The organism is Pseudomonas sp. BF-R-19 (assembly GCF_019956445.1).
Lineage (GTDB): Bacteria > Pseudomonadota > Gammaproteobacteria > Pseudomonadales > Pseudomonadaceae > Aquipseudomonas > Aquipseudomonas fluorescens_BH.
The window spans coordinates 57,672-113,780 of record NZ_JAHBDN010000035.1 but is presented as its reverse complement, the minus strand read 5'-3'; the positions used below and the strand labels follow the sequence as shown (position 1 = coordinate 113,780).

Genomic DNA, 56,109 nt, shown 5'->3' with positions numbered 1-56,109 from the left:
CGACACTCCGGCCTCCAAGGCCGGCATTCAGGCCGGCGACTTCATCGTCAAGATCAACGGCCAGCCGACCCGTGGCCAGAGCATGACCGAAGCCGTCGACAAGATGCGCGGCAAGATCGGCCAGAAAATCACCCTGACCCTGGTGCGCGACGGTGGCACGCCATTCGACGTGACCCTGACCCGCGCCGTCATCCAGGTGAAGAGCGTGAAGAGCCAGTTGCTGGAATCGGGCTACGGCTACATCCGCATCACCCAGTTCCAGGTCAAGACCGGTGAAGAGGTTTCCAAGGCCCTGGCCAAGCTGCGCAAGGACAACGGCAAGAAGCTCAAGGGTATCATTCTCGACCTGCGCAACAACCCGGGCGGCGTGTTGCAAGCGGCGGTGGAAGTGGTCGACCACTTCATCACCAAGGGTCTGATCGTTTACACCAAGGGCCGTATCGCCAACTCCGAGTTGCGTTTCTCTGCCACCGGCAAGGACGAAAGCGAAGCCGTGCCAATGGTCGTACTGATCAACGGCGGCAGCGCCTCGGCTTCGGAAATTGTCGCCGGCGCCCTGCAGGACCAGAAACGCGCCGTGCTGATGGGCACTACCAGTTTCGGCAAAGGCTCGGTACAGACGGTTCTGCCGCTTAACAACGAGCGCGCATTGAAGATCACCACGGCGCTGTATTACACGCCGAACGGCCGTTCCATCCAGGCCCAGGGCATCGTGCCGGATATTGAAGTACGCAAGGCCAAGATCACCAGCGAGCAGGACAGCGATTACTTCAAGGAAGCTGACTTGCAGGGTCACCTGGGCAACGGCAACGGCGGCGCCGACAAACCGACCGGCACCAGTGGCAAAGCCAAACCTATGCCACAGGACGATGATTACCAATTGGCCCAGGCCCTGAGCCTGCTCAAAGGGCTGAGCATCACGTCCGGCCGTTGAGATGCTTCTGCGGTTGCTGATTGGTCTGTTGTGTTGCCTGGCGGGTGTTGCTCACGCAGAGCCCGCCGGATCGACACCCCACAAAGCCTACCTGAGCCTGATCATCGATGACCTGGGGCAGAACCTGCCCCGGGATCGCCGCGTGCTCGCCCTGCCCGGCCCGGTGACCACGGCAATCATGCCCGACACACCCCACGCCACTGAATTCGCCCGCGAAGCCCATTGCGCCGGCAAGATCGTCATCCTGCACATGCCCATGGATCCGGCCACCGGGCCGTTCGCCTGGCATCCCGAGTTGCCCGTCGACGAGCTGGAAAAACGCCTGAACGCCGCATTCAAAATGGTCCCGTACACCAGCGGCATCAATAACCACATGGGCAGCCGCATGACCGCACAGCCAGCCGCCATGGCGTGGTTGATGGCGGATTTGCAGCGTCGGCATAAATTCTTCGTCGACAGCCGCACCAGCGCCCAGACCGTGGCCGCCGCCCAAGCGCAGAAGATCGGTTTGGCGAGCGTTTCGCGGGATGTGTTTCTCGACGATGAGCGTACAGAAGCTGCGATCCTGACCCAGTTGCAGACAGCGATCAGCCTCGCGCACAAGCAGGGTTCAGCGGTGATGATCGGGCATCCGTATCCGCAGACATTGGCGGTGCTCGAACACGAACTACCCAGGCTCAAGGCTCAGGGGATCGAGTGGATTGATATCCGGCAGATGATCAGTGTGCGCGGCAACCGGGCGACGGCGGCGCATGGCAAGGATGGCGTATACCGCTAGCAGTTACACCGCAAAATCCCTGTGGGAGCGAGCTTGCTCGCGATGGCGTCGTGTCAGTCGACATCATTGTTGAATGACAGATCGCTATCGCGAGCAAGCTCGCTCCCACAGTGGTCCGGGCATGACTACAGGGTTGGCGTTGAATCCTAGAGATACTGCGCCATGATCTCGTCCACCCGCCCTTCCTTGCGCATCTGGTCCAGCGCCGCCTGGAGCTTGGTGACCGTCTCGTCCGGCACGTCCTTGTTCAGCGCCAGGTACAGTTCGGCACTGTTGAAACGCAATACGGTTTTCAACCCGTTAACCCCTTCCTGGCGCGCCAGATAGCGCCCGGCCGGGTCACCGGTGGCCCACAGGTCGATCTGGCCGTTGACCAGCTTCCTGGCGTTGTCCTGATCGCGCAGCACAACGATCGGGTTAAGGCCTTGCTTGGCCAGCGTCTCGGCAATGGCGTCGCCCTTGTAGGCGCCGATCTTGTATTTGCGCGCGTCATTCAAGGTTTCGAGGGTGATCTTGCTGTCAGCCTTGGCCAGCATGATCCAGTCGTCCGGGCCAATTGGGCCGACCCATTTGAATAGCTTCTCGCGATCCGGCAACCGCGCCATGACGAATACGCCGTAGCCGGGTTTTTCCAGGGTGAGTTTGTAGATTCGCTCCCAAGGGAAACGCAGCGTCAGGCTGTAGGTAATGTCGGCGCGCTTGAACATCTCGCGGACGATATCGGTGGCGATGCCATTGATGTTCTCGTCCTGAGCGAAGTTCTTGCCGTTCTTCGCCATGTTGTACGGCGGGAAGTTCTCCGTCAGCAACACCAGGTCGGTATCGGGGCTTTCGACAGCGTGCGCCCCGTTGATGAGCAACAGAGAAGCACTGGCGAGAACGAGAAGAAAGCGTTTAAGCATGTCTGGCTACCGAAATCCATGGCGTACCCAAGAGTGCCTTGGGTACGCCATGGTGTCCACTGGCCTGTATCGATTTTGGTGCTTAGCGCATCACGATTCCGCGATGGGCCATATAGGCCTTGGCTTCCTGCACCGTGTATTCGCCAAAGTGGAAAATACTCGCCGCCAGTACCGCGCTGGCGTGACCTTCGATAATGCCGTCGGCCAGGTGTTGCAGGTTGCCAACACCACCAGAGGCGATCACCGGGATGCCCAGCGCATCGCTGATCGCTCGGGTGACGCCCAGGTCGAAACCGTTTTTCATGCCGTCCTGGTCCATGCTGGTCAGCAGGATTTCGCCGGCACCCAGGCCTTCCATTTTCTTCGCCCACTCAACGGCGTCGAGGCCGGTTGGCTTGCGACCACCATGGGTGAAAATTTCCCAGCGCGGGGTTTCGCCCGGTCCGGAAACCTTCTTCGCGTCGATGGCCACCACGATGCATTGCGAACCGAAATGCTGCGCGGCTTCGCCGACAAACTCCGGGTTGAACACTGCTGCGGTGTTGATCGAAACCTTGTCCGCACCGGCATTGAGCAGGTTGCGGATGTCCTGCACGGTACGCACACCACCGCCCACGGTCAGCGGGATGAACACCTGGCTGGCCATGCGCTCAACGGTGTGCAACGTGGTATCGCGGCCGTCGACGCTGGCGGTGATGTCGAGAAAGGTAATCTCGTCGGCGCCCTGCTCATCGTAGCGACGAGCAATTTCCACCGGGTCACCGGCGTCGCGGATGTTTTCGAATTTCACACCCTTGACCACCCGGCCGTTGTCCACGTCCAGGCAAGGGATGATGCGTTTGGCCAGCGCCATGATCAGTCCTCAGCCTTTGTACGAATCGCAGAAAGCTTGCGCTTCAGCGACGTCGAGGGTGCCTTCGTAGATCGCACGGCCTGTGATCGCACCGATGATGCCCGGCGCCTTGGCGTCGAGCAGGGTCTTGATGTCACCCAGGTTGTGGATGCCGCCGGAAGCGATCACCGGGATCTTTGTTGCAGCAGCCAGTGCGGCGGTGAACGGTACGTTGCAGCCCTGCATCATGCCGTCTTTGGCGATGTCGGTATAAACGATCGAAGACACGCCGTCGGCCTCAAACTGCTTGGCCAGGTCGATCACCTGGATGGTGCTGATTTCAGCCCAGCCGTCAGTGGCGACAAAACCGTCTTTGGCATCCAGACCCACGATGATTTTGCCCGGGAACGCGCGGCAGGCTTCGGCGACGAAGGCTGGATCTTTCACGGCCTTGGTGCCGATGATCACGTAGCTCACACCCGCTTTCACGTAATGCTCGATGGTTTCCAGGGAGCGGATACCGCCGCCGATCTGGATCGGCAGGTTCGGGTAGCGCTTGGCGATGGCAGTGACCACTTCGCCGTTGACCGGCTGGCCTTCGAAGGCGCCGTTCAGGTCGACCAGATGCAGACGACGGCAACCGCCCTCCACCCACTTGGCAGCCATGCTCACCGGGTCATCGGAGAACACTGTGGAATCTTCCATGCGGCCCTGGCGCAGACGAACACAGGCACCGTCTTTAAGATCGATAGCGGGAATAATCAGCATCTGGCAAACCTTCAAATTTGAATGTTCAGCTTGGCTCGGAAATCAGTTTTTCTCGAGCGCCCACAGGTCGCTTTCGATGCTTTCGAACCTCTCTTTGAGGTGCGCCTGCACATCGAAAATCGCCCTGTTGTAATAGTGCGGAGCAATTTCACGGGTAAACAGCTCAAGAATCTCCCCTGCCTCGAACGAACCGAGGTCGAGTTCGAAGCGGTCTTCCATGAAGCGCTTGATCTTGCGATTGGCCTCGCTCTCCTGCTCGGGAGTGAGGGTCAGAATCGGCGGCTTGGATTTCTTGATTGCCATTTACCAGCGACCGTCCCACGCAGCGAAGTTCTGCAGCAACTGCAGGCCATGGGTATGGCTTTTCTCCGGGTGGAACTGCACGGCGAAACGCGAGCCTTCGGCCAGCGCGGCGGCGAAATCGACACCGTAGTGACCGCCACCCACCACCTGCCGCGCGTTGGCGGCAGCGATGTAGTAGCTGTGCACGAAGTAGAACCGCGCCAGGTCCGGAATGTCGTGCCACAGCGGGTGACTGACCTTCTGCTTCACTTCGTTCCAGCCCATGTGCGGGACTTTCAGGTGTTCGCCGTCTTCATGCAGGTCTTTGCCGAAGAACTTCACCGCGCCCGGGAACAGGCCAATGCAGTCGACACCGTCGTTCTCTTCGCTGGTGTCGAGCAAGGCTTGCATGCCCACGCAGATACCAAGGAACGGACGGTCCTGACTGACTTCACGCACCAGCGAATCGAAGCCGAGGCGACGGATCTCCGCCATGCAATCGCGAATCGCGCCAACGCCGGGGAAAACCACCCGGTCGGCTTCGCGAATCACGCTGGCATCGCTGGTGATCAGCACCTTGCCGGCACCGACGTGCTCGAGGGCCTTGGCCACCGAGTGCAGGTTGCCCATGCCGTAATCGATAACCGCGACTGTCTGCATTACAGGACGCCCTTGGTCGATGGCATTTGCCCGGCCATGCGGTCATCGAGCTCGACGGCCATGCGCAGGGCGCGGCCGAAAGCCTTGAACACGGTTTCGATCTGGTGGTGGGTGTTGGTGCCACGCAGGTTGTCGATGTGCAGGCTGACCAATGCATGGTTGACGAAGCCCTGGAAGAACTCCTGGAACAGGTCAACGTCGAAGCCGCCGACGGTGGCGCGGGTGTACGGCACGTGCATCTGCAGGCCTGGACGACCGGAGAAGTCGATCACCACGCGCGACAGCGCTTCATCGAGCGGCACATAGGCGTGGCCGTAGCGACGGATGCCTTTCTTGTCGCCGATGGCTTTGGCAAACGCCTGGCCGAGGGTGATACCGACGTCTTCCACGGTGTGGTGGTCATCGATATGCAGGTCGCCCTTGCTGACAATATCCAGGTCGATCAACCCGTGACGGGCGATCTGGTCCAGCATGTGCTCAAGAAAAGGAACACCGATATCGAATCGGGCCTTTCCGGTGCCATCGAGGTTGATCGAGGCTTTGATCTGGGTTTCCAGAGTGTCGCGCTCGACAGACGCCTTACGTTCGGCCATCACCAGCTCCGCAAAATCATTGGGCGAAAAAGGCAGCCATTATAGGCGTGCGGGCGCCAAACAGAAACACGCGAGGTGATATCCCTGACGGAGTGAATTCGGGGGTGTCGGCGATAGACATGTCCATACAAGCCATTTGGCACACCACAAAACAAAATGTGGGAGCGGGCTTGCTCGCGAAGAGGCAGTCACATTCAACAAATGTGTTGACTGGCACACCGCTTTCGCGAGCAAGCCCGCTCCCACAGGGGCTGCGGCTCACCTTGATTTTAGTGGAACAGCACCGCCGTCTTCTGCAAGGTCACCCAAACACCCCACGCCAGCGGAATGCCCACCACCAGCCACGCCGCAATCGCCAGCGGCTTGGTGCCCGGTGCGGCTTTCCACTCCAGCACGGTGCTGCTGTCAGCGCCTTTGTCATGGCCCAGCGCCTGCTCGGCGGCCAGTTCGGCGTCGGTCATGAAGTACTTGTCCGCCACTGGACGCACCAGCAGGTTGCACAGGAAACCCAGCACCAGCAGGCCGGCGAGGATGTACAGGGTGATGTCGTAGGCCGCCGCACGCTCGACGCCGATGCTCAGCTGATATTCACGCAGGTAATTCACCAGCACTGGACCGAGCACGCCGGCAGCAGCCCACGCGGTGAGCAGACGACCGTGAATCGCACCGACCATTTGCGTACCGAACAGGTCCGCCAGATACGCCGGCACAGTCGCGAAACCACCGCCATACATCGACAGGATGATGCAGAACGCCGCCACGAACAGCGCGATGCTGCCCAGGTGACCCAGGTTCGGAATCAGTCCGTACAGGGCAAAGCCCAAGGCGAAGAACACGAAGTAAGTGTTTTTACGGCCCAGGTAGTCCGAGAACGAAGCCCAGAAGAAGCGCCCGCCGATGTTGAACAGGCTGAGCAAACCGGTGAACCCGGCAGCGATGGCGGCAATCGAAGCCAGTTGCGAGGCGTCCAGTTGACCGAAAGTCAGCTCATTGCCCAGCAACTTGCCCGCGAACACTTCCTGCAACAGCGGCGACGCCATGCCGAGGATGCCGATACCGGCCGAAACGTTCAGGCACAGCACCAGCCACACCAGACGGAACTGCGGCGTCTTCCAGGCCACATTCACGTGAACATGACGATGCGTGATCATCGCGTTCGAGGCTTTTTTCGCCGGGGCCGTCCAGCCTTCCGGCTTCCAGCCGGTTGGCGGAACGCGGTAGGACAGCGCGCCACCGATCATGAACACGAAGTAGATCGCGGCCATCACCAGGAAGCTCTGCCACACGCCGACACTGGTTGGCGAAGCGAAATGCCCCATCAGCGCCGCCGCCAGCGGAGCGCCGACCATAGCGCCGCCGCCGAAGCCCATGATCGCCATGCCGGTCGCCATGCCGCGCTTGTCCGGGAACCATTTGATCAGGGTCGACACCGGCGAAATGTAGCCCAGGCCCAGGCCGATACCGCCAATGACCCCGGAGCCGATCCACATCAGCCAGATCTGGTGGGTGTACACCCCCAGCGCCGAAATCAGCAGGCCGCCACACCAGCACAGTGCCGATACGACACCCGCCTTGCGCGGTCCGGCGTGTTCCAGCCAGCCACCCCAGATAGCGGCCGAGCAACCCAGGAAGATGAAGAACAGGGTGTAGATCCAGCCAAGCATCGAGATCGGCCAGTCACACTGGGACGAAAAGACTTGTGCGATAAAACTCATGTCGGGTGCGCAGGCCGCTGGAGCGGTGACGCCCAGCGCCTTGGACAGCGGCAACCAGAACACCGAAAAGCCATAGGCCATGCCGATGCACAGGTGGATGGCCAACGCGGCCGGTGGCACCAGCCAACGGTTGAAACCGGGCTTGGCGATGATCCGCTCCTTGGACAGGAACGCAGGCTGGTCGGCACTGAAGCCGTCCGCCGTGATGCTCGTGGTCATTGTGTATCCCCCAATTATCAGTATGGTTCGCCAGCCACAGTTCACTCCCGGCCTTTATGCACGCAGGCATGACCGTTTTTTTCGGTGGAGCGCCTAGTTGTGCGACAACAGGTCGCAGAAGGACGGACGAACGGGCAAAGGTTACCATCTGCTAGTGGTAGAAAAACCAAACTGACATCACGTTTTGTACGTCATCTGATCTCCATCGCTTCATGACCTCACAGGAATCACCATGCCGATCATTGTCGAGCCGCTGAACCAAGCCACTGCCCAGGATCGGCAGGATCTGCAGAAGATCTACCGCGACGCCCCGGACTGGTTGTTCGCGCCGTTTTCCGGGGAAGCGCAGTTGATCGAGGACTGTTTGCGCGACGGCACACTGATCGCCGGACGCTTCAATGATCGCCTGCTGGGCGCGGCCCGCTTGCAAAGGCACCAAGACGCCTGGCACTTGTCCCAAATATGTGTGCGAAAAATCACCCGTCGCCGTGGTGTTGCCGAGCGACTGGTCGCCGAAGCCCAGAAAATGGCCGCGCAATCAGGCACGACCCTGCGCCTGCTGGCGCCTGCCGGGCATCTGGAGGCTCAGGCGTTGGCCGCCAAGCTGAAACTGCCGCTGGACGTATTGCCGGCGTGATCACTGACCGGTCGTCTGTTCGGGGGCGCTATACTCCTCGGCTAAATTTTGAATTCGATTAACTACAAGGACTCGCCCATGAAAGCGTTCGGCAAAATCCTGGGTCTGGTACTTCTCGGGCTGTTGCTGATCATTGTGGCGCTGGGCTTTGCCCTGACCCATCTCTTCGATCCCAACGACTACAAAGACGAGATTCGCCAGATTGCCCGCGACAAGGCCCACATCGAGCTGACGCTCAATGGCGATATCGGCTGGAGCCTGTTCCCGTGGCTGGGCCTGGAACTGCACGACGCCAGTGTGGCGACCCTGATCAAGCCGGCCGAACCGTTTGCCGACTTGCAGATGCTCGGCCTGTCGGTGCGCGTACTGCCGCTGCTGCGCCGTGAAGTGCAGATGAGCGACGTGCGCGTCGAGGGCCTGAACCTGCGCCTGATCCGCGACAAGGACGGCCACGGCAATTGGCAAGACGTCGGCAAGCTGCCGGCAGCGGCCAACTCCGACGCGACCAGCACCCCGCCGGCCGCTGGCGAACCTGCGTCCGAAGCCAGCGTCGCGGCGGAAAAACCGGCTCAGCCGATTCGCCTGGACATCGACAGCCTGACCGTGAACAACGCACGGGTCGAATACAGCGACGAAAAAACCGGCAAGAGCTTCAGCGCCGAAAGCATTCAGTTGAGCACCGGTGCGGTTCACGACTCCGTCAACATTCCGCTCAAGCTCACGGCTTTCCTGTCAGCCAACCAGCCGGCATTGCGAGTGCGCACCGAGCTCAACGGTGAGGTGCGCATCGCACGTGCACTGCAGCGCTATCAGCTCGAAGACATGAAGTTGTCCGGCGAAGTTACCGGCGACCCGCTGCAAGGCAAGACCATGACCTTCTCCGCCCAGGGCCAGTTGGTGCTGGACAGGGCCGCCAATGTCGCCGAGTGGACCGGCATCAAGATCTCCGCCAACCAACTGCGGGCACTGGGTGAATTGAAGGTCAACGACCTCGACAAGACCCCACAAGTCAGCGGCGGTATCTCGATTGCCCAGTTCGACCTGGCGAAATTCGTCGACAGCATCGGCCAGAAACTCCCGGCCATGGCCGAAGGCAGCCTGAGCAAGGTCGAACTGGTCAGCCGTCTGGCAGCAACACCCACCAGCCTGGCGTTCGACGACCTCAACCTGAAAGTCGACGACAGCACCTTCAGCGGCCGCATTGCTGTCGAAGACTACGCCAAGCAGTCGCTGCGCGCCGTGCTCAAGGCCGACACCTTCAACGTCGACCGTTACCTGCCGCCGAAATCCGCCGAGGCCAATAGCGCGACACAAGTACGCCAGGCCGAAGTCGCCAGCACCGAAGCCAATGCCATGGCCGGTGCCGGCAGCACCCCATTACCACCCGCGCCAACCAAGGACGCGTGGAGCAGCGAGCGCCTGTTGCCCGTGGAACGCTTGAGCAAGCTCGATGTGGACGCCGACCTGACCTTCGGCCAGTTGACCCTGCAAAAACTGCCGATCCATAACGCCGCGCTCAAGGCCACCGGCCAGGGCGGCCTGCTGACACTGGCCAACCTGCGCGGCGACCTGTATGAGGGCAACTTCGAAACCACCGGCACGCTCGATGTACGCCAGCCAGTGCCGGCGCTGAACCTGCAGACGAAGATCAGCCGGGTACCGGCAGAAAAAATCCTCGAAAGCCAGGGCAAGAACCCGCCGGTCAAAGGCCTGGTCACGCTCAACAGCAGCCTGACCGGCAGCGGCAACAGCCAGAAAGCGTTGATCGAAACCCTCAACGGCAATGCCAGTTTTGTCATCAACAATGGCGTGCTGCTCAACGCCAACCTTGAGCAACAGCTGTGCAAAGGCATCGCCACGCTCAACCGCAAAACCCTCAACGGTGAGCCGCGGGGCAAGGACACACCGTTCCAGGAGCTCAAGGGCAACCTGACCTTGCGTAACGGCGTGGCCAGCAACCCCGACCTGAAAGCGCGCATCCCGGGCATGACCGTCAACGGTGACGGTGACATCGATCTGCGCGTGCTGGGCATGGACTACCGCGTCGGCATCATCGTCGAGGGCGATACCAGCGCCATGCCGGACCCGGCCTGTCAGGTTGGCGACAAGTTTGTCGGTGTCGAGTGGCCACTGCGCTGCCGCGGCCCGCTGGAACTGGGCGCCAAGGCTTGCCGTTTGGATAACGACCGCATGAGCCAGGTCGCGGCCAAACTGGCTGGCGACAGGATCAGCGAAAAAATCGACGAGAAATGGGGCGACAAGGTCGACCCGAAAATGAAAGACGCGCTCAAGGAGCTGTTCAAGCGATGAGAGCCGAGCAGTTTTCAACGGCGGTGCTGGACTGGTTCGACCGCCACGGCCGGCACGATTTGCCCTGGCAGCAAGACATCAACCCGTATCGGGTGTGGGTCTCGGAAATCATGTTGCAGCAGACCCAGGTCAGCACCGTGCTGAACTACTTCGACCGTTTCATGGCCTCGTTGCCAACGGTCGAAGCCCTGGCGGCGGCACCGGAAGACGAAGTGCTGCACCTGTGGACGGGCCTGGGTTACTACACCCGCGCGCGCAATTTGCAGAAGACCGCGAAGATCGTCGTCGAGCAGTACGGCGGCGAATTCCCCCGGGACGTGGAAAAACTCACTGATCTGCCGGGGATCGGCCTGTCCACCGCTGGCGCCATTGCCAGCATCAGCATGGGCCTGCGCGCGCCGATCCTCGACGGCAACGTCAAACGGGTGCTGGCACGCTTTACCGCGCAAGAGGGCTACCCCGGCGAGCCGAAGGTCGCCAAACAGCTCTGGGCCAACGCTGAGCGCTTTACGCCGCAGACCCGCGTCAACGCCTACACCCAGGCGATGATGGACCTGGGCGCCACACTCTGCACCCGCAGCAAACCGAGCTGCCTGCTGTGCCCGCTGGAAAAGGGCTGTGAGGCGCGCATGCTCGGCCTGGAAACCCGCTACCCGATCCCCAAGCCGCGCAAAGCCATCCCGCAGAAACGCACATTGATGCCGATGCTCGCCAACGGCGAGGGTGCGATCCTGCTTTACCGTCGCCCGTCCACGGGCCTGTGGGGCGGTTTGTGGAGCCTGCCGGAACTCGACGACCTCGACGACCTGCCGCATCTGGCATCGCAGCACTCGCTGGAACTGGGCACTCAACAGGCACTGCCGAGCCTGGTGCACACCTTCAGCCATTTTCAGTTATCCATCGAACCCTGGCTGGTTCAGGTCCAGGAGTCCGGCCATCACGTGGCCGAGGCTGACTGGCTCTGGTATAACCTCGCCACCCCGCCGCGCCTGGGCCTTGCCGCCCCGGTCAAAACCTTGCTCGAACGCGCGGCCGCCGTATTGAACGCAGGAGAGTCGTCATGACCCGCACCATCATGTGCCGCAAGTACAAAGAAGAATTGCCAGGCCTGGAGCGCGCTCCGTTCCCGGGCGCCAAAGGCCAGGACATTTTTGACCACGTCTCGCAAAAGGCCTGGGCCGACTGGCAGAAGCACCAGACCCTGCTGATCAACGAAAAACGCCTGAACATGATGAACGCCGAAGATCGCAAATATCTTCAGGGCGAGATGGACAAGTACTTCTCCGGCGAGGATTACGCCAAGGCCGAAGGCTACGTGCCGCCGTCGGAATAACCCCGATTTATCGGGGGTCGGAACGTAAGCGACGGTAATAATTAAAATTTTTTTGAAAACTTGCTTGACGACCCCCTGAAAAACCCGTTTAATGCGCCCCGTTGCCCAGATAGCTCAGTCGGTAGAGCAGGGGATTGAAAATCCCCGTGTCGGCGGTTCGATTCCGTCTCTGGGCACCAAATACCGAAAACCCTGAATCGCAAGATTCAGGGTTTTTTTATGCCTGCGATTTGATGAGACACCGGTCCAGCCACCATCGAAGCGACACTTCCCCACCTCCTCTCGCCACGCCAGCAAGTGCCCGTAATGGTTGCCGGGGCTGACTCCCGAAAAGCCTTCAGGCATCGGATATCGGTAATTCCTGGCTGCCCCTGCTCTGTCAGAACGCTCTGTCTGCTTTAACGGAAATGGATGACATACGCTGATCGTCGGTTTGCGCAGAATCGGCATTTTTGGCCTGTCGAAATTTTCGTCTCCTATCGTTATTTCAGAAGACCCGCTGAGGCTGCAGGGTGACTTTTGCCACACGCCCTGACTGTTGAGTAGCCAGTCACGTAGATGACTTGCCAATAATTGGATTAGAGGGATTGGGATGTCTTGGGATGTAATTAGCCTATTGGCGCTCGTGGCGTTCTGCGCCGGTTTTTTTGATGCGATTGCGGGTGGGGGCGGATTGATCACATTGCCTGCACTGTTTCTGGCTGGGGTGGACCCTATCAGTGCGATTGCCACGAACAAGTTCCAGGCCGCTTCGGCAACTGTTTCGGCAACTGTAACCTTTGCTCGCAAAGGAATGATCGAGTGGCGCGAAGGCCGTTTCCTGGTTGTCTGCGGATTTATTGGCGGCGCCAGTGGTGCCTTGCTGGTCAGCTCTATTGATAAGCGCTATCTGGAAGTTTGCGTACCTATCATGCTGATCCTGGTAGCCATCTATTTTGCGCTCTCTCCAAAGCTGGCCAATGAAGATCGACGCAAGAGAATCGGCATTCTGCTTTTTTCGTTTAGCGTTGCGCCGATTCTTGGCTTCTACGACGGTATATTTGGCCCCGGTGTGGGCTCTTTCTTTATCGTCGGATTCGTACTGCTCTGCGGCTTGGGCATGATGCGGGCCATGAGCTTTACCAAACTTGCCAATGCCTCATGCAATCTCGGTTCTCTGTCGGTCTTTATCACCAAAGGTGTGATTATCTGGCCGGTAGCCATTGCCATGGCTTTGGCGGCCTTCGTCGGTGCTCAATTGGGTGCACGGGCCGCTGTCCGGGTCGGACCACGGTTGATCAAACCCATGTTGATCGTGGTCTGCTGCGCCTTGGCCATCAAGCTGCTGAGCGTAGAAACCAACCCTTTACGCGTTGCACTCATCCAAGCGTACGCGGGTGTTAATAACGAAAAACCCTGAGTCGCAGGGCTCAGGGTTTAGAGCCTCTCGTTAACTCGCATCATTCCAGTGGAAAACCAGATTACGCGCTGCACCACTGCCAACATCGGCAACGTCATGCCGTGTTTCTCCGTGATGCGTCGCAATGACCGTGTATTTACCGGCAGGCAGTTTCACGTAAACCAGCGGACCGGCGTCATTGAGCGTCAGCACGGTCTGCCCCGGGGCTTTCTGAATAACCACATTCACGTCAGGAGCGTATTCATTTCCCGTCCCGACAGAGAACGTCATGTGCAGGTTATAGCCGGTGGTCTGCTGGATGGCCTTGGACTCATCCTCGCCGATACCGCCGGACAGGTAAGTGATGCCGTTTTGCTCCTGGCTTTGCACCTGTACCCCCGAGCTGTCGATGGGCTCAAGGCTGGCGGCAGGTGACATCGCTGGAAACATCAGCACGCCTACAGCGGTGAGGGGCAACAGGAGTGTATGGAGGTATTTCATGATGACGACTCCCGGGTTCTGCAGAACCCAATCGTTACACTCTTTGGATTTCCAGCCGGAGGGAGGGGTTTAGATTGATTTGGCCTGAGTACGAAACGTACTACGCCATTTGTTCCTCAGCCTTCGCCCAGATTCAGACCCGTCCTGCCGGAGGACCCGGTATTTCCTGCCTGTTTTTCAGTAACTCCCGGCATCTTCGAAGGGTACTCACTTGTCATTCTCTTTCGCTGTTCAACCTGCTGCGGAAGACCTCATGACGGCCCTCACATCCAATGACACTCACGATCCACATCTGGCATCACTGCTTGGCAACCTTGGAAAATTGATCCATCAGGCACGTCAGAAAGTGCTTCGGGCGGTCGATACCGTGCAAGTGCAAACCTGTTGGCAAATTGGCCGACACATCGTTGAATACGAACAGAACGGCGCGCGCCGGGCCAGGTATGGCAAAGAGTTACTGTCGACCTTGGCCAAAGTGCTAACTGCGGAGTTCGGAAAGGGATTTGACGCTTCCAACCTTCGGTATATGCGTCTGTTCTATCAAGCCTTTCCAATTCGTGACGCACTGCGTCACGAATTGAGCTGGACCCACTACCGCCACCTGCTTCGGGTCGACAACGACAGCGCTCGTCTCTGGTACATGAACGAATCAGCCACCCAAAACTGGTCAAGCCGCGCCCTGGAACGCCAGATCAATACGTTGTACTACGAACGCCTGCTGGCGAGCCGCGATCGCGGCAGCGTCAAGCAGGAGGCCGCCACAAACATTAAAAACATGAAGGCCAGCCCTCGGGATTTCATCCGTGATCCGGTGGTACTGGAGTTTCTTGGTTTACCCAATGCCGGCAAGCTTCAGGAAAGCGAGATCGAACAAGCGCTGATCGAACAATTGCAGGGCTTCCTGCTGGAACTGGGAAAGGGCTTCGCGTTCATTGCCCGCAAGCAACGCATCAGTATCGGCAGCAAAGACTTCTGCATCGATTTGGTGTTCTACAACTACTTGCTCAAGTGCTTCGTCCTCTTCGATATCAAGCGCGCTGAACTGACCCATCAGGATCTGGGGCAGATGGATATGTACTTGAGCATGTACGACAACCTCAAACGTGGCGCGCAAGACAGTCCCACCGTCGGCATCATTCTCTGCGCGCAAAAGGATCAATCCGTGGTGCGTTACTCAGTGCTGGAAGGCAACGAGCAACTGCTCGCCAGCAAGTACAAGCTTGTCCTGCCGAGTGAAGAGGAACTGCGTAACGAACTGGATCGGCAACGGGCGGCACTTGAAGAACGACTGCTCGATCAACAACCGCGTTGAGGCGAACGGATTGTTCATCAACGGCATCAAGACTATCGTTGGCAGCTACCCGCAAAGGACTGACGCCGATGAATTTGCAGGACACGCCTCCACTGACCCCCACTCGCATCGAGTTGCCGCTGCCGGATACCACTCCCGGCAAACCGTTCAAGGAAACCGCTTCGGACGGTTTCATCCTCGGCGGCTTCACCTGGCGACACGCCTCTCAGGACGCCGCTCGTCCAGTCGTGATCATCAATGCCGCCACCTCGGTCCGTTGCCGCCATTACTCACGCTTCGCCGACTACCTGTTCGCCCGCGGCTTCGATGTCATCACCTATGACTACCGCGGCATCGGCGAGTCGCGGCCGGCATCGCTCAAGGGGCTTCAAGCCTCGTGGACCGATTGGGGAGCGCTGGATTTCGAGGCGATGCTCAAGCGCGCACAGCGTGAGTTCCCAAGGCAGCCTATCGATGTGGTCGGCCACAGCTTTGGCGGCTGTGCAGCGGGCCTGGGGGCGTCCGGGCACCTGATCCGGCGTCTGGTGACGGTCGGTGCGCAATTTGCCTACTGGCGCGACTATGCGCCGGCCCATCGCTGGCGCATGTTCGGCAAGTGGCATGTGCTGATGCCACTGGTGACGATGATCTACGGCTACTTTCCGGGCAAACGCCTTGGCTGGCTGGAAGACACACCCGCCGGCGTGGTCCGTGACTGGAGCCTCTCCACTGCCCGCTACGAGAAACGCCCCAGCGGCCGCACAATCAGCAAAACCGCCGGACAGCTACCCTTTGCCGGCGTCACCGCGCAAACCCTCGCCATCAGCATCAGCGACGATCCCTACGGCACGGTCCCGGCCATCGAACGCCTGCTTGGCTACTTCACCGGCAGCACAAACTCTCACCTGCGTATCCATCCCCAAGACATCGGCGAAGAAGAAGTCGGACATTTCGCCTTTTTTCGCAGCGCATACCAAGCCACACTATGGCCCATTGCATTGGCCTGGCTGCAAAACGGCGAACTGGCCCCCGATACCCCCGGGCGGCGAGTGCCACGCAGCTAGGCCTTTTGCCCTTTCAACGAATACGGAACGACGCCCATGGCCTCCGCCAACAAGCAGCAAAAACGCGCCTCCCGCGCCAAGGCCAAGGCCAAGCAGAACCGCACCCAGCGGGCTGCCGCGCCGGTGGAACTGGACCCGAACGACGATCGCATCGACTTCGAATCGGTAGACCTGACCGACATGTTCAAAGAGATGATCGACGCACAAAAGATCAGCCAGCAGGCCATGTGCGCGGCCTTTCTGGAACATCCGCTTATCGCACTGGTACTGGAGCAGGAAGGTGAGGAAACAGCGACAGACTTCATCCTCGCTGCTCTGATCGAATATCGCCAATGGTCGGCCGAAACCGACGAAGCCGGCGCCCTGGCGTGGATCGAATCACCGGCCTTCCAGGCCGACTACGTGGCGGCGTCCGACGCCATTGCCGCGCAAACCCAACAGAAACCGAACTGAGTTCCCATGGCCTCCCTGAACAAGCAACAGAAACGCGCCAAGCGCGCAAAAGCCAAAGCCAAGCAGATCAATATCCATGGCAGAAAGCCCGCCGCACTGGACGATGATGACCTGGGCCACCTCGCCGAGCCAATCCCGGAATACACCCTGGCGATGTTCAGCAAAATGCGCGAAGCGGAAGCCGTCAGCCGCAGCGAAATGCTCTCGGTGCTGCTGACGAACCTGGCCTTTATCATCATCGACCATCCAGAACTGCTGGACATGGAAAACGCCGACGACGAAGGCATGGCCGCCACCCACCTGGCCGCCGACATGCTGATCGACTACCGCTTGTGGGCCGACGGCATGGATCGCGAGACCGCCCAGGCCTGGCTGAGCGAGCCACAGTTCATTGCTGACTTCGGCGCTGCACTGGATGTCTACCGCGAGTCGCTGGAAGTACCGGAAGAAAAAGCCGAGTAAGGGTTACGCCCAAACAAAAACGGCCGCTTGTCATCACTGACAGCGGCCGTTTTGCATTACACGGTATGGATCAGTTCAGCACTACCGCGCCACGTTTTTCCAGCTTGCGGCGGCGAGCCACCAGCAAACCGGCCGCTACCACCAGAGCACTGAGCAAGCCGGTCGCGAGAATTTCCACGCGATGGGCATCCTGGAACAGCATGATGGTCAGGGCCGCGACAATGAAGACGATCACCGCGTAGGTCAGGCCCGGGAACAGCCACATGCTGAAGGCGATTTTTTCGCCGCGCGCTATACGCTGCTTACGCATGCGCAGTTGCGAAATCGCAATTACCAGGTACACCAGCAATGCGATGGCGCCGGAGCTGGCCAGCAGGAATTCGAACACGGCAGCCGGGGCCACGTAGTTGGCGAATGTTGCCAGGAACGCGGCGCCAGTGGACAACATCACTGCCCAGTAAGGCGTGCCACTTTTGTTGGTGCGCGTGGACATCGCCGGCGCATCGCCGCGCTTGCCCAAGGAAAACATCATGCGCGACGACGTGTAGAGCGCCGAGTTCAGGCAGCTGGTCACAGCAACCAGTACCACAATGTCGACGATCATCTTGGCGTTCGGGATGCCCATGCGTTCAAGCACAGTCTGGTAGGAACCAAGGCTGGCCAGGATCGGGTCGTTCCATGGCACCAGGGCCACAACGATGAAGATCGACACGAGGTAGAACAAGCCGATCCGCCAGATCACCGAGTTGGTGGCCTTGGAGATTTGCTTGCCCGGATCTTTCGACTCCGCGGCCGCGATGGTCACGATCTCGGTACCCATGAAGGAGAACATGGTGGTCAGGATGGCACCCAACACCGCGCCCATGCCGTTTGGCAGGAAGCCCTGGGTGTCGAACAGATGGGAAACGCCGCTGACCTGGCTGCCCGGCAGTAAGCCGAAGATCGCCATGAGGCCCAGAACAATGAAACCGATGATGGCCAACACTTTGATCAGGGCGAACCAGAACTCGAACTCACCGTAGTTCTTTACGCTGAACAGGTTGGTCACGGTCAGCAGCATCGTGATGACCAGGGCGAAGGCCCAGATGTCCACGCCAGGGAACCAGGCATGCAGGATGGTCGCGGCGGCGTTGGCTTCCAGTGGAATCACCAGCACCCAGAACCACCAGTACAACCAGCCGATGGTGAAACCGGCCCAGTGACCGATCGCGCGGTCGGCGTAAGTCGAAAACGAACCGGTGTCCGGCGAGGCAACGGCCATTTCGCCGAGCATGCGCATCACCAGCACCACCAACATGCCGGCGGCGGCGTAAGCCAACAGAACAGCCGGACCTGCAGCGGCGATGGCGTGACCCGAGCCAACGAACAAGCCGGCGCCGATAACCCCGGCAATCGACAGCATGGTCACGTGGCGCGGTTTGAGCCCCTGTTCGAGGCCATTAGAGCTTTGGGTACTGCTCATTAAAACTACCTTTGTAAGGAGAAGCGAATGCGTGCATCCCGTTCGGCGGTCCTTCTCGTAAAAAGAAGCCAACAGGGCGTTCTGGATTCTGCACGCAATAATTGCGCCAAAATATTTCAAATCCTTCTAGCCCGGTGATTCCAACCAGACCGGACAGTCATCGCAACCCATTGAATTTAATGGCACTTTGCCAGAGCGTTACCCTGCCACCCACTTTGTGTGGTGAATCAGCGCACCGGAAACACACCTGAAAATGGCTCCGCGCACATTAAAAGTGCACAAGCGGTGCATTTGGCCGGATAGCGCTTCCAACACCCTGGCAAAGCTGGCAACATCGCGCCTTTTTTTGCGGCAGCCACCGCGCTTTTTATCGACAGGCAAGGTTCAAACAGCTGTTCGGTTGTTGATGGGGCGACAGTCTGCTGCGCCGATGCGACAACCTGCCACGCACCAGCCGTTTACCGTCCGTAGCGCTGTTGGCTGCCATTGAAACGCTATGCTAGGTTGGCCGCCTCGCCAGGAAGGCCGCCAACAGCAGGAGCGCAACATATATGAGGAACGCACATGGCTGAGGCCACGCCCGCGCTTGAAATCCGCAACTTGCACAAACGCTACGGTTCGCTGGAGGTGCTCAAAGGCATCTCGCTGACCGCCCGCGACGGCGATGTGATCTCGATCCTGGGTTCCTCCGGCTCCGGCAAGTCCACGTTCCTGCGGTGCATCAACCTGCTGGAGAACCCGCACCAGGGCCAGATCCTGGTCGCCGGTGAAGAACTCAAGCTCAAGGCCGCGAAGAACGGTGAACTGGTGGCCGCCGACGGCAAGCAGATCAATCGCCTGCGCAGCGAAATCGGTTTTGTGTTTCAAAACTTTAATCTGTGGCCGCACATGAGCGTGCTCGACAACATCATCGAAGCCCCGCGCCGCGTGCTCGGCCAAAGCAAGGCCGAAGCCATCGAAGTGGCCGAAGCCCTGCTGGCCAAGGTCGGTATCGCCGACAAGCGCCATGCCTACCCGGCGCAGTTGTCCGGCGGCCAGCAACAACGGGCGGCCATCGCCCGCACCCTGGCCATGCAGCCCAAGGTCATCCTGTTCGACGAGCCGACCTCGGCGCTTGACCCGGAAATGGTCCAGGAAGTACTTAATGTCATCCGCGCGCTGGCTGAAGAAGGCCGCACCATGCTGCTCGTGACCCACGAAATGGGCTTCGCCCGTCAGGTCTCCAGCGAAGTGGTGTTCCTCCACCAGGGCCTGGTAGAAGAGCAAGGATCGCCACAGCAGGTGTTCGAAAACCCGCTTTCGGCGCGCTGCAAACAATTCATGTCCAGCAACCGCTAACGGAGCTACCCACATGCAGAACTACAAAAAGGTCTTCCTGGCTGCCGCCGCCACCCTGGCGTTCAGCGCCGGTGCCATGGCCGAAACCCTGAAGATGGGCATCGAAGCGGCTTACCCGCCGTTCAACAATAAAGATGCCAGTGGCAATGTCGTCGGCTTCGACAAAGAGATCGGCGACGCCCTGTGCGCCAAGATGAAAGTCGAGTGCACCGTCGTGACCTCCGACTGGGACGGCATCATCCCGGCCCTGAACGCCAAGAAGTTCGACTTCCTGATCTCCTCGATGTCGATCACCGACGAGCGCAAGCAAGCGGTGGACTTCACCGACCCGTACTACTCCAACAAGCTGCAGTTCATCGCCAAGAAAGACATCGACTTCAAAACCGACAAGGCGGCGCTCAAAGGCAAGATCATCGGCGCCCAGCGCGCGACCCTGGCCGGTACCTTCCTGGAAGACAACTATGGTGACGACATCACCATCAAGCTCTACGACACCCAGGAAAACGCCTACCTCGACCTGACTTCCGGTCGTCTGGACGGCATCCTGGCCGACAAGTACGTCAACTACGAATGGCTGAAAAGCGACGCTGGCCGTAGCTACGAGTTCAAGGGCGACCCGGTGGAAGAAAGCGACAAGATCGGTATTGCCGTACGAAAAGGCGATGCGATCCGCGCGAAGCTGAACACCGCGCTGAAAGAAATCGTCGCTGACGGCACCTACAAGAAGATCAACGACAAGTACTTCCCGTTCAGCATCTATTGATACTGACCTGCCTGACCGGCGCCTGATGGCGTCGGTTCTCGGCCTTGCCTGCCGCGATTTGAAAAGAAATCCATGATTATCGACCTCTACGGATTCGGCCCGGCGCTCGCCGCTGGCGCGCTGATGACTGTGAAACTGGCACTCTCGGCCCTGTGCCTGGGGCTGGTGCTCGGTCTGCTCGGCGCCTTGGCCAAGACTTCCCCGTACAAGCCGCTGCAATGGCTTGGCGGCACTTATTCGACCCTGGTTCGCGGCATCCCGGAATTGCTCTGGGTGCTGTTGATCTACTTCGGCACTGTCAATTTGATGCGTGCCCTGGGCGAGTTCTTCGACAACCCCGACCTTGAACTCAACGCCTTCGCCGCCGGCGTGATTGCGCTGGGCCTGTGCTTCGGCGCCTACGCCACGGAAGTGTTTCGCGGCGCGATCCTCGCCATCCCCAAAGGCCATCGTGAAGCCGGCGTGGCCCTGGGCCTGTCGAAGTGGCGCATCTTCACCAGGCTGATCATGCCGCAGATGTGGCGCATCGCCCTGCCCGGCCTGGGCAACCTGTTCATGATCCTGATGAAAGACACCGCGCTGGTGTCGGTGATCGGCCTGGAAGAAATCATGCGTCATGCGCAAATCGGCGTGACCGTCTCCAAGCAACCGTTCACCTTCTATATGGTGGCCGCGTTCATGTACCTGAGCCTGACGGTGCTGGCGATGACCGGCATGCACTTCCTGGAAAAACGCGCCGCTCGCGGCTTCGCGAGGAGCACCCAATGAACTGGGAAGTCATCATCAAGTGGCTGCCGAAACTGGCCCAGGGCGCAACCCTGACCCTGGAACTGGTGGCCATCGCCGTGATCGCCGGTTTGCTGCTGGCCATTCCACTAGGCATCGCCCGCTCGTCGCGCCTGTGGTGGGTGCGGGCATTTCCCTATGGCTACATCTTCTTTTTCCGTGGCACACCGTTGCTGGTTCAGCTGTTCCTGGTCTACTACGGCCTGGCGCAGTTCGACGCGATCCGTAACAGTTCGATGTGGCCGTACCTGCGCGATCCGTTCTGGTGCGCCACAGCGACCATGACCTTGCATACCGCGGCCTACATTGCGGAAATCCTGCGGGGCGCCATCCAGGCGATTCCACCGGGCGAGATCGAGGCGGCACGGGCGCTGGGCATGTCCAGACCCAAGGCGCTGTTCTACATCATCCTGCCGCGCGCCGCGCGCATCGGTCTGCCGGCCTACAGCAACGAAGTGATCCTGATGCTCAAGGCCAGTGCCCTGGCCAGCACCGTGACCCTACTGGAACTGACCGGCATGGCCCGCACCATCATTGCCCGGACCTACCTGCCGGTGGAGATCTTCTTCGCCGCGGGCATGTTCTACCTGGTAATGGCCTATGTGCTGGTGCGCGGTTTCAAGTTGCTGGAGCGCTGGTTGCGCGTCGATGCCTGCCAAGGGCGTTGATACCGGCGTGTTGACGGGCGAGGATCTGCTCGCCCGTTTCACCGCGCTGGATGCTTTTCTGACAGAGCATCAGGCACTGTGGAAACCTCGGCCGTTCACTCATCTACAGCTACCCTGGGAAGCGTCCTACCCAGAGTTAGCCGCATGGCTACGCGAGCGAACGCTGGACGATGCGGAAAACGCTCACAACCAACCAGCCCTCCTGAATGCACCGGAACCCTTTGCTTCCTTGGCAAGGATGTCCGTTGCCTTGAGTGCCGCGGATGAGTTGCCCGCTCGCATGCTCGAAGCGGCCGGCCATCGATTGAACGTCGATGTACCGGGGCGCAAATGGCAGCAGATCGAAGCCTTCGCCAGTCGCTTGCAGTTTTCCGAGGCACCGCAGCATTGGCTGGACTGGTGCTCGGGCAAGGGACATCTGGGCCGCCGCCTGCTGCAACCGGGGCAACAACTGACGTGCCTGGAATACGACCCGGCACTGGTCACCAGCGGCCAGGCACTCAGCCAGCGTCATCACCTGCATGCACTGCATATCGAACAGGATGTGCTCGCGGCAGGCGCCGCTTGTCTACTGAGTGCGCATCACACGCCCGTCGCACTACACGCCTGCGGTGATTTGCATGTGCGGCTGATTCAACTCGCCAGCGCCACAGGCTGTAAACAGCTCGCCATTGCGCCGTGCTGCTACAACCGGATCAGTCTTGCCCAATACTCGCCGATTTCCTCGGCCGCCAAAGGCTCTGGCCTACAGCTATCGCTCGATGACCTCGCGCTGCCCATGAGTGAAACCGTTACCGCCGGCGCCCGCGTGCGACGTCAACGCGACACCTCCATGGCCCGGCGCCTGGGCTTCGACTTGCTGCAACGGCAACTGCGCGGCCTGGACGAGTACCTGCCGACTCCTTCCCTGCCCAGCGCCTGGCTGGACAAATCTTTCGCCGATTACTGCCATCACCTGGCGGCACTCAAAGAGTTATCCACAATCGGCCCGCAGGATTGGCCAAGTCTCGAAGCCGCCGGTTGGCAACGCCTGGCCGAAGTGCGCAACCTTGAACTACTGCGCGGACTTTTCCGACGCCCGCTGGAGCTTTGGCTGGTCCTTGACCGGGCACTTTTCCTCGCCGAGCAGGGCTACAGCGTCCGCGTCGGCACCTTCTGCGAAACCCCGCTCACGCCACGTAATTTCCTGCTCCTGGCCGAACGCGCCTAAACGCATCCGACCTGTGGATAACTCTGTTGATGGAATTATCGTGGATCCAATATCCACGCCGGTTTCAGGGCAAAATCCATACTGTTCATTTTTTATACACCGGCATAAAAAATCGAAAAAACAGGTATTTGCGGACAAATGAGAACAGATCCACAAATTCGGCCTAAACCCAGTGCGCTGCCAATGGCATTGTGCATAAGCATTTAATCAAAACGACATAAATGCCTAATCCCGGACCGCAGACAGGGGAAATTGCACCCTTTCATTACTCTTGATATACACACATGCAAGGGCGCCAGCAGCGCGGCCACGAACAAGAACATTCTTCCGACAGGATGCGCCAGTGACGTTCATTTCCTACGCACAGAATTTCGAAGACATACGCCTGTGGCGCGCCCTCAAAACCGTCGAAAACGGCTTCTACATCGACGTCGGGGCAAACCATCCCACCCATGATTCGGTCACCAAGGCGTTCTATGACCATGGCTGGACCGGCATCAACGTCGAACCGATGCCCAACTACTACGAAGCCCTGTGCCAGCAACGTCCCAAAGACACCAACCTGCAATGCGCGGCCGGGGAAAGCGCTGACGACCTGACCTTCTACGGCATCGCCGGCACGGGCCTCTCGACCCTCGACCCGGCCATGGCCAAACTGCACAAAGACGCCGGCATGGACGTGCGCAGCCAAACGATCAAGTCCCGTACCCTGGCCTCCATCTGCGAAGAACACGCCCAGGGCCGCGCCATTCACTTCCTGAAAATCGACGTCGAAGGCCACGAAGAAACCGTCCTGCGCGGCATGGACTTCAGCCAATGGCGGCCATGGGTGATCCTCATCGAAACCCCTTGGGCCCGCGACCAGACCTGGGAAACCCTCGTCACCGACGCCGGCTACCACTCCATCCTGTTCGACGGCATCAACACCTACTACCTCGCCGAAGAGCACCTGAACCTCAAACCCGCCTTCGACATCCCGCCGTGCAACCTGGACGAGTTCCAGTTCTGCAAAGGCCACAACTTCAGCCACCCCGTCAGCGACGCCGAACACCAACTCGCCGCCGCCCTGCAACGTGCCGAACAGGCCGAAGCACAGCTGCGCGCGATGCAAAACAGTCGAACCTGGCAAGCCATTCAGAAACTCAAGAAAACCCTGCTGCGCGCCTGACCTGAAGCCCGCGCAAAAATAGTCAAAATTCAGGGGTTTACAGAAGCCAACCAATCGCTATAATCGTCGCCCTGACACGCCGGTATAGCTCAGATGGTAGAGCAACTGACTTGTAATCAGTAGGTCCCGGGTTCGATTCCTGGTGCCGGCACCATATAGATCAACAACTTAGGCTCACCGAAAGGTGGGCCTTTTTTGTTTATCGGGTTTTATGTCCGACTTGGTCACAGCTTTGGTCACAGCTTCTCATTTGATTGACGCTGGCGGCACTTTTTATGACCGCCACCTCATCGCACCGTCGGGTAACCTCCAGCGCTTGTTTCACGCCGAAAATACTTCCATGTTGCGCAGTAACGCCGACACCCGCTTCTGACTCACCCGGCCAACGCCCTGCTACCCTTTCCTCTTCATGGAGGAAACACCATGCCAAACTCAGATCTGCTCCCTTCCCTGCTGTTCAAACTCAATGAAAACCAACTCGCCCTCGAAGCCGCCATCATGGAGCTTTCGAACTGGGTCGAACAGCGAGGCTCGGCTGAGGTCGCCGACAACGTGCGCGGCGCACTAGAAGCCATCGATAAAAATGAAGAGTTCATCAAGATGACACTCGCAGTGATGATGACTCCGGAGTGACTGCAGTCAACCCATAGCTGCCCGTCAGGACCATTCTATGGTGTGGGCAATCCCCGTTCATGGGCTACACGGCTGACCGGAACCAAAACCAGGGCGCAGTTCAAAATCGGATGACCCGTGCCAAGATGATCGTTGCACCCAAGTAACCGGAAGCGCTTACGGCCCGTTACTTGGCTTACCCGTTGTCATTCAAGTCGCGGCGTTGAAGACCACCACATAAGCCAGGTATATGGTCACTCTCCCAATGCCGTCTCACTGCGGCGACTGCCTGTGTCCGGTTACGAACGCGTAGTTTGTACATGACATTCGTCATGTAATGTTTGATGGTCTTCTCGCAGAGCTCAAGCTTGATAGCAACCTCACGGTTAGTCAGCCCCTTCGATACCTCCCGGATAACTTGCTCTTCGCGATGGGTCAGCTCGACCTTTTGCTTATCGCCCGCGTGCTTTCTGACATCGCTTAACAGCTTGCTGGCAAGCTTGGGTGTAATGAAGGTTTCACCACCAGCAACAATTCTGATGGCTTGTACAAGCTCACGACCGCTTATGCCTTTCAACATATATCCCTGCGCGCCCGCTTCGAGGGCGGAATAGGCGTCCTCGATGGACTCAGATACCGTTAGCATCAAAATTTTAACTGCCGGCGAAGAAGTTGAGATCGCTCGCACGGCGCCAATGCTATCGCCCGGCATATTTACATCCATCAGCAAAACATCCGGAGCAAAACGAGCGGCAATTTCCAGGGCATCATCGGCAGACCGGCCCTGCTCGACCATCTGAAAGTCAGCTATTTTCTTCAGTGCCATTGTGATCCCATCTCTTAACAGCGGGTGATCATCAACGATGCCAATCTTGATCGTGGAATTCATAAGAAGATCCTCACAAGAGGCGATGGAGCTGCAGGTGGTGTCGTGCGTTTCATTTTTCACCCTTTGCGTGATGCCCCGTCGTCTCTATAGCCGGACGACAGCTGTTACGGGTACCAAGGGGTGCAACTAATGAGCCATTACCCTGGGGCGAAAAATTCAATCCAATTAACAAGCTGTTTTTGAGTGTTTAAGCCAGAGAAGGGTGAGTGGGGAATATCCCTCAAATTTGGTGGTAAACGCCTGGTTGGGTGGGTGTAGTACCCCATTTGTGGAGATAGTAGTGGCCCAGTCTCACCGACCGCTTTGGGTAGGGTTGCTTGCCCTGAGGCGGCATGGATTTGACTGGTTGAGAAGGGCCGCCTTTGGCCGATTTCTGTCTTCCACGACCGGCTAAAATCGACCCAAAGCAACCCTTCGCGAAAGGCTGCTTACGACTGTGGATTCAACACACGAGATTTTGTGTAAGCGGGATTTCGGTTAAACAAGCAAAAGCAACACCTTGGGTGCTGCTTTTGAGGCTTGAGACCGCACATTTCTGTCGGCCTGGGGACGCGCTATACGGATTAGCTGTTGCTGCGGTCGGTCGCCTTGGCTTTGCTTTCAGCGACAGCGGCTTCAGCCTTCTGTTTCTGTGCAACCTGGTAGGTTTCCACCGAGACTTTCCGGGCCGACTCCATGCGTGCGAAGGTCTTATCACCGCCACCGGTGGCCATCGCCAGAGAAGAGGCGGTCAGAGCGGCAACTACGAAAAGGGCTTTCATGGATTTCATTTGGATATCCTCCAAGTGAGATTTTGTAAACGGTTAACAGCGGAATTTATTGGCTAAAGCAGAACTTCCATGTTCAACCTGGCTTCACCATCCAGCCAGGGCGGCGTTTCCTGGTGACCAGGTGCCTTGCTCCTTGCGCTCTTCAGCATCTCTGCTTTTTGCCCAGGCAGTGAGCAGTACCATCGCCCCGAATCCGCCGACGATGAGAACCGGATAGGCTGCCAGCAACTCCACCAGCGAGTACTTCCAGGCTAGCGGACGACCAACACCCAGCATGGCGGCATAGAACCACGACACGCCAGAGAGGGCGCCGGAGAACAGCGCCAGCATGCGCAGGCTGAAGGAGAGTTTGAGTAACGAACCGGCTTTTTTCAGCGCCGGCAAGACAGCGCTATGCAACAGGAAGCCGTTAAAGGTCAACAGCACAACTATGCCGATCTTGGCTTGCAGTTTGGGATTGAGGAAATACTCCATCCCCTTGCCGGCATAATCGATCCCGATAATACCAATGCCCGTAATCCAGAGCGCTACAAGTGCAAGCGATACGGTTTTTTGAAGGCTTTCCATGTGCGCGTCATCGTGGTGACCTGACGCATCCCCCTTCAGGAGTTGCTTGACCATTGCAATGTCACTGGTCAAGACCAGCCCGATTGCCACGCAGCAGGCGATAAGATGAAAATATACAACGCCCAAACGCACATATTCCACGGTGGACGAAGAAAACATACTAAGTTCCATGGTGACCTCCTGGCCTCAATAGTGAATCAACTGGCTCTCGGCACGGTTTGATTGGAATTTACCGTTGCTGACTGCCATTTAGATCCAGCAATTGTTATCAATTAATCTTGCGACATTACGCCACCAAGATAATAGTGAGTTTCGCGAATGAACTTTTAGTCATTCGTTCATGTCCATTTTCAGGTAACAAAAAACCTCAATCGCACTGGGTGCATAGGAGGTTTAACTTCCGCTTCTGGGGGCCGGCGAGGCCCGGAACCCGATCGACGAGACGGATCAGGCAATGCTGGTGGGGTCGGCGGGGCTTCCACCCCATTCGAGGAAACGGATCTTGTGAACTTCGCCCTCGCTGTCTTCGTAGACCAGGGTCACCGGCACCACGCCGGTCTTGTCGGATGTATCGGTGCGCTGCAGTACCCGCTTCACATCGATGTCCATCCCGTAGTGGTATTCGACGGCTGAGACATGCGCGCCGGGTTCTTGCAGGCTGTTCTGGTCGAAGACACTGGGTGCGAGACTGGAAATCACCGCACTGACAATTGTGGCCATGCTCATAAGGCTGTACCTCCACTGACGTTCGCTTGACAAGGAACTAATGTGACACGTCGTCGCAGTGAAGTTCACCTCACAGCGACGAACGCGCCTGCCTGAAAAGACTGTAGTGGCTGCAAGCTCCCGGCAATTCCCCGCGCTTGACGCCTCTCGACCATTCGTCCTTTAAACCCCGTATTTGTTGGGCGAAGTCCGTTTCTGAAGGAGGTCATAACATGTCATGACAGTTTTTTCGCAAGGTGAATCAGTGTTTTCAATCCAGTCGGCTGGGTCCGAGCGATCGCGAACGCCTGCATTACCTACGTCCGCCTGATACTGGAAAAGCAGTAGGCGGCCGAACAGGTCCTGGCCCAACTCGACATCCAATTGATCTGGGGAAAATAGATATGTTCACGCGCTGGTTGTGACGGTATATGGGCTGAAAATACCTGCTATTGAGCCAGGGGAGAAATGTCGGGTATTGGCCGACTACTGCCTGTCACGAACGACCGATTTCGATCTATTGCGGGCATTGACGATTGTTAAAATTAGACACAAAGATCCTTCGGGTGTGCATATAGAATCGGGTTCTATTCACTTTTTCCATTAGATCAAAGCCAATATAAGATAGCGATGGAAAACAACCAGCCGATGCTGAGGGTGATAGTAAGGTAGATAACCGTAAGCATCAGAGGGTTATTCCACATGACACACCTCCCATAACTGCTGTTTTTATTATATTGCTTCTTACTAAATTGGGAACTGCGAAATTCATGAGTTCGTATGAGCAATAAGGCAATAATCAAGCCATTTGAGTGAAAGACGCTTGGATGCAAGCCTTGGGCCTGTAGCGCTGCTGAAGCGCTTTTGTCCCCCCCCCCGATTGCGGAGTGAGCTTCCCCACTAATGGGCGCGATTCCTCAGCAGAGTTCGCGTCTCCATTAACTCAAAACTTCAAGCGCTGACCAATGTTTGCTGGTCTCCCAGGTAATTCGACATATTTTGTTGCGGGGCTGGCAAGGCAATTGCTGAGTGAGGAAGTCCGCTTCATCAAAGGTGCAGAGTCGGGAAACAGTGGAGCTGTAAGTACCCCATTGAGTGATTGCATGTAACCAATACTCCTGGCTACTCAATGGAAGTGCAGCAGTCATCCTCTGCCACCGTCCAGGGGAAATGCTTATGAGCCATTCCAGACATACGAGTGCGAAGGTCGCGCTGTACCGGTTGTGCTTTCTAGCCTGCCTGCTGACGGTGACGCTGGGGGCGGCCGACGAACCTCAGGGCAATGACCATCAAGCTAACGAGAAGTGGGTGGAGCCGGCACGCTCCAGGCTCATGCATGTGATTGGCGGGATGCCGTTCTTTCCGCATCGGGCCAATACCCCCGGCAACCTGGTGTTGAATGTGAAGGACTTCGACAATGCCCAGGTCTGTGGCGCTTGCCATACGGAGATCTACAAGCAATGGCGCTCGTCGATGATGTCCCAGGCCTGGGATGAACCCATCTATCGGGCCTTGCTCAAGCGTGCGAGTACGGCCACCGAGGGCAAGGTCGATAACTTCTGCACCGGCTGCCATACCCCGATCGGTCTCACGACCGGGCAGATCACTTCGCAAGTCAACCGCTCCTCGATTGAAGACAGCGAGAAGAATCATCCGATGCCCGGGGTCGATTGCGAGACCTGCCACAACATCAGTGCCCGCACGGGCCTCGATAACGGCGCCTATGTCCTGAGTCCGCGAGCAAACGGCAAACCGACCAAGTTCGGCCCGCGCAGGGATGCCGTTTCGCCTTATCACGACACCGTGTATTCCGCTCTGCACACCCGTTCGGACTTTTGCGGCACCTGCCACAACGTCACGCACCCCTTCAGCAGTGTGGCGGTGGAGCGCACCTATGACGAATGGCAGGAGAGTACCTACAGCCTCAACAATGTGACCTGCCAGAACTGCCACATGCCGGGTTTTGCGGGCAAGGCCGCGATCATGGGGCCAGACCGTAAGGAGGTCGCCTCGCATTGGTTCAGCGGAGCCAACGCGACGATGCTCAAGCATCTCGGTCAGGAGGAGGGCGCGCAACGCGCGCGCGACATGCTCGCGCGCGCGGCGGAAATAACGTTCCAGCAACCGCCGGCCGCCATCATTCCCGGACAATACGCCTCGGTAGCCGTCAAAGTTGCCAATGTCGGCGCCGGGCACAAGCTACCGACCGGCTTTCCGGAGGGACGGGAGATGTGGATCGATTTCCGGGTGCTGGATGCCAGTGGACGCGAGCTCTATCGCCTGGGCTCGATCAAGGACGGCAAGACCGAGGTCAACACGCGAAATTTCAAAGTGCACATAGGCGACAAGGACGGCAATCCGCTGGACGTGGAGGTCTGGAATGCCACGCAGATTCTCTCGGACAACCGCATTCTGCCCAAGGGCTACGATATCGGGGAGTTCTCCTTCCTGGTGCCGGCCGACGCGGTCGGGCCGCTGACCCTGACGGCCGATCTGAACTACTGGCCGTTTTCGCAGAAGCTGGCCGACTACCTGCTCGGCAAGGATAAGGTCCAGGTGGAAATCACCCAGATGGCCAAAATCACGCAGAGCGTACCCCTGTCCCCTATCACTGCGTCCCAACCCTAGCGGCATATGTTCACACGGTGGTTGTGACGGTATCACCAGCCACCAGCCACCAGTCGGCTGTTCGCCCTGATCGGCGCGCTGTTCATCTTACCGGTGATCCTGATGTACGCCTTCTGGATCTATTAGGTGTTCCACGCAAAAGTGAGAATTGGTGATGGCTTCCACTGATAGATCAATTGCTCGAATCACGAAACGGCCGATGCCCCTTTATAAGCAGCTCGCTGAGTTGAGCCTGATGTTTATCGCGTTGGTGATTATGCTGGCGTTGTCCGCTGTAGTGGCGATGGAGTTGACCCTTGGAGCAGTGCTCTGACGAGTCCGGTAAAAGTAGATGAGAGCCCCGCTGATTTTTTTGTCTTTAGACGAAGCACACGCAGTGATCGGGGCCAGCCTGAACATCGATGCTGCGCAGCTAAAAGTGTGCCGTATCTGGCCCGACAACCGACAGGCTGGTCGACAGGGGTACGCTCTGCGTGACTTTGGCCAAGCGAGTACCACCGCGTTACGAACAACGAACTGAAAGGAACCCTGTCATGCCGATGATCGACAGCGAACACCTCAAGCCCGGCCTACGACCGGTACAGATAGCCGAAGCAGCTTGGTATGAGGCATTGGTGGCTCGCGAAGTGGCCGCTCCGGAAGACTTGCCCGCCGCCCGTGAAGCGGCCGATAAGGCACTCAACGCGTATAAGGATGCCTGCGTGGGGCTGTATGGCTATATTCAAAGCACGGTGCAAAACGCCGAAGCGGGGGCCGTACAAAAAGGTAGCCCAGTATCCCGAACCTAGGGCCGAACAGATGGTGCTGCTTCAGGGGGAGACTGCTGATGACTTGTGCTTCAAAGTTCACCCCGCGCTGGGCAGCGCACGAAACTAGGGATGCGGATTGATCGAACCGGGAGGAGTCTGCAATGAGTATCCAAAATCGCAAACTCACAGATTTCATCTTGAAGGCCGGCCCGTTTGAGGCTACGCATCGGTTTCAATGGGCTTGAACTTCACTACCTCCTCGCCAAGCCATTCGTTGATTCGATCAAGCTTGAATGACCGCTTGTGGCCGTTTTCTGCCGATCATGGCCACGAAGCGTGCTGGTCAAGTCCGATGCAATCGGTGATCAGAACGAATGCAAATGCGTGCAATGTCGCAACCACAGCGTAGCCGCTTTTGACGCAGAAATAGCCAAGGCCGAAGCTCCTGCGAAACCAGCCGTCACCTAGAACACGATTTTCACCGAGGACGCAGCCGAGAAGGCGCGCGCCATTCTGAAGGCCAAGCTGACTCAGCTAAACAGCGGCATTGACCCGGAAATCATTCAGGCAGGCATTACGCTGGCCGGCTACCATATTGGAAAAGGCGCGCGCACCTTTACCGCTTACGTCTACGCCAAGGCCATGGCTGAAGACTTGGGCAACGTGGTGAAGCCGAACCTGAAGTCCTGCTACATGGGCGTTAAGTACGACCCGCGCGCCACGGGCTTTACCGGCATGAGCAGTGCCACCGAAGTTGAAGCCTTCGACGTTGACGCCCCGGAAGTCGGTGCGGGCTCGCCAGACACCAACGAGGTTCCGCCTGATGAACTCGGAACAGCTAAGACAGACAATTCTGCAAATGCTGACGGACACCAACCCGGCGCAAGTCAAGCGGATGACGCGGGCGGGGACGCTGGAGCCGTTCGTAAACAGCCTGATGGCGGACTACGCGGAGAGCGTGGACAGCGCGAACCAAATGGCACTGAACCAGTACGCCAGCCACAAAAACTGGGACAAGCTGAACTACCAGCTTCAGACGACTCCCGAGGTGGCCCTGCAACAGGTGCAAGAGCGGATCAACGCAACTATCGGATTCAGCCAGGCGAGCTGAAACGCACCGGTTCCTGGAAAGCCACGGCCGAGCAGAACGTCAAGCTCGTTGAACTGGTCAAGCAAATCCTGAGCGAAAATCGCCAGGCCACGCCGGAAGAAAAGACGCTGCTGACCAAGTTCACCGGCTGGGGCGCCTCGGAAATCGCCAACGGCGTGTTCCCAAACCAATTCGGCCGCTACAAGGATCAAACCTGGCAAGATCTGGGGGGCGCCTGAAGGCGGTAATGACCCCGGAAGAGTACGCTCAAGCCAAGCGCCCCCAATACTCCCGCTACACCCACGAGCCAATCATCCGTAGCGTCTACAAACTTTGGATCGCTGGGGCTTTAATGGCGGGCAAGTGTAGCTGTCCGGAGACTGTCTTACGGTAACCACGGGTGCGGCTCCCTCCTGTACAGGTCATCTCCCGAAAAGTCGCGCCCATGCTTTCCGTAGTTCGGGACACCCGGGGCGGACTAGGGGTAATGAGATTTTAAATCGGAAAAGGTGGTCGTCATGACGCTCCCCTATGATCCTGGCCGCAAAGCCTTTTTTATTGATGCTTTCAGGCGCTGGCCAAGTCCCTGATCCTGAGGACTGTGGTGGTTGAGCAGTTGGCGTGCCTGGCTGTTGCGCGGATGCCAAGGCCGGCACCGAGCAGTTCCGTAACGCGCTTGTGCAGATCTTCATCGACCGGCCGGCCCTGATACTTACCAGCAGCTTTGGCCTTCTCGATACCCTGGGCCTGGCGCTCGCGGCGTTGCTCGTAATCCTTGCGTGCAATGGCGGCCATCATTTCCACCAGCATTGAGTTGATAGCGCCCAGCATCCGCCCGGTGAACTCGTCGCCCTTCGTGTCCTGCATTCCCTGGTGACTGGTCGGCAGATCGAGCGCGACGATGCGCAGGCCCTTGGAATCAATCGTGGCCTTGAGCTTCTGCCAGTCCTCCACCGGCAAGCGGGAGAGCCGGTCTATCGACTCCACCAGCAGCACGTCACCCTTGCGCGCATCTTTGAGCAGACGCAGCAACTCGGGCCGGTCTGCGGAGGCGCCGCTGGCATTCTCCAGATACACGCTCGCAATGACCTTGTTATGGTCGCTGGCGAACTGCTCAAGCGAGGCTTGGGCGCGACTGGCGTCTTGTTCTTCGGTGGATGCTCGGAGGTATGCGCGGATGAACATGATGGGTGCCTGTATCAGTTAGGGCGTTCCACTAACACTGTTGCACTATGGGTGTTACTTATCAAGCGGAAAGCGCAAATAAAATCGAATTTGCGCGTATCAGCTCAGGCATAGCTAAAGCGATACCCAGATACCCAGGCACTTTCGATTGGCTGCTTTTGGCCGTGGATTCAACCGGTCGATGGAAACCAGCAGCAGAGTTCTGGATCATCAAGCACGGTATCAAGTCCACGGGCACGCCTGCCTGGGGTAAAAGCATGGCCGATCCCTATATTTGGGGAATGGTCGCCGTTCTTTAGCAGCTTCCTGGTATGGATGCTCAGGAATACAGAGCGCTAGCCGCGAGCAGCGGTGGCTACCAGCATGGTGGTGAAACCAAGATGCATAACCATGAAAATCAGCATGATGGGCAAAAAGAAGCGACATCTGGACATCGTCATGATGCAGGTGGCACTGAAGAGTTCGCCGAAGCTGACGTTCACTGCGGTGACACAAGCGGCGCCCATGCTCCCGGTGATGTGCTCAAAGCAATACGGCGTTGGTAGATATCCTGGTTCCAGAGTGGGTGGCTGCGCAGACAGAGTTCCTTGTTTTGAAGCGAAGCGGGCCGATCTGTTGGCCGCGGCTCGTCAGCGGCTACGGCATCACAGAGGTGCCGGCAACACTGATTGCTCAGGTTGAACGTGGGTGTTTTGAGGGTTGAGCCAGCGCCTTCGAGCGACCCTGCCATCGCTCGAAGGCGCTCCGGTTACTTCAGGTTGCCGCTGAGGAATTGCTGCAGGCGCTCGCTTTTGGGGTTGCCCAATACGTCCTCGGGCGCACCCTGCTCTTCGACCCGCCCCTGGTGCAGGAACAGCACCTGGTTCGACACTTTGCGCGCAAAGCTCATTTCGTGGGTCACCATGATCATGGTGCGGCCTTCTTCGGCCAGCCCCTGGATCACCTTGAGCACTTCGCCCACCAGCTCCGGGTCCAGGGCCGAAGTCGGCTCGTCGAACAGCATGATCTCCGGTTCCATGCTCAGGGCACGGGCAATGGCGACCCGTTGCTGCTGACCACCCGAGAGAAACGCCGGGTATTGATCTGCAACCCGTGCCGGCAAACCGACCTTGTCCAGGTAGCGCCGGGCGCGATCCTCTGCGTCCTTCTTGCTGACGCCCAGCACCCGGCGTGGGGCCATGGTGATGTTGTCGAGCACGGTCATGTGGCTCCACAGGTTGAAGTGCTGGAACACCATCGCCAGGCGAGTACGGATGCGTTGCAGTTCATTGGCGTCGGCCACGCGCATGCCGTGGTGGTCATGGACCATTTGAATCGGCTGGTTGTCCAGGCTCATGGCGCCGTCGTTGGGCGTTTCCAGGAAGTTGATGCAACGCAGAAAGGTGCTCTTGCCCGAACCACTGGCGCCAATCAGGCTGATCACATCGCCGGTCTTGGCGTTCAGCGAAACGCCCTTGAGGACTTCATGGTTGCCGTAGCTTTTGTGCAGGTTTTCAACGGTCAGTTTGTACATGAACAAGCATCCTGAATTAGTGAGCCGGGCCGAGGAAAGACAACCAGCGGCGTTCAGCCAAGCGGAACAGGCCGACCAGAGAGAAAGTGACTGCCAGGTAGATCAACGCGGCGATGCCGAAGGACTGGAAAGTCAGGAAGGTCGCCGAATTGGCGTCCCGTGCGACTTTCAGGATGTCCGGGATGGTCGCGGTGAAGGCCACGGTGGTCGAGTGCAGCATCAGAATCACTTCGTTGCTGTAGTACGGCAGCGAGCGACGCAGAGCGGACGGCATGATCACGTAGGTGTACAGCTTCCAGCCGGTCAGGCCGTAGGCTTTGGCCGCTTCGACTTCACCGTGGTTCATGCTGCGAATGGCCCCGGCGAAGATCTCCGTGGTGTAGGCGCAGGTGTTCAGGGCGAAGGCCAGGATGGTGCAGTTCATCGCATCGCGAAAGAACGCATCCAGTACTGGCTGAGCACGCACCGCGGCCAGGCTGTAAATGCCGGTGTAGCAAATCAGCAACTGGATATACAGCGGCGTCCCGCGGAACAGGTAGGTGTAGAACTGCACCGGCCAGCGCACCCAGACATTGGTCGAGACCCGGGCAATCGACAGCGGGATCGACATCACGAAGCCGAAGAAGATCGAGGCACTGAGCAGCCAGAGGGTCATGGCCAGCCCGGTGATGTGATTGCCGTCCTGGAACAGAAAAGGTTTCCAGTATTCCTGCAGTAGCTCGATCATCGCACGGCCTCCCGGGTGCCTGCGGCGTAGAAGATTTCCATCCGGCGCAAGACGTAGTTCGAAACGGTGGTTATCACCAGATAGATCAAGGCGGCCAGAATCAGGAAGAAGAACAGCTGATAGGAGCTCTTGCCCGCGTCCTGGGCCACTTTGACCAGATCGGCCAGGCCAATGATCGACACCAGCGCGGTGGCCTTGAGGATCACCATCCAGTTATTACCGATGCCCGGCAGGGCAAAACGCATCATTTGCGGGAACACCACTAAGCGAAAGCGCTGAGCGCGGGTCAGGCCGTAGGCGGTAGCCGCTTCCATCTGCCCTCGCGGTACGGCAAGGATGGCGCCACGGAAGGTTTCGGTGAAATAAGCGCCGTAGATGAAGCCCAGGGTAATGACCCCGGCGCTAAAGGGGTTGATTTCGATATAGTCCCAGCCCAGTGCTTCGGTCAGGCTGGTCAGCCAGGTTTGCAGGCTGTAGAAGATCAACAGCATCAGCACCAGGTCCGGCACTCCGCGGATCAGCGTGGTGTAGGCCTGCGCAGGGACGCGCAGCAGTGCTGATTTCGAAAGCTTGGCGCTGGCGCCGATCAGGCCCAGGCCAACGCTCACCAGCAAGCACAGAAAGGATAATTTGACAGTCATCCAGGAGCCTTGCAGCAACAGCGGGCCGAAACCCTTAAGGCTAAAGCCTGACAGCCCAAGAATCTGCAATAGGTTTTCTAGCATTGAGCAGCCCTACGTCAGTCAAAAAAGTGCCCATTCGCAAATGGGCGCAGGGTCATTATTTGCCGCTGTAGAGATTCAGATCGCCAAAGTGCTTCTGCTGGACGGCCGCATAGGTGCCATTGTCGTGCAGTGCCTGGATACCTTTGTTCAGCAAGGCCTGGAGCTCGGCGTTGCCTTTGGTGAGACCCACGGCGGTTTTGGCAGGCAGTAGCGGGCTTTCGACTGGCTCGCTGACTTGGAAGTCGGCGCCTGGTGGCGACTTCAGGAAGCCCAGTTCGGCTTGCAGCATGTCCTGGATTGAGGCATCGAGGCGTCCGGAGATCAGGTCAGCGTACACCTGGTCCTGGTTGGCGTAGGCCTGAGTCTCTACCCCGGCCTTGTCCAGCACGGCCTTGGCATAGGCTTCCTGGATGGTGCCTTGCTCGTAGCCGACTTTCTTGCCCTTGAGGGAGGCCGGATCGGTGCCGAGGGCCACGCCTTTCTTGAAAACCAGCGCGGTCGGGCCAGAGAACAGCTCGTTTGAGAAATCGATAACTTTCTCACGCGCTGGCGTGGCGGTCATGGAAGAGATCACACCGTCGAACTTGTTGGCCTTGAGGCCGGGAATCATGCCGTCGAAGTCGCTTTCAACCCATTTGCACTTGACCTTCAGCTCGGCGCAGATCGCATTGCCCAAGTCGATATCGAAACCCACCAGGCTGCCATCAGCGGCCTTGGATTCAAACGGCGCATAGGAAGGGTCGACGCCAAAACGCAACTCCTTGTACTCCTTGGCCAGCGCAGAACCGGCAGCCACACACAAAGCCAATGCAGAAAAGGTCAGAAATATTTTTTTCATTGTTTTTATTCCTAAGGACCAAAATAAGCGCTTGTGGCACATGAGCACGGGTATGGAGCTCATATATCACTTTGGAAAAAGCAATACCCAAAAGCTCGCGCTCTTGGCGAACAAGGAGCTAGAGCTCCCGGGAAGAGGAGTCTAGAGGCAATCGTGTGCGACAATAAGACGCAGAATGCGTTGATTTGACGAGTTATTGGTCATAATGACGAGCAATAGTGAACATATGATGCTTTGGCTGTTGCCACTGAAGAAAAACCTCCCCAATAAAGGCTATTTTGCCGACTAAAAACTGACCTAGGTGTTCAACTGCTTCTGCTCAACTTTTGAACAAGACAGCACAGGGTGAACAGCATGGAAATGGTGGGTAAAATTCTGCGGATGTATTTTCGCAGCAAGATGTCGCTGCATCAGATAGCGAGGCGTACCGGGCTGTCGAGAAACACCATCCGAAATGGGTTAGAGCGCCCGAAGCAACTCAACCGGCGTATCGGCGTTGCGCAGCCTTCAACAAATTCAGTCGATTTGCCCAACGATTGCTGTTGGTTGGGAGTTGCCCATAGGTGACCGTCTGCTTTTGGCCGATTGCTGACTATTTCAATCGGCGGAAATCGACGAGAAACCGCCATCCAACGTACATAAAGCCACGGATTTTATGAGTGTTCTGCTTTATATACGCGCGCACGCGCGCATGCGCGTACTGGTCTGAAAATCATCAAAATTCGCACGCTTTAGGGCCGACGAAAATCCACCTGTTTCAGAACGCTTAGGGAACTGCTGAAACACGGTTCTGGAACAGAACCACGTCACGCTCCAGCTTCTCTTCGATAGCCAGACGCACGAACTCTGAACGGTTGGCGCTGGGATAACGGATCAGCCGATCAATCGCGGCCACGGTTTCAGTTTCAACGGACACGATCAGGCGGATTTTCGGCTGATTCTTGAACAGGCGATTCTTGCTCATCGCTTACTCCTCGGTCTCAACTAATTACATACTCCCACGGCCGTAATTCGAAGATTGGGCGGCACTCGGGGTGGACTTTACTTTGCGCCGTTGCGCCGATGGCGTTCGGCGCTGCGCCGGTCATGTTTGGCGCACTGGCGCAAGCATCCCAATGCGCTGCGCCGATGCGCTGGGGGGGGGGGTTATAACTTCACTGTCGGGGCGTCGTTCATTCGCTCGTCTCCATCGGGGTGTTGTTATAACGCTGGCGCAGATCAGCGCCAGCCGCGCAGTAACGGCCGGTTGCCGCATGGCAAGCACGGCAGCTCATCAGGTGGTTGGTGTATGCCGCATCGGCCTCTCGCCATGCGTCTGACGCCGTCGCGGCAGTGTGGACGGTGTGCTGTGGCTTAAGCTCCTCCGCAGCGTGGACCTCGACCGGTTGGTCGCTTCGCTGCGGCCGATTGATCCAGGCCGGGCTGGCGCGGATCGTGTAGGCCACCAGTCCCGCATCTGTTCCGGCCAGCTCGACAAGGTCGTGCGGCTCCAAGTGCCCGCCTTCCAGCAGCACGGCAGGATGGATGCCGAGCAGGCGTGCGACACGGTAAAGCCAGGCGCTCGACGGGATAGGATCGTTAGCGGCGCTCAGTGCGGCGATGATCTCGACCTTGTGCGCCGTCAGTTCGGCCAGCAGTTCGGCGGGCGGCTCGAAGTCAGCACGCAGTTTCAGGCGACCCTCCTGACTGACCGCCATCTCGACGCCCGCCACGCTCGCACGGTGCATCAGCTCGGCGGCGCTCACAGCTCCCGCTCCCATGGCTGTTCGCTACGCGTGTTTGCGAACGCAGGGAGCTGCGGATTCTGCGGATTCTGCGGAAGGCCTTGAAATTTCTTGGCTTCAGCGTGCGGAAGATCTGCGGAAGTTTGCGGAAGCTCTGCGGATGCTGGATGGGTTGCGCGGGGGAACCGTGCAATTTCCGCAACTTTCCGCATATCTTCCGCAGTCGTATAACCGCGCGGTTTCTGGGTTTCCGCAGAATCCGCAACTTCCGCAAGGGGGTTGATCCTGAATTGCTTGCCGTCGCTGCTCAGCAGGTGGTGATACTTCAACAAAACGGCCAGCACCTTGTCGCGCACCTTGGCCTTACGAACCGCAGGGGGCCCAGACTTCCCCATATCATTGACGTGGAACTCTTGCCACTTTGCCGCGCGCTTAGGGTCACGCAACCAGCTCATCAGTTCAGCGGCGCGCTTCAGCTCCGGATCAACCGCGCCTGCATCGATGTAGCGCGACCACTCGGAGAGGGAGTAGCGCGCCAGCATGCAAGCGCGGCGCATGCAGTCGGCATCGATATGCTTAACACCCTCAAAACAGCCGAGCACGGCAGCCAGGCGCAACGCCTGCTCGGCGCAGCGGGCGGCGAACTGCTTCAGGTCAGCGAACATTCCGAGCGGCCCGCGCTCGCGTTCGATCTCGTTGCGGAAGTCCACCCATACCTGTTTAGCCTCTTCATCAGGCGCCAGAACGGGCGGGGCGACCTCGCCGGTTTCTGGGTCGATATACTCCGGGCTGGCGGCGATCTCTTTAAGCCTCGACCAGTACGCTTGCAGACGCGGGTCTGCGTAGGCGTTGCGCTGCAGTGACTCAACGGTGATCAAGCAGTTGCCGGCCAGACTATCCGGCGCGGCGAGCAGGAAGCGCGCAAGAAAGCCCTGCCCGACCAACAGAGGATTGCTCAGTGCCTCCTTCACGACCACCGGTTGCGCCATCAGGTGTATGCTCAGGCGGCGGTTATAGGCCACGCCGGAGCCTTCCAGGTTGCTGCGCGAGCGGGTGCGCTCGAACTTCCCTGAGGAATAGACTGTAGTCAGGCCACCGAGGGTCGCGGCCTTGGTTTCAGCCTTGAGCGAGTGACCACAGAGCATTTGCCCGCCTTCGTCCGTGTCCCAGCTTGCAGCAGACTTGCCCCTGATGAAGTCACCGACCAACGGCTCGTAAGTCGCATCGCTGTATTGGGTCTTCGGATCGGGTGGCAGCGGGTTTGCCGCCAGATACTCATTACGCTCCTTGCCTTTCAGGCCAGCAGCCATAGCCTCAATCTCAGCGCAGGCTTGGCGGTGGCGGGCATGCGCCTCCTTCTCCGCTTCGTCAATCGTCTTGAACGCCAGTTCACGCGCGCTCGACTTGCCCTCCCCCGAATCGAACAGTGACAGCATGAACAGCATGCAGGGCGCACCTTCCGGCTTGTCCTGGGGGTGCCAAGCGTTGACACGCGTCTGCGCCGGATGGGTGATTGCGCCGACAATGCATTGCCCAGCGATGGCGGCAGGCACCATTGCATGCTCGACAATCGCCTCGACTGCGCCGCGAAGGATGTCGGGCAGAGCGTCCAAGGGATAGGGCGTCGGCGGCACGACGTCCGGCAGCAGCGGCTTAGGTGCCGACACTACCGGGGTCTGAACTTCGGTCATCAGGGAGTCGTTCATACCCGGGCCTCCCGCCAGACGGCCAAATCGTTGAAGTCGGAGAAATGCAGCGGCGCATCCTCCGGCCAGGCTGGCAGGACGTACCCGCAGCTGAGCATCGCAGCCGCATGGATGGCCGCCACCTTGCCCGTGTTGGGCTTGCCCTCGACTTCCTTGGCGCGGTCATCGTCGCCGCCGACGATCAGCACGGCATCGGGATAGCTGTGCTTCAGCTCTAAGCCAGCCGGCAGCAAATTGCCGGCGTTCATTGCAGCGGCGACCGGCTTGCCGGTCTGCTCGTGAAGCGTGGCAGCCGTGGCGATACCCTCGACGATGAACAGCTCGACGCCGGGCTCGATACGCCCGAACAGGCAATAGCAACCGGTGATCCGACCACCTTTAAGAAAAAGCTTTTTGCCATTGGCCTTGATGCGCTGAAGGCTCACCAATTCGCCGCGCCAGTAGATGGGAACCAGTAGCTCGCTGCCGAGCTGACGCAGGTGGTGGGGTTTGATGCGCTTGCGGACCAGGTACGGATGGTTGGGATCAGCCGGGCCCGCGAGCGCCCAGTTGCGACGTGCACGAGCGGCGGCCTGCTCCCACTCGGCCCGCGTTTTTTCATCGTATTGCTGCTTACGCTGCTCACATTGGCGGGCGTAACGCTGCCGCTCGACCTCCTCGGCAAGCAGGTCGCGCTGTGGGCCGCCACCAAAAGGCAGGCGCAGTTGCCCGGCGATGAAGCGGGCGGCATCGATCTGCCGCCAGCCGCGCAGGTAGGCCAACAGCGATACGAGGTCGCCACCTTTATCGCCGCTGGCGAAGTCGTGCCATTTGCCGGTTTGACAGTCGATGCTGAACGACCCGGGCGTGCGGTCACCGCGCACCGGATTGATTGCCCAATACTCTTTGCCCTTGCGAGTGCCATCCGGCAGCCAGTCGGCCAGCAGATTGTCGGCAACGAGCAAAGCCGCATTGGCGATGCGCTGAATCTCAACATGGACCAGGTCAGTGGCGTCTTTCTTCAGGCCGAACGCTGCCGGCCCGCGTTGGTTCGCGGGTTGTTGGGTACGCATGGTTTAAGCCTCCTGCGGAGTCAGGAAGGCTTCGACGGCCTCGACCGGCCAGCGAACAGAGCGACCGAAGCGAACGGCACGCGGGAAGCCAGGCATTTGCGACCAGCGCCACCAGGTCGTGCGGCTGACTTGGTAGAGAGTGCAGAGTTGTGCAGAGGTGCCGTAGGTGCCGGGAATCGGCAGATTAGGTGTTGTATTGGCAGGAGTAGCGCTAGTGTTGTGTTGATGCATATTGGGCTTCCATTTCGAACTGAATTGGATGCCCCTCAGGGATGGGGTAGAAAGCCACCAGTACCGCACGACGGGTCATAGGATCGACATCGGTCGGGCGATACGAATTTGCATTGACGCAAAATTCAAGTGGCTTAAACTCCCAGCGTCTACAAGCATTGCTTGTAGAAATGAAGCCGTCTCAAATGCTTCTCCCATTGGGGTGTGTACTGGCTTGCCGGTATGCATAAGGACGTTAGTGTGTCCTCCCCTGATCAGCCCCCGGCAGTGCAATGCCGGGGGCTTTTCTTTGTCTGCATTCCAGCGGCGACTACGTTCCCAGTAATCCCCAACCCCAGTCTGCAGGGCGTTTCATCTGGGTCTGTGCGTCTAGCCAGTAGCCGCATAGTAGCGATACGTTCAGGAAGATCAACGTCCCCGTTACCGAGTTTTCACTAAGGCGTAACTGCTTACACACACTCGACTTTCGACCATATCCAACCATATACAACCAAGGTGAACCAATGGCACCGAACATCTGAAACATTTTGTTACAAACTCACTTTCTCCCGGACAGTCGCACTACCTCGGCGGTCTGCTTCTTCCCCAACACCTTGGCGAGCGCGTGTTCGAACAGTTCAATCGCGCGCTGCTTCTCAGGTAACGCCGCCTCAGGGTTATTTCGGTAGTGCTTATTCGCCACGCCAGTCTGGCCGTGCGCTTGCAGCAGGTCGGACAGTTGATCGCTGATGCCGTATCGCTGCATCAGTTGGGCGCAGGTACGGCGCAAGTCGCGCGGCGAGAAGCTGGGGGTCTGCTTTCCCTCAATAACTGCGTGCTCTGACTTCAGCCAATCGGCAACGGCATGGCCCGGGCTGCTGACGACGATGGGCTGCTTTCCGGTGGTGGTCCACGGCCAGGGGTGACAGCCGTTGATCTCCTTCACACGCTCCAAAATGGCGACCGCTCGCTCAGTCAACGGGACTAAATGCGGCCTGCTCATCGTTTGACCTCCGCGCCCCTTGCGATGGATCAAACGTACGGTACCGGCTTCCAGATCGTAGTCATCCCAGGTGGTCTCGCAGATGTTTTTAATGCGCTGCCCGCCTGTGACAATGACGAACTTAAACAGCAGCGCCATGACCGGTCCGACGCCTTTAGTGGTTTCGACTGTTCCCCAGAACTTGCTCAGCTCGGCATCCGAAAGCGCCCGGGTAACGGCGACCGATGCCTTCTCGACTGCAATCACGGTGGCCGGATTGCTCTCTAGGTTGTAGCTCTTGGCGCTCGACCTGCCGACCGAGTTCTCGGCCCGCAGACCATGATTGAACGCCGCTGACAAGTACGAACGCATATGGCGAGCCTGTATCTTTGCACCGCGATCCCAGATCGGATTAAGAATGGCGAGAATGTGGTCGGGGCGAATGTCGCGTGCCTTCATCGCCATGATGCTGGGGTGAAGGGCCAGCATGGTCGGATACAATCGCTCCAGTTCCTTGACGACGCCGGCAGTGGCCTTCTCCCGAAGCGATTCGATGTAGTCGAGAAAAAGCTCTCCAAAGGTGCCGCGTGACGCCTCGATTTCGGCGAGGTGCTGGCGCTCTCGGGCTTCCTCCTCCGCTTTTAGGCGTGCAGCCTCAACAGCGCGCTCATTTTCGATACGTGACGCTTCGGCGTCCGCCTCCTGTTTTGCCAGGTACGCCTTCACGTCGCCGTGCGCTTTAGCTATCTGCGCCATTGCAGCGGCTTGATCGCGCAGTTCCGGCAAGGTAAAGCCGACTTCCCGAGCGGTGCGTCGATACACGCCTAGCTTGATCAACACTTGCTTGCCAGACAGGTGATAGCGGTAGTAGCAAACGGGCGAGCCGTCGTTCGCACGCTTGAACACCAGTGCCCCCGTGCCACGTCCTGGCAGGCTTTCGACCAGAGGTGAGCAGCCGGGAGTCATGCCCCGCACTTTCTGGTCATTCACAGTCTTCGATGCGTTGCTTGCCATTGGTCGCGCCTCAGTCTTGGTCACAGCTTTGGTCACAGCTTCTTAGGTGACTTTAGACTACAACGTGCAACAAGACGAAACAACGGAACAAGACTAATACCTTGTATATCAAGGTTTTATCTTGATTTCGCTACTTGGTGAACCATGGAAAAACGCCGGGACAAATCACTTGTAATCAGTAGGTCCCGGGTTCGATTCCTGGTGCCGGCACCATACAAAACAAAGCCCTCGTAGAAATACGAGGGCTTTGTTGTTTCTATGGTTTGGAAACTCGCTGGAAGCTGCCACATTGCTGCGATAAGCCTTATCTTCATCGACAGACCAAACATTGCCCGCGCACCTACCCGTTACAAATTCACGTCAGCGCGGCGTTGACGGGCTCTTACTCCTACCTATAATGCACCCCAACACACCCGCCAAGCCTAGGTTGACCCAGTCAGCAAGCTCAAATCGTGCGGGTTTTTTTTGCCTGGAGAAAGCTACATGAGGCCCTTCGACAAACCGGCCCTCAGCGTAGAACAGCAATTGGAACTGCTAAAACAACGAGGTCTGCAAGTCGTCAACGACGATCGCGCCATGCGTTTCCTCGAAGTGGTCACGCTGTTTCGCCTGAGCCCCTACATGCGCCCCTTCCAGGAGCAAGGGCCGGAACATACCTTCAAGCCCGGTAGCACACTGAAGGCCGTCGTCGACATCTACCGCTTCGATGGTTCGTTGCGACGCATTGCCATGGATGCCATCGAACGTGTCGAAGTCGCCATGCGAGCGGCAATCAGCAATCACATGTGCCCCAAATATGGGCCTGACTGGATAGCTGACGCATCACTCTTCTCCTCGTCATACCCGCATGACAATCTGCTGCGCCCCCTGCGAGATCAACTGAACAAGGAGCGGAATAAACTTGGACGTGAGATTGATCGCATCAAAAAAAGCACTCAGGGTGATGGAGTCCAGCAACAACGGATTGAAAATCGCATGCGCGATAACTATTTCCGATTCTACGGCTCGACTTATGCCCACCCTGAGTTGCCACCCGCCTGGGCTGTTCTGGAAGAACTCAGCCTTGGAACGGTATCCACCCTCTACAATGCCATAGGCAAAAGCGTCGACAAAAAAGCGATCGCTAGCAGATTCAATCTGCCCTTCGAAGTATTGGCTTCCTGGCTCCACACCCTGACCTTCATCCGAAACTGCTGCGCCCACCACTCACGGTTATGGAACCGAGAGCTCTCAATTCGACCATCCTTACCAAAAGAATGGGTCGTTCCGAATGCACCTGGCGACGGGCCTCAGCCTAAGCAGCGTCTATACATCGTATTGACGATGCTGGCCTATCTAACCGACCTGATCAGTCCAGACGGCCAATGGAAGCTTCGCTTGGCCAAAATCATGGATCAGCAGGAAGTTGGCTATTTGAGACTGATGGGATTTCCAGATTATTGGAAACGTCAGCAGCAATGGTGTTTGGAGTAAGTAAGCCAGAAATCGTGGTTTGTCCCCCCGAAGAAGCACAGACCTCGTCCTGATTGAGCTTGTCGTGTGGCTCCTCCAGAGGTCTTGATAGTCGAATCGACTGCGATGAACGTCCTCACGTGTGAGGCCCTGAGGAAACCTAACCTTCCCGAAACATACCGTTCGTCTGGTGCCGCACCATACAAAACAAAGCCCCTGCAGAAATGCAGGGGCTTTGTTGTATCCGGGGTTTGAAAAAGCGCTTTCAGTGACCCGCGCTCTGACCACCGTCCACGTGCAGGATTTCGCCAGTGACGAACTTGGCGCCGTCCAGATACACGACTGCTTGCGCAATATCATCGATCTCGCCCATGTGCCCGACCGGGTGCAGATTGCCCAGTGCGGCGTGGGTTTCTTCGCCGTGCATCGGGGTCTTGATGATGCCTGGGCTGACCGCGTTCACGCGGATCCCGCGCTTGGCGTATTCGATGGCCAGGGATTTGGTTGCCGCGTTGAGGCCGCCCTTGGTCAGTGATGCCAACACCGATGGCACACCGTCGATGGCGTGGTCCACCAGGCTGGTGGTGATGTTGACGACGTGGCCGCTGCCCTGTTTTTCCATCTCGGCGATGGCGAGTTGGGTGATGTAGAAGAAGCCATTGACGTTCACCGACAACACATTGGCGTAGTCTTCTGCGGTGTACGCGGTGAACGGCTTGGCGATGAAGATCCCGGCGTTGTTGACCAGGGTGTCGATGCGACCGAAACGGGACATCGCTTCACGGATGACACGCTGTGCGGTTTCCGGCTCGCCGATGTCACCGGCCACGGTGTGAATGTCCGGATCGGTGGACGGTTTGATCGAACGCGAAGTGGCGACGATCCGGTAACCGAGTTCACGAAAGGCTTTGACCATACCGTCGCCGAGACCTTGGGATGCGCCGGTGATTACGATGACTTTTTTCGAAATGCTCATGATGAAGACCTCTGACAATAAAGAATGGGGTAGAAAATCTGTAATCAGGCGTTCGCCATTTGTCGCAATATCTGTTCGTAGTACTCGACCGATTGCGAACCGGACACCAGGTGGCGACCGTTCAGCACCATGGCCGGGACTGAGTTGATGCCGTGCTGCTGGTAGTACGTTTCAAGTTCCCGAACCTCTTCGGCGAACGCACCGGACGCCAGCACCTCTTGTGCACTTGCCCCGTCCAGCCCCGCTTCAGTCGCCAGCCGCACCAGCGTCGAGAGGTCACTCGGGTTCTGGCCTTCGCTGAAGTAGGCCTGTAGCAGCACCTTCTTCAACTCGACTTGCCGCCCTTCCTGCAACGCCCACAGCAACAAACGGTGCGCATCGAAGGTGTTGTAGAAGTGCGTGCGCTTCTCCAGATCGAACTTGAAGCCGATGGCCTCGCCGCGAGCGATCTGCATGGCCTTGCCGGCGGCGACGTCGTCGGCCGTTCTCCCGTACTTGCGCATCAAGTGCTCGACCGCTTGCTCACCTTCGGCCGGCATATCCGGGTTCAACTCGAACGGCTTGTAGGTCAGCTCGACCGAGACTTCCCCGGCCACGTTCTCGATCGCCTGCTCCAGCGCCGTCGCCCCCAGCGCGCACCAGGGGCACACCACATCGGAGATGAAATCGATGGTGACGGAGGACGTCATGACTGCCCTTGCGCCTCGGCCAGCTGCTTGCGGTACTGGGTGGTGGTGATGCCGGCATAACCCCAGTTATCGGTATCGACTTCCTCGATCACGATGTGGGTCAGGTCAGGGCGCTTATTGAGGACGCGTTCCAGTGTTTCAGTGATCTCGGCAATCACCTGAGCTTTCTGCTCAGTGGTAACGCCATCGCGGGTGATGCGTACGGTTACGAAAGGCATGAGGGCAACTCCAGTGACCTTCCCGTCGGGATGATGGGAGAGGCGTTGGAGATGAATGTATGGGGTTGGCGGGAGGGGATAAAGGTGGGGGCGGGAACTTCATTCGTTACGTGACGTAATGAATTAACAAGCCCTGTTGGCCAAGATCGTAGGTTGCGAATCGCCCTGCCCCACGCTAGGCTGCCCACATCGCTGCAAAATCAGCGACCGGGTTTGGCGACCCGACCCAAACAATAGGCGCACAGGCGCCACCATAACGATTGCTGGCGTTTTTTTTCGCTCGTATTTTTCCGTTATGGCGGCTGTGCGCGGGAGACCTTTGGGTCTGCCGGGTTCCTATTGTCCCGGTTCGCCAACCTGCGCACAGCTGCCACCCATAATCGTTTGGCGACGGTTCGTGGCAGTTCCTCAACGATAGGAGCTAGACCATGTATAAAATTGATTCGTCCAAAATCTGTGTTTTCACGTTCTTTGTATCCACGCCGGCCCTTCTTCGAAGGCATGCAAATACTCAATTCCTCCCAACCAGCGGAGGTGCGCAATGACCAATCCCCAAGATCTGAAAACAATCGGCCTCACCCACTTCTCCTTCCACGCCAACGAACCGCTGTTTCGCGTCAACACTGGCGTCCCGGTTATCCAGGCTCTCTACCACGCCTCCGACCTACTCCACATCGCCAAGCTGCTCGCATCAGACGCGGCCATGGTTCGCGATACCGACCGCTATGCCTGGGCGTCGCATTTTTTGCAGGATATGAGTAAGGCGATCATCGATGATGTGGTTAAGGTGTTGGATGCGCCTATGAACAATCGCTGTCAGTAACGTCGTCACGCAAACCCGGTGCGTGAAAAAGAAAAAGCCCCGAATCGTTCGGGGCTTTCTCGTTTTGGCTCACGTGCTTTAGCCGACGTAGTGCTTGAATTCATTTTTGTCGCGAATGAGTAACTGCATCAGCTTCGGATGGATGAAAAGTTTCTCCTTGCCCACCTGAATCTCTTCCAGAACTCCAATGGCGACCAGTTCTTTGAGGTGACGTGATGCAGCCTGCCGTTGCGCAACTTTCTTGTCGACTACGTTACTGATACGGCAGTAGGGCTGCTCGAAGATGACATCAACCAACTCACGCGAATAGGTTTTGGGGAGCTGATCACGTACGAATTGAGTGGTGTGTTCAGACAATGCGCGGATTGCGGCAATCTTGGCCGTGGTCCACCGAGCAGTTTCTTCTACTGCACTCAACATAAACAGCAACCATGGCTCCCACGCCTGTTTGGTCGTCACCTCCAGCAGGAGCCGGTAGTAATCCGCACGCTGGGCAATGATGTAGCGACTGAGGTAGAGGATCGGCAGGTTCAACAGACCTTCCTGGATCAAGAACAACGTATTGAGGACGCGCCCCGTCCGGCCGTTGCCGTCGACAAACGGATGAATGGCCTCAAATTGGTAGTGCCCGACTGCCATACGAACGAGGGGGTCGAGATCGGTTTCGTTGTGCAGAAAACGCTCCCAGTTGGCGAGTAGGTTGCGCAGATGCTCCTCCCCTTCTGGCGGTGTGTAGATAACTTCACCCGTTCGGTCATTCGCAAGCTGTGTTCCCGGCGTACGGCGGATATCCAGTTGCGCCCCCTTCAGCGTGCGGCAGATTTCTACAGCGGTGTTGGTCGATAGCGGTCTTTCCGTTAGAGACCGGAAGCCTTGATTGAGCGCTGTTCGATAGCGCAACGCTTCCTTGGTCGCAGGGTCTGCATGGTTTTCCGTATCTTGGGCATGCTGAAACAGCAAATCCGTGGTGGTAACGATGCTTTCTATTTCCGAGCTGTCTTTGGCTTCCAGCAGGGGAATTGTATTGATCAAGACCGTCTGGTTCGGAATCAACTCTGCTGCCTGTTTCAACTCGGCCAATGCGGTGCGTGCCTCAATACATTTTTTGAGAACTGCACGTGTTTCCAGCTCAGTTCCTGGTGGCAGCAGCGGAAGTTGGTTATATGGCCTGTCAGCCTGCCATGGCAGCGGTTCATTCATGGATGCGACCCTGATCATTTTGTCTGTTTTTTGAGCAGAAGAAGGCTTCTCTCATGTCGCCAGTGTAGACATGAGGCCTTAACGTGTCGCAATTTTTCACTTTTTGCGACACGTCTTCCGAACATGTCGCCGCGGACGACACGTTCGAAAGACGTGTTACCAAAATCGAGCTTTGACGACATGATCACATCAAAAGCACAAAAAAACCCCGAACCAGTCGGGGCTTCTTCACTCCCAGCCCTTCATCAGGCCTCGAGACCACAACCCATCATCAGAAAATATTGATCGGGTAATCCACAAACACACGCACTTCATTGCCGCTGACGTTGTACTCGCTCGACTTCTGCGACACGCGCAGGACCGAGCTGCGCAGTTTCACGCTGAGGTCTTTGGCCGGGCCGCTTTGGACGACGTATTTGATCTGGTTGAAGATCTCGCGCTCGGTGCCGCCTTCGCTGGTGGACGTGGTGATGTTGTCGCCGCGCACGTAGGCCACGTTGTAGCTCAGGCCCGGTACGCCGAAGGTGCTGAAGTCCAGGCCGTAGCCCAGTTGCCAGCTGCGTTCGTCTTCGGCGTTGAAGTCGGACCAGTAGGAGTTCGCCAGGTAGATGGTGTTGCCACCGTCGCCGATGCGACCCTGGTCTTTCTGGTAGCCGCCGTAGGCGTAGCCCAGGTTGCTGTCACCGGTGCTGCGCTGGTGCGCGAGGGTGAACGAGTGCGGGCCGGTGATGAAGGTGGCCGCCAGGCTCCAGATCTTGTTGTCGTCGCCGGTGATACCGTTGTCGCGGACGTAGGAATCTTCCAGCTTGGTGCGATAGCCGTTGAAGTCCAGGGTCAGGGACTGATCCTTGTCGATCGGGAACACGTAGTTGGCGTTCACGTATTGTTTCTTCAGCACGTCTTCGACGTCGGAAGCGTACAGCGCGGCCTTGAATTGCTCGGTGAACTGGTAGCTGCCGCCCAACACGTTGATCGACTTCAAGCCACCGCTGTCACGGCCTTCGGCGCTTTTGCGCGACTCGGCGGTGAAGCGACCGGCGTCGAGCTGCAGGCCTTTGATCTCTTTGGAGGTGATCAGGGTGCCGGTGTAGCTTTCCGGCAGCAGGCGCGAGTTGTCGTAGTTCAGCACCGGCAGGGCCGGCATCTGGTCGCCGTAGGTCAGGGTGGTGCTGGACAGGCGGAACTTGATCGCCGCGCCGCCCTTGGACAGATCGTCCGCCGGCTGGCCGCTGTCGCCCTTCTTGAAGAAATCGATGCCTTGCGCGCCGCTACGGTCTTCGCTGCGCTCCAGGTTCAGTGCGTACAGCCCGAAAGCATCCACACCCACACCCACGGTGCCTTGGGTGAAGCCGGACGAGAACGTACCGATGGCCGCCTGGCCCCACTCGGATTTATCCGGGTTGCCGTCTTTGAAGTCACGGTTCATGTAGGCGTTGCGCAGCAGCACTTTGAGGCTGCTGTCTTCAACAAAACCCTTGGATTCGGCCTGGTCGTTCGCCATGGCCTGTGTCGCACTCAACATCCCCAGAGCGATCAGGCTGATTCGCTTGTTCAACATCGTATTCTTTTCCTTATTTCCGGTTGATACGCGCTGTGTCGAACGGCTGAAACGGCGCTATCGCGCTCTTTTTTCATGACGAAAACAAAAAGGCCCGCCCACGATTTCTCGCGGCGGGCCTTTTTATAATTTTTGATCGTGGCGGTCGGCCACAGGCGTTGGGCCGAATCGTAGCTGCGCCCTCAACGGTGTGTCAATTTCATGAATCTTCTAAAAACAGATGAAAACCGTCTAAGAAATGGCTTTACGCGGCAGGAATATTCAATCAATGCAGCCATCGAGGCCACAGGCTGCTACGGAAATGGATGACCCCTGATCGGGCAGTGACTGATCCAGCCACTGCGCAAAAGCCTGGGGTTTGCCCAGCCATGGACCGATATCGATCAGGGTGAATTGTTCATCGTGCTCAAGCGCCAGGGTCGGAAAGCCCTGCCCGCCGACCTTGGCCAAAAGAGCCCGGCTGTTCCTGATATGGCCTTCGGTGTCGACCGCCCTGAAGGCTTTTTCGAAGGCTTCGCGGTCCAGCCCCATGCCGTGGGCAAGTTCAAACAGTACCGACTCATCGGCAATACGGCGCCCATCCATGTAGTGAGCACTTTGCAATCGCCCCAACAACTCCAGCCCGCGACCGGCCATTTGCTCGCCAGCCAGCACCGCAGCGATAGGTGGCGCCGAGTCGAACACGGCGCTGTGATCACGCAGCAACCCTTCGAAATAGGCTTCACCGAACGGCTGCCCGCTGTATTCGGCGATGCGCCGGTCGTGGGGCATGACGTAATTGCGCAGTTGTGGCGAAACCTTTTGCCGATTGGCCCCCGTCATCATGCCGCCGCCGTGGGCAATCACGGGCAGCACAGCCTGGGCGGCCTGCACCAGCGGTTTGGCGCCGTAGCACCAACCGCACAAGGGGTCGTAGATGTAATGCAGGATCATGGGAAAGCTCCGACAGAAATTCAGGAAAATTCGATGTCGGCAGGTTAGTGCCGCAGCGGCCCCGGAAAAACGCCGGATTGGCTTTCAGTTTGTTGCTTGAATCGGTCGAATGAATGCGTCGGCATTTTGTATTAATTCCGACACAATTCGAAACAATCAAATGAGACAAATTCTCAATAACAACTAACGACAGTAAATGACAAGCATTACTATCCGCGCCCTCCTACACGCCTCAATCTAAAATCCTACGGATGCGCTCTTCAATGCCTGCCCCTTTTCGTCTTGCGCCCTACAGCTTTGGGCTCTCTGCCTTGTTGTCTGCCGGTTTTTCCTACGCTGCACCGACCACCCTACCTGCCACATCGATCAGCGCCGAAGCTGAGGCCGACGACCCGCGCGTAACCCAAACCAGCACGGCAACCCGGACCGCCACACCGGTGCGCTACGTGCCACAAGCCATCGACTCGATCAAAACCTCGAACGTCATGGATTACGGCACCAACGATCTGGGCACGGCGCTCAGCGGTATCCCCAACGTCAGCAGCGGCGCCGACACTCGTTTCGACAGCCTGCGCATCCGCGGTTTCGACGCCAGCAACGACTTCTATCTCGATGGCATCCGCGACGACAGCCAGTACGTTCGCGACCTGCACAACATCGAACGCATCGACGTGTTAAAAGGCCCCGCCGCCGTGTTGTATGGCCGTGGCAGCCAGGGCGGCATCGTCAACCGGGTGAGCAAACTGCCTGAGTCCGGTCGCCGCTCGACCATTGAAGCCCAGGGCGGTAGTGAGGACTTGCGCAGCCTCTATGCCGACCTCAGCACCGACCCTTCCGAGAACATCAGCCTGCGCCTGAACATGGGCAACATGGACGAGAACAGTTTCCGCGATGGCGTGAGTGGCAATCGACAGTTGTTCGCGCCCTCGATGAGCTGGCAGCTGACCCCCGACCTGAACTGGTTGGTGCAGTACGAATACAGTCGCTATAACCGAACGCCGGATCGCGGCATCCCCGGGGTAAACGGTCGCCCGGCAGACGTTGGACGCGATACGACCTACGGCAGCGAAAACGATTTCATCGACGATAAGGCGCAATCCCTGCGCTCGAAACTCACTTATGAACTGAGCGACAACTGGCAACTGCGCCAGACCCTGGGTGTGTTCAAACTAAACAGCGATTTCGACAATACCTACCTGAGCGGCTACGTCCCGGCCACCAACAAGGTCACGCGCCAGCACTGGCAGCAGGACCTGAACACTCGAAACGTCTACAACAATGTCGAGCTGGAAGGCGGCTTCGACACCTTCGGCCTGGAGCACCGCCTGCTCACCGGCATCGAAATCGGCAGCCAGCGCCGCGACCCGCTGTTGTACACCGCCGCCACTTCCGGGCCGGGCAGTTCACCGGTGCCGGCGCTGGACCTGTACAACCCCGACCGCAATTTGCGTCATACCGGGCGCATGGTGGTGTCGAGCAATACCCACACCGAGGTCGAGAGCCGCGCGGTGTATGTACAGGATCAATTGCGCCTGAACGATCAATGGCAATTGCTCGGTGGCCTGCGTTACGACACATTCGATATCGAGTCGACGAACAAGGTGCGCAACATTTCCGAAAACAGTGACAGCCATAGCACCAGCCCCCGAGTTGGCGTGGTCTGGACGCCGCTGCAAAATCACTCCTTCTACGCCTCCTGGAGCAAGACGTTCTCACCGGCCGGCGGTGGCTTGATCGGCATCACCCCGGGTGCGGCCGGTAACAGCAATGACCTGAGCCCCGAGCTGACCAAGCAGAAGGAAATCGGGGTCAAGAGTGACTGGCTCGATGATCGCCTGAGCACCACGCTGGCCATCTATGAGCTGGAGCTCTACAACCGCCGCACCAGCGACCCGAACAACCCGACCATTACCCTGCTTTCAGGTCTGCAACGCTCTCGCGGGATCGAGTTGACCGCCGCCGGCAAGATTACCGGCAACTGGTACATGCGCGGTGGCGTGGGTCTGCAGGACGCAACCATCGACAAGGACAACAACGGCCTGGAAGGCAAACGCATCAACAACGTGGCCAAGCACAACGCCAGCCTGTTCCTGACCTGGAAACCGGAAATGGGCTGGTACGCCGAAACCGGCTTGACCCTGGTCGGCGACCGTTACGCCGACAACCTCAACACCACCGTGTTACCGGGTTATGGCCGCTGGGACGCCTTGGCGGGCTTCCGTCAGAAGGATTGGGATTTGCGCGCGGCGCTGAACAATATCAGCGACAAGACGTATTACGAGTCGGCGACCAGTGCATTCCAGATCCAGCCGGGGGCACCGCGTAGCCTGGTGGTGACGGGTACCTACAGTTTCTAAACACCACTTATCCCGGTGTGAACCAATAACACTGGTTCACACCATTCCCTTGTGGGATCGCGGTGATTGCATGAATCTGCGCGCAAAAAAAAAGCGCTGCCATCCCGGCAGCGCTTTTTTTTGTTCAATCCGTTGTTGTTCTTCTTATCCTTCCATCACATCCCACAACGCATCCAGTTCCGCCTCGCTGAATAAACCAGCAGGGTAACGCTCGATCATCGTCCGGCGCGGATCAGTTTCGCTGATCTGACGCATTCCATTGGACTTGAACCAGTGCGCCAGGATCTGGAGCGATTCGCTATTTACTGCCAGGGGATGCAACGCCTTGTCGCTCACTACGTTCACTTCGGCGTTCATTTCAGCGCTCTCTCCCGGTTTGTGAGCGGCTAACTTATCCAAGGTTTATGACAGAACATCGAAGTCCTCCCCACCCCGAGTTACAACAGCAGAGATACAAGAGCTGTGCCAAGGTTTCTGAAGTGTGGCCAAGCGGATACAAAAAAGCCCGCAGGCCTGTAGGGCCGCGGGCTCCGTGCAACGCTGGTGGCTGATCGACAGCCTGAGGGATTTTGCAATCAACTCAAGCTGTTACGACCTCACTCACTCCTTGTGCGGCGCGGGTTGTTGCTGGGTAAGGCAGTGAATATTGCCGCCCCCCAGTAACAGTTCACGACCAGGCACCATCACCACTTCATGCTGTGGGAACAGGTTCTGCAAGATCTCTTTCGCCGGGCCATCCTGCGGGTCGTCAAAGCTCGGCGCGATGATGCCGCCGTTGACGATCAGGAAGTTCACGTAGGAACCGGCCAGACGAACAGTCGGATTACGTTCCTGCGTACCATCGACCGGATCGACACCGGCGCACTCTTCCTCGCTCGCAAACAGCGGACCCGGGATCGGCATCTTATGCACCGTGAATGGGCGGCCCTTGGCGTCGGTGCTGCTTTGCAGCACTTTCATCGCCGCCTGGCAGCGCGGGTAGTTCGGGTCCTGTTGATCATCGGTCCAGGCCAGCAGCACTTCACCCGGGCGCACGTAGCAGCAGAAGTTATCCACATGGCCATCGGTTTCGTCGTTGAACAAGCCATCCGGCAGCCAGATGATTTTATCCACAGCCAGGTTCGCACTCAGCACCGCTTCGATTTCTGCGCGATTCATGTGCGGGTTGCGATTGCGGTTGAGCAGGCATTCTTCGGTGGTGATCAGGGTACCTTCGCCGTCGACGTGAATCGAACCGCCTTCCAGCACGAAGCCTTCGGTGCGGTAGCGCGGGCTGCGCTCGATCTCGAGGATCTTGCCGCCGACCTGCGAGTCACGGTTCCACGGCGAATACAGGCCGCCGTCGAAGCCGCCCCACGAGTTGAAGTCCCAGTTCACGCCACGGACTTCACCCTTGTTATTGATGACAAAGGTCGGGCCGGTGTCGCGGACCCAGGCGTCGTCACTGGACATCTCCACCACGCGAATATTCGGCACGTCGAGACGGGCACGGGCGTTTTCGTACTGGCCGGCGGAAACCGCCACGGTTACCGGTTCGAAACGGGCGATGGCCTTGGCCACTGCCACGTGGGCGGCTTGTGCCGGCTTGCCACCCAGGCGCCAGTTGTCCGGGCGCTCGGGCCAGATCATCCAGGTCTGGGTTTGGGGTGCCCATTCGGCTGGCATGTAGAAGCCGTCGGCGCGAGGGGTGCTGTTCAACGTGGTCATGGC

The 56,109-nt window shown here is 58.2% G+C and carries 55 protein-coding genes, 2 tRNA genes and 3 pseudogenes (1 of these 60 cut by a window edge); 29 read left to right on the top strand and 31 right to left on the bottom strand.

Annotated features, from left to right (window positions below):
- Together KGB28_RS05725 and KGB28_RS05720 are read left to right on the top strand one after the other, a co-directional pair.
- Positions 1–934, top strand: partial view of a S41 family peptidase gene (locus KGB28_RS05725; RefSeq protein WP_150726520.1) — the 3' portion only. The gene continues 386 nt to the left of window position 1, outside the view; 934 of the gene's 1,320 nt are visible here — the last part of the coding sequence; its start codon lies beyond the left edge, outside the window; its stop codon occupies positions 932–934.
- 1 nt (position 935) lies between these two features.
- Positions 936–1,712, top strand: coding sequence for a divergent polysaccharide deacetylase family protein (locus KGB28_RS05720; protein WP_223443249.1), 777 nt, complete (start codon positions 936–938; stop codon positions 1,710–1,712).
- A 146-nt stretch (positions 1,713–1,858) separates the two neighbouring features.
- Here the strand turns inward: KGB28_RS05720 and KGB28_RS05715 are convergent, their stop codons facing one another.
- The 7 genes from KGB28_RS05715 to KGB28_RS05685 form a co-directional block, all read right to left on the bottom strand.
- Positions 1,859–2,614, bottom strand: coding sequence for a substrate-binding periplasmic protein (locus tag KGB28_RS05715; RefSeq protein ID WP_223443246.1), 756 nt, complete (start codon positions 2,612–2,614; stop codon positions 1,859–1,861).
- Positions 2,615–2,696: 82 nt separating this feature from the next.
- On the bottom strand, positions 2,697–3,467 hold the full coding sequence (hisF, locus tag KGB28_RS05710) for an imidazole glycerol phosphate synthase subunit HisF (RefSeq protein ID WP_007972752.1): 771 nt from the start codon (positions 3,465–3,467) through the stop codon (positions 2,697–2,699).
- Positions 3,468–3,476: 9 nt separating this feature from the next.
- Complete coding sequence (hisA, locus tag KGB28_RS05705; RefSeq protein WP_027617356.1) at positions 3,477–4,214, bottom strand: 1-(5-phosphoribosyl)-5-[(5-phosphoribosylamino)methylideneamino]imidazole-4-carboxamide isomerase; 738 nt, start codon at positions 4,212–4,214, stop codon at positions 3,477–3,479.
- A 42-nt stretch (positions 4,215–4,256) separates the two neighbouring features.
- The gene (locus KGB28_RS05700; protein ID WP_223443243.1) at positions 4,257–4,517 is read right to left on the bottom strand and encodes a DUF2164 domain-containing protein; all 261 of its coding nucleotides are present in this window, start codon (positions 4,515–4,517) and stop codon (positions 4,257–4,259) included.
- Positions 4,518–5,156, bottom strand: a complete 639-nt coding sequence (hisH, locus tag KGB28_RS05695; RefSeq protein ID WP_223443241.1) for an imidazole glycerol phosphate synthase subunit HisH — start codon at positions 5,154–5,156, stop codon at positions 4,518–4,520.
- Positions 5,156–5,749, bottom strand: coding sequence for an imidazoleglycerol-phosphate dehydratase HisB (hisB, locus tag KGB28_RS05690; RefSeq protein ID WP_003218037.1), 594 nt, complete (start codon positions 5,747–5,749; stop codon positions 5,156–5,158). The genes hisH and hisB overlap by 1 nt, the downstream gene beginning before the upstream one ends.
- 269 nt (positions 5,750–6,018) lie before the next feature.
- The gene (locus KGB28_RS05685; RefSeq protein WP_223443240.1) at positions 6,019–7,683 is read right to left on the bottom strand and encodes an OFA family MFS transporter; all 1,665 of its coding nucleotides are present in this window, start codon (positions 7,681–7,683) and stop codon (positions 6,019–6,021) included.
- 232 nt (positions 7,684–7,915) lie between these two features.
- On the opposite strand from KGB28_RS05685, the gene panM reads away from it, so the two are divergent.
- From panM to KGB28_RS05655, 6 genes are all read left to right on the top strand, one after another.
- On the top strand, positions 7,916–8,320 hold the full coding sequence (gene panM / locus KGB28_RS05680) for an aspartate 1-decarboxylase autocleavage activator PanM (protein ID WP_223443238.1): 405 nt from the start codon (positions 7,916–7,918) through the stop codon (positions 8,318–8,320).
- Between the two features lie 78 nt (positions 8,321–8,398).
- Positions 8,399–10,630, top strand: coding sequence for an AsmA family protein (locus tag KGB28_RS05675; protein ID WP_223443228.1), 2,232 nt, complete (start codon positions 8,399–8,401; stop codon positions 10,628–10,630).
- On the top strand, positions 10,627–11,694 hold the full coding sequence (gene mutY / locus KGB28_RS05670) for an A/G-specific adenine glycosylase (RefSeq protein ID WP_223443225.1): 1,068 nt from the start codon (positions 10,627–10,629) through the stop codon (positions 11,692–11,694). Before KGB28_RS05675 ends, mutY begins: the two co-directional genes overlap by 4 nt.
- Positions 11,691–11,963 (top strand): oxidative damage protection protein, encoded by a 273-nt coding sequence (locus tag KGB28_RS05665; protein ID WP_007989188.1) that lies wholly within the window; start codon positions 11,691–11,693, stop codon positions 11,961–11,963. The genes mutY and KGB28_RS05665 overlap by 4 nt, the downstream gene beginning before the upstream one ends.
- Before the next feature lie 103 nt (positions 11,964–12,066).
- Positions 12,067–12,142, top strand: a tRNA-Phe gene (locus KGB28_RS05660).
- Between the two features lie 413 nt (positions 12,143–12,555).
- Positions 12,556–13,362, top strand: a complete 807-nt coding sequence (locus KGB28_RS05655) for a TSUP family transporter (RefSeq protein WP_223443221.1) — start codon at positions 12,556–12,558, stop codon at positions 13,360–13,362.
- A gap of 30 nt (positions 13,363–13,392) precedes the next feature.
- Here KGB28_RS05655 and KGB28_RS05650 read toward each other — a convergent pair whose 3' ends face one another.
- Entirely contained in the window at positions 13,393–13,842 is a 450-nt protein-coding gene (locus KGB28_RS05650; protein ID WP_223443218.1) for a carboxypeptidase regulatory-like domain-containing protein, read from the bottom strand.
- Between the two features lie 253 nt (positions 13,843–14,095).
- On the opposite strand from KGB28_RS05650, the gene KGB28_RS05645 reads away from it, so the two are divergent.
- The 4 genes from KGB28_RS05645 to KGB28_RS05630 all read left to right on the top strand — a co-directional run bounded on the left by KGB28_RS05645 (position 14,096) and on the right by KGB28_RS05630 (position 17,112).
- Positions 14,096–15,154 (top strand): YhcG family protein, encoded by a 1,059-nt coding sequence (locus tag KGB28_RS05645; RefSeq protein WP_223443215.1) that lies wholly within the window; start codon positions 14,096–14,098, stop codon positions 15,152–15,154.
- 68 nt (positions 15,155–15,222) lie between these two features.
- Positions 15,223–16,197 (top strand): alpha/beta fold hydrolase, encoded by a 975-nt coding sequence (locus KGB28_RS05640; RefSeq protein ID WP_223443213.1) that lies wholly within the window; start codon positions 15,223–15,225, stop codon positions 16,195–16,197.
- Between the two features lie 36 nt (positions 16,198–16,233).
- Entirely contained in the window at positions 16,234–16,650 is a 417-nt protein-coding gene (locus tag KGB28_RS05635; RefSeq protein ID WP_008046520.1) for a hypothetical protein, read from the top strand.
- A gap of 6 nt (positions 16,651–16,656) precedes the next feature.
- Positions 16,657–17,112: a hypothetical protein gene (locus tag KGB28_RS05630; RefSeq protein ID WP_223443211.1), complete on the top strand. Its 456-nt coding sequence runs from the start codon at positions 16,657–16,659 to the stop codon at positions 17,110–17,112.
- A 70-nt stretch (positions 17,113–17,182) separates the two neighbouring features.
- Here KGB28_RS05630 and gabP read toward each other — a convergent pair whose 3' ends face one another.
- Positions 17,183–18,574: a GABA permease gene (gene gabP, locus KGB28_RS05625; RefSeq protein ID WP_223443209.1), complete on the bottom strand. Its 1,392-nt coding sequence runs from the start codon at positions 18,572–18,574 to the stop codon at positions 17,183–17,185.
- A 564-nt stretch (positions 18,575–19,138) separates the two neighbouring features.
- On the opposite strand from gabP, the gene KGB28_RS05620 reads away from it, so the two are divergent.
- The 8 genes from KGB28_RS05620 to KGB28_RS05585 all read left to right on the top strand — a co-directional run bounded on the left by KGB28_RS05620 (position 19,139) and on the right by KGB28_RS05585 (position 25,140).
- Positions 19,139–19,912, top strand: coding sequence for an ABC transporter ATP-binding protein (locus KGB28_RS05620; RefSeq protein WP_007972784.1), 774 nt, complete (start codon positions 19,139–19,141; stop codon positions 19,910–19,912).
- 13 nt (positions 19,913–19,925) lie between these two features.
- Entirely contained in the window at positions 19,926–20,675 is a 750-nt protein-coding gene (locus KGB28_RS05615; RefSeq protein ID WP_223443207.1) for an ABC transporter substrate-binding protein, read from the top strand.
- Positions 20,676–20,747: 72 nt separating this feature from the next.
- On the top strand, positions 20,748–21,443 hold the full coding sequence (locus KGB28_RS05610; protein WP_223443205.1) for an ABC transporter permease: 696 nt from the start codon (positions 20,748–20,750) through the stop codon (positions 21,441–21,443).
- Complete coding sequence (locus KGB28_RS05605) at positions 21,440–22,129, top strand: ABC transporter permease (RefSeq protein WP_008046525.1); 690 nt, start codon at positions 21,440–21,442, stop codon at positions 22,127–22,129. Before KGB28_RS05610 ends, KGB28_RS05605 begins: the two co-directional genes overlap by 4 nt.
- A complete protein-coding gene (locus KGB28_RS05600) occupies positions 22,110–23,339 on the top strand; it encodes a methyltransferase (protein ID WP_223443204.1) in 1,230 nt (409 codons plus the stop codon). The genes KGB28_RS05605 and KGB28_RS05600 overlap by 20 nt, the downstream gene beginning before the upstream one ends.
- Positions 23,340–23,682: 343 nt before the next feature.
- Positions 23,683–24,507: an FkbM family methyltransferase gene (locus KGB28_RS05595; protein ID WP_223443202.1), complete on the top strand. Its 825-nt coding sequence runs from the start codon at positions 23,683–23,685 to the stop codon at positions 24,505–24,507.
- A gap of 78 nt (positions 24,508–24,585) precedes the next feature.
- Positions 24,586–24,661, top strand: a tRNA-Thr gene (locus KGB28_RS05590).
- Positions 24,662–24,930: 269 nt separating this feature from the next.
- Positions 24,931–25,140, top strand: coding sequence for a hypothetical protein (locus KGB28_RS05585; protein WP_223443200.1), 210 nt, complete (start codon positions 24,931–24,933; stop codon positions 25,138–25,140).
- Positions 25,141–25,315: 175 nt separating this feature from the next.
- On the opposite strand, the gene KGB28_RS05580 is transcribed toward KGB28_RS05585, so the two are convergent.
- The 4 genes from KGB28_RS05580 to KGB28_RS05565 form a co-directional block, all read right to left on the bottom strand.
- The gene (locus KGB28_RS05580; RefSeq protein WP_223443197.1) at positions 25,316–26,008 is read right to left on the bottom strand and encodes a response regulator; all 693 of its coding nucleotides are present in this window, start codon (positions 26,006–26,008) and stop codon (positions 25,316–25,318) included.
- A 563-nt stretch (positions 26,009–26,571) separates the two neighbouring features.
- Complete coding sequence (locus tag KGB28_RS05575; protein WP_223443194.1) at positions 26,572–26,778, bottom strand: co-regulatory protein PtrA N-terminal domain-containing protein; 207 nt, start codon at positions 26,776–26,778, stop codon at positions 26,572–26,574.
- Positions 26,779–26,862: 84 nt separating this feature from the next.
- Entirely contained in the window at positions 26,863–27,516 is a 654-nt protein-coding gene (locus KGB28_RS05570; RefSeq protein ID WP_223443192.1) for a hypothetical protein, read from the bottom strand.
- 276 nt (positions 27,517–27,792) lie between these two features.
- Positions 27,793–28,071 (bottom strand): DUF2790 domain-containing protein, encoded by a 279-nt coding sequence (locus tag KGB28_RS05565; RefSeq protein WP_008047217.1) that lies wholly within the window; start codon positions 28,069–28,071, stop codon positions 27,793–27,795.
- Between the two features lie 1,155 nt (positions 28,072–29,226).
- Between KGB28_RS05565 and KGB28_RS05560 the strand changes: the two genes are divergently transcribed.
- The 3 genes from KGB28_RS05560 (at position 29,227) to KGB28_RS05550 (ending at position 32,756) form a co-directional block, all read left to right on the top strand.
- Positions 29,227–30,678, top strand: coding sequence for a multiheme c-type cytochrome (locus tag KGB28_RS05560; protein ID WP_223443190.1), 1,452 nt, complete (start codon positions 29,227–29,229; stop codon positions 30,676–30,678).
- 533 nt (positions 30,679–31,211) lie between these two features.
- Positions 31,212–31,466, top strand: a complete 255-nt coding sequence (locus KGB28_RS05555) for a hypothetical protein (protein ID WP_223443188.1) — start codon at positions 31,212–31,214, stop codon at positions 31,464–31,466.
- A gap of 603 nt (positions 31,467–32,069) precedes the next feature.
- Complete coding sequence (locus KGB28_RS05550; protein ID WP_223443186.1) at positions 32,070–32,756, top strand: hypothetical protein; 687 nt, start codon at positions 32,070–32,072, stop codon at positions 32,754–32,756.
- A gap of 328 nt (positions 32,757–33,084) precedes the next feature.
- Here KGB28_RS05550 and KGB28_RS05545 read toward each other — a convergent pair whose 3' ends face one another.
- Positions 33,085–33,702, bottom strand: a complete 618-nt coding sequence (locus KGB28_RS05545; RefSeq protein ID WP_223443184.1) for a recombinase family protein — start codon at positions 33,700–33,702, stop codon at positions 33,085–33,087.
- 188 nt (positions 33,703–33,890) lie between these two features.
- On the opposite strand from KGB28_RS05545, the pseudogene KGB28_RS31775 reads away from it, so the two are divergent.
- Both KGB28_RS31775 and KGB28_RS05535 read left to right on the top strand, forming a co-directional pair.
- A pseudogene (locus KGB28_RS31775) lies at positions 33,891–34,106 on the top strand (cytochrome c); the annotation flags it as partial.
- Between the two features lie 96 nt (positions 34,107–34,202).
- A pseudogene (locus tag KGB28_RS05535) lies at positions 34,203–34,387 on the top strand (efflux RND transporter periplasmic adaptor subunit); the annotation flags it as partial.
- A gap of 63 nt (positions 34,388–34,450) precedes the next feature.
- On the opposite strand, the gene KGB28_RS05530 reads toward KGB28_RS05535, so the two are convergent.
- The 4 genes from KGB28_RS05530 to KGB28_RS05515 are packed head-to-tail and all read right to left on the bottom strand — an operon-like array spanning position 34,451 to position 37,505.
- On the bottom strand, positions 34,451–35,215 hold the full coding sequence (locus tag KGB28_RS05530) for an ABC transporter ATP-binding protein (RefSeq protein WP_046048975.1): 765 nt from the start codon (positions 35,213–35,215) through the stop codon (positions 34,451–34,453).
- Between the two features lie 16 nt (positions 35,216–35,231).
- Positions 35,232–35,942 carry an ABC transporter permease gene (locus KGB28_RS05525; protein WP_046031502.1) on the bottom strand — a complete coding sequence of 237 codons (711 nt, stop codon included), beginning with the start codon at positions 35,940–35,942 and terminating at the stop codon, positions 35,232–35,234.
- Positions 35,939–36,667, bottom strand: coding sequence for an ABC transporter permease (locus KGB28_RS05520; RefSeq protein WP_223443181.1), 729 nt, complete (start codon positions 36,665–36,667; stop codon positions 35,939–35,941). Before KGB28_RS05520 ends, KGB28_RS05525 begins: the two co-directional genes overlap by 4 nt.
- 55 nt (positions 36,668–36,722) lie before the next feature.
- Positions 36,723–37,505 (bottom strand): transporter substrate-binding domain-containing protein, encoded by a 783-nt coding sequence (locus KGB28_RS05515; protein ID WP_223443179.1) that lies wholly within the window; start codon positions 37,503–37,505, stop codon positions 36,723–36,725.
- A gap of 345 nt (positions 37,506–37,850) precedes the next feature.
- Here KGB28_RS05515 and KGB28_RS05510 point away from each other — a divergent pair.
- Positions 37,851–38,044: pseudogene (locus KGB28_RS05510) on the top strand (helix-turn-helix domain-containing protein); the annotation flags it as partial.
- Positions 38,045–38,271: 227 nt separating this feature from the next.
- Here the strand turns inward: KGB28_RS05510 and KGB28_RS05505 are convergent.
- The 5 genes from KGB28_RS05505 to KGB28_RS05485 form a co-directional block, all read right to left on the bottom strand.
- A complete protein-coding gene (locus tag KGB28_RS05505) occupies positions 38,272–38,469 on the bottom strand; it encodes a ribbon-helix-helix protein, CopG family (RefSeq protein ID WP_223443176.1) in 198 nt (65 codons plus the stop codon).
- 208 nt (positions 38,470–38,677) lie between these two features.
- Positions 38,678–39,250: a hypothetical protein gene (locus KGB28_RS05500; RefSeq protein WP_223443174.1), complete on the bottom strand. Its 573-nt coding sequence runs from the start codon at positions 39,248–39,250 to the stop codon at positions 38,678–38,680.
- A complete protein-coding gene (locus tag KGB28_RS05495; RefSeq protein WP_223443172.1) occupies positions 39,247–40,935 on the bottom strand; it encodes a DUF3987 domain-containing protein in 1,689 nt (562 codons plus the stop codon). Before KGB28_RS05495 ends, KGB28_RS05500 begins: the two co-directional genes overlap by 4 nt.
- Positions 40,932–41,987, bottom strand: coding sequence for a toprim domain-containing protein (locus tag KGB28_RS05490; protein WP_223443169.1), 1,056 nt, complete (start codon positions 41,985–41,987; stop codon positions 40,932–40,934). The genes KGB28_RS05495 and KGB28_RS05490 overlap by 4 nt, the downstream gene beginning before the upstream one ends.
- 769 nt (positions 41,988–42,756) lie before the next feature.
- On the bottom strand, positions 42,757–44,193 hold the full coding sequence (locus tag KGB28_RS05485; protein ID WP_223443167.1) for a tyrosine-type recombinase/integrase: 1,437 nt from the start codon (positions 44,191–44,193) through the stop codon (positions 42,757–42,759).
- Positions 44,194–44,676: 483 nt separating this feature from the next.
- On the opposite strand from KGB28_RS05485, the gene KGB28_RS05480 reads away from it, so the two are divergent.
- Positions 44,677–45,666 (top strand): Abi family protein, encoded by a 990-nt coding sequence (locus KGB28_RS05480; protein ID WP_223443165.1) that lies wholly within the window; start codon positions 44,677–44,679, stop codon positions 45,664–45,666.
- A 244-nt stretch (positions 45,667–45,910) separates the two neighbouring features.
- On the opposite strand, the gene KGB28_RS05475 is transcribed toward KGB28_RS05480, so the two are convergent.
- Genes KGB28_RS05475 through KGB28_RS05465 form a run of 3 tightly spaced genes read right to left on the bottom strand, consistent with a single transcriptional unit; the run spans position 45,911 to position 47,528 of the window.
- Entirely contained in the window at positions 45,911–46,621 is a 711-nt protein-coding gene (locus tag KGB28_RS05475) for an SDR family NAD(P)-dependent oxidoreductase (protein WP_046040831.1), read from the bottom strand.
- Positions 46,622–46,665: 44 nt separating this feature from the next.
- On the bottom strand, positions 46,666–47,310 hold the full coding sequence (locus tag KGB28_RS05470) for a DsbA family oxidoreductase (protein WP_223443162.1): 645 nt from the start codon (positions 47,308–47,310) through the stop codon (positions 46,666–46,668).
- Positions 47,307–47,528: a tautomerase family protein gene (locus KGB28_RS05465; protein ID WP_150755619.1), complete on the bottom strand. Its 222-nt coding sequence runs from the start codon at positions 47,526–47,528 to the stop codon at positions 47,307–47,309. Before KGB28_RS05465 ends, KGB28_RS05470 begins: the two co-directional genes overlap by 4 nt.
- Positions 47,529–48,069: 541 nt before the next feature.
- On the opposite strand from KGB28_RS05465, the gene KGB28_RS05460 reads away from it, so the two are divergent.
- Entirely contained in the window at positions 48,070–48,351 is a 282-nt protein-coding gene (locus KGB28_RS05460; protein WP_223443159.1) for a DUF3077 domain-containing protein, read from the top strand.
- A 78-nt stretch (positions 48,352–48,429) separates the two neighbouring features.
- Here KGB28_RS05460 and fic read toward each other — a convergent pair whose 3' ends face one another.
- From fic to KGB28_RS05445, 3 genes are all read right to left on the bottom strand, one after another.
- A complete protein-coding gene (fic, locus tag KGB28_RS05455) occupies positions 48,430–49,551 on the bottom strand; it encodes a protein adenylyltransferase Fic (RefSeq protein ID WP_317853289.1) in 1,122 nt (373 codons plus the stop codon).
- Positions 49,552–49,822: 271 nt separating this feature from the next.
- A complete protein-coding gene (locus tag KGB28_RS05450; protein ID WP_223443156.1) occupies positions 49,823–51,109 on the bottom strand; it encodes an OprD family porin in 1,287 nt (428 codons plus the stop codon).
- A gap of 261 nt (positions 51,110–51,370) precedes the next feature.
- Positions 51,371–52,042 (bottom strand): DsbA family protein, encoded by a 672-nt coding sequence (locus KGB28_RS05445; protein WP_223443153.1) that lies wholly within the window; start codon positions 52,040–52,042, stop codon positions 51,371–51,373.
- Positions 52,043–52,305: 263 nt separating this feature from the next.
- Here KGB28_RS05445 and KGB28_RS05440 point away from each other — a divergent pair, with 263 nt between their 5' ends.
- A complete protein-coding gene (locus KGB28_RS05440; protein ID WP_223443151.1) occupies positions 52,306–54,399 on the top strand; it encodes a TonB-dependent receptor in 2,094 nt (697 codons plus the stop codon).
- A gap of 144 nt (positions 54,400–54,543) precedes the next feature.
- On the opposite strand, the gene KGB28_RS05435 is transcribed toward KGB28_RS05440, so the two are convergent.
- Entirely contained in the window at positions 54,544–54,756 is a 213-nt protein-coding gene (locus KGB28_RS05435) for a hypothetical protein (protein ID WP_007972820.1), read from the bottom strand.
- A 243-nt stretch (positions 54,757–54,999) separates the two neighbouring features.
- On the bottom strand, positions 55,000–56,106 hold the full coding sequence (aguA, locus tag KGB28_RS05430) for an agmatine deiminase (protein WP_223443148.1): 1,107 nt from the start codon (positions 56,104–56,106) through the stop codon (positions 55,000–55,002).
- Positions 56,107–56,109 lie beyond the last annotated feature (3 nt).

Bases quoted from the DNA above. Each gene is read 5' to 3' on its own strand.
- KGB28_RS05720 (WP_223443249.1), top strand. From the start codon at position 936: ATGCTTCTGCGGTTGCTGATTGGTCTGTTGTGTTGCCTGGCGGGTGTT.
- KGB28_RS05715 (WP_223443246.1), bottom strand. From the start codon at position 2,614: ATGCTTAAACGCTTTCTTCTCGTTCTCGCCAGTGCTTCTCTGTTGCTC.
- hisF (WP_007972752.1), bottom strand. From the start codon at position 3,467: ATGGCGCTGGCCAAACGCATCATCCCTTGCCTGGACGTGGACAACGGC.
- hisA (WP_027617356.1), bottom strand. From the start codon at position 4,214: ATGCTGATTATTCCCGCTATCGATCTTAAAGACGGTGCCTGTGTTCGT.
- KGB28_RS05700 (WP_223443243.1), bottom strand. From the start codon at position 4,517: ATGGCAATCAAGAAATCCAAGCCGCCGATTCTGACCCTCACTCCCGAG.
- hisH (WP_223443241.1), bottom strand. From the start codon at position 5,156: ATGCAGACAGTCGCGGTTATCGATTACGGCATGGGCAACCTGCACTCG.
- hisB (WP_003218037.1), bottom strand. From the start codon at position 5,749: ATGGCCGAACGTAAGGCGTCTGTCGAGCGCGACACTCTGGAAACCCAG.
- KGB28_RS05685 (WP_223443240.1), bottom strand. From the start codon at position 7,683: ATGACCACGAGCATCACGGCGGACGGCTTCAGTGCCGACCAGCCTGCG.
- panM (WP_223443238.1), top strand. From the start codon at position 7,916: ATGCCGATCATTGTCGAGCCGCTGAACCAAGCCACTGCCCAGGATCGG.
- KGB28_RS05675 (WP_223443228.1), top strand. From the start codon at position 8,399: ATGAAAGCGTTCGGCAAAATCCTGGGTCTGGTACTTCTCGGGCTGTTG.
- mutY (WP_223443225.1), top strand. From the start codon at position 10,627: ATGAGAGCCGAGCAGTTTTCAACGGCGGTGCTGGACTGGTTCGACCGC.
- KGB28_RS05665 (WP_007989188.1), top strand. From the start codon at position 11,691: ATGACCCGCACCATCATGTGCCGCAAGTACAAAGAAGAATTGCCAGGC.
- KGB28_RS05655 (WP_223443221.1), top strand. From the start codon at position 12,556: ATGTCTTGGGATGTAATTAGCCTATTGGCGCTCGTGGCGTTCTGCGCC.
- KGB28_RS05650 (WP_223443218.1), bottom strand. From the start codon at position 13,842: ATGAAATACCTCCATACACTCCTGTTGCCCCTCACCGCTGTAGGCGTG.
- KGB28_RS05645 (WP_223443215.1), top strand. From the start codon at position 14,096: ATGACGGCCCTCACATCCAATGACACTCACGATCCACATCTGGCATCA.
- KGB28_RS05640 (WP_223443213.1), top strand. From the start codon at position 15,223: ATGAATTTGCAGGACACGCCTCCACTGACCCCCACTCGCATCGAGTTG.
- KGB28_RS05635 (WP_008046520.1), top strand. From the start codon at position 16,234: ATGGCCTCCGCCAACAAGCAGCAAAAACGCGCCTCCCGCGCCAAGGCC.
- KGB28_RS05630 (WP_223443211.1), top strand. From the start codon at position 16,657: ATGGCCTCCCTGAACAAGCAACAGAAACGCGCCAAGCGCGCAAAAGCC.
- gabP (WP_223443209.1), bottom strand. From the start codon at position 18,574: ATGAGCAGTACCCAAAGCTCTAATGGCCTCGAACAGGGGCTCAAACCG.
- KGB28_RS05620 (WP_007972784.1), top strand. From the start codon at position 19,139: ATGGCTGAGGCCACGCCCGCGCTTGAAATCCGCAACTTGCACAAACGC.
- KGB28_RS05615 (WP_223443207.1), top strand. From the start codon at position 19,926: ATGCAGAACTACAAAAAGGTCTTCCTGGCTGCCGCCGCCACCCTGGCG.
- KGB28_RS05610 (WP_223443205.1), top strand. From the start codon at position 20,748: ATGATTATCGACCTCTACGGATTCGGCCCGGCGCTCGCCGCTGGCGCG.
- KGB28_RS05605 (WP_008046525.1), top strand. From the start codon at position 21,440: ATGAACTGGGAAGTCATCATCAAGTGGCTGCCGAAACTGGCCCAGGGC.
- KGB28_RS05600 (WP_223443204.1), top strand. From the start codon at position 22,110: ATGCCTGCCAAGGGCGTTGATACCGGCGTGTTGACGGGCGAGGATCTG.
- KGB28_RS05585 (WP_223443200.1), top strand. From the start codon at position 24,931: ATGCCAAACTCAGATCTGCTCCCTTCCCTGCTGTTCAAACTCAATGAA.
- KGB28_RS05580 (WP_223443197.1), bottom strand. From the start codon at position 26,008: ATGAATTCCACGATCAAGATTGGCATCGTTGATGATCACCCGCTGTTA.
- KGB28_RS05575 (WP_223443194.1), bottom strand. From the start codon at position 26,778: ATGAAATCCATGAAAGCCCTTTTCGTAGTTGCCGCTCTGACCGCCTCT.
- KGB28_RS05570 (WP_223443192.1), bottom strand. From the start codon at position 27,516: ATGGAACTTAGTATGTTTTCTTCGTCCACCGTGGAATATGTGCGTTTG.
- KGB28_RS05565 (WP_008047217.1), bottom strand. From the start codon at position 28,071: ATGAGCATGGCCACAATTGTCAGTGCGGTGATTTCCAGTCTCGCACCC.
- KGB28_RS05560 (WP_223443190.1), top strand. From the start codon at position 29,227: ATGAGCCATTCCAGACATACGAGTGCGAAGGTCGCGCTGTACCGGTTG.
- KGB28_RS05555 (WP_223443188.1), top strand. From the start codon at position 31,212: ATGCCGATGATCGACAGCGAACACCTCAAGCCCGGCCTACGACCGGTA.
- KGB28_RS05550 (WP_223443186.1), top strand. From the start codon at position 32,070: ATGGCTGAAGACTTGGGCAACGTGGTGAAGCCGAACCTGAAGTCCTGC.
- KGB28_RS05545 (WP_223443184.1), bottom strand. From the start codon at position 33,702: ATGTTCATCCGCGCATACCTCCGAGCATCCACCGAAGAACAAGACGCC.
- KGB28_RS05530 (WP_046048975.1), bottom strand. From the start codon at position 35,215: ATGTACAAACTGACCGTTGAAAACCTGCACAAAAGCTACGGCAACCAT.
- KGB28_RS05525 (WP_046031502.1), bottom strand. From the start codon at position 35,942: ATGATCGAGCTACTGCAGGAATACTGGAAACCTTTTCTGTTCCAGGAC.
- KGB28_RS05520 (WP_223443181.1), bottom strand. From the start codon at position 36,667: ATGCTAGAAAACCTATTGCAGATTCTTGGGCTGTCAGGCTTTAGCCTT.
- KGB28_RS05515 (WP_223443179.1), bottom strand. From the start codon at position 37,505: ATGAAAAAAATATTTCTGACCTTTTCTGCATTGGCTTTGTGTGTGGCT.
- KGB28_RS05505 (WP_223443176.1), bottom strand. From the start codon at position 38,469: ATGAGCAAGAATCGCCTGTTCAAGAATCAGCCGAAAATCCGCCTGATC.
- KGB28_RS05495 (WP_223443172.1), bottom strand. From the start codon at position 40,935: ATGAACGACTCCCTGATGACCGAAGTTCAGACCCCGGTAGTGTCGGCA.
- KGB28_RS05490 (WP_223443169.1), bottom strand. From the start codon at position 41,987: ATGCGTACCCAACAACCCGCGAACCAACGCGGGCCGGCAGCGTTCGGC.
- KGB28_RS05485 (WP_223443167.1), bottom strand. From the start codon at position 44,193: ATGGCAAGCAACGCATCGAAGACTGTGAATGACCAGAAAGTGCGGGGC.
- KGB28_RS05480 (WP_223443165.1), top strand. From the start codon at position 44,677: ATGAGGCCCTTCGACAAACCGGCCCTCAGCGTAGAACAGCAATTGGAA.
- KGB28_RS05475 (WP_046040831.1), bottom strand. From the start codon at position 46,621: ATGAGCATTTCGAAAAAAGTCATCGTAATCACCGGCGCATCCCAAGGT.
- KGB28_RS05470 (WP_223443162.1), bottom strand. From the start codon at position 47,310: ATGACGTCCTCCGTCACCATCGATTTCATCTCCGATGTGGTGTGCCCC.
- KGB28_RS05465 (WP_150755619.1), bottom strand. From the start codon at position 47,528: ATGCCTTTCGTAACCGTACGCATCACCCGCGATGGCGTTACCACTGAG.
- KGB28_RS05460 (WP_223443159.1), top strand. From the start codon at position 48,070: ATGACCAATCCCCAAGATCTGAAAACAATCGGCCTCACCCACTTCTCC.
- fic (WP_317853289.1), bottom strand. From the start codon at position 49,551: ATGAATGAACCGCTGCCATGGCAGGCTGACAGGCCATATAACCAACTT.
- KGB28_RS05450 (WP_223443156.1), bottom strand. From the start codon at position 51,109: ATGTTGAACAAGCGAATCAGCCTGATCGCTCTGGGGATGTTGAGTGCG.
- KGB28_RS05445 (WP_223443153.1), bottom strand. From the start codon at position 52,042: ATGATCCTGCATTACATCTACGACCCCTTGTGCGGTTGGTGCTACGGC.
- KGB28_RS05440 (WP_223443151.1), top strand. From the start codon at position 52,306: ATGCCTGCCCCTTTTCGTCTTGCGCCCTACAGCTTTGGGCTCTCTGCC.
- KGB28_RS05435 (WP_007972820.1), bottom strand. From the start codon at position 54,756: ATGAACGCCGAAGTGAACGTAGTGAGCGACAAGGCGTTGCATCCCCTG.
- aguA (WP_223443148.1), bottom strand. From the start codon at position 56,106: ATGACCACGTTGAACAGCACCCCTCGCGCCGACGGCTTCTACATGCCA.